This window comes from Rothia mucilaginosa (genome assembly GCF_964211445.1).
Taxonomy (GTDB): Bacteria; Actinomycetota; Actinomycetes; order Actinomycetales; family Micrococcaceae; genus Rothia; species Rothia mucilaginosa_E.
The window spans coordinates 1-51,467 of sequence record NZ_CAXOQT010000018.1 but is presented as its reverse complement, the minus strand read 5'-3'; the positions used below and the strand labels follow the sequence as shown (position 1 = coordinate 51,467).

Below are 51,467 nucleotides of genomic sequence, written 5' to 3'. Positions count from 1 at the left end.
TGCGCCTCCACGTGGGAGGGTGAGGCACCCGATGTATTTAGTGCATCCAGCCGGTAATCAGGCCGTTAGCGAAGAAGATGAGGAACACTGCGGAAACCACGTACATGAGCCAGTGAACTTCCTTGCCGCGGCCCTGCACCAGGCGGATGAAGACGTAGGACAGGAAGCCTGCGCCGATACCGTCCGCGATGGAGTATGCCAGGGGCATGAAGATGATGGTCATGAACGCGGGGATACCGAGGCCCCAGTCGTTCCAGTCGATGTTCACTGCCTGGCGGATCATCAGGAAGCCAACGAACACCATTGCGGGTGCAACAGCTTCGAAGGGCACGATGGTGACCAGCGGGGTCAGGAAGATTGCGACGAGGAACAGCACACCGGTGACGATGTTTGCGAAGCCGGTGCGTGCGCCCGCGCCGATACCGGTTGCGGACTCCACGAAGATCTGGCTTGCGGAGGAGGAGGTGCCACCGCCGGCTACGGAGCCGAGGGCGTCCACGAGCAGGACCTTGTCGACGTTCTCAATCTGGCCGTCCTTCATGGTGCCTGCTTCGGTTGCGAGACCCACGGAGGTGCCCATCGCGTCGAAGAACGCGGAGATGAGGATGGTGAAGATCAGCAGAACGGCAGCCATGCCGCCGAGGGTGCCGAAGGCGCCGAACAGGTCAGCGGAGCCGAACAGGGAGAAGTCGGGCAGCTTGCTGGTGCTGGAGTCCCAGACGGGGACGTTCAGGGACCAGCCGGTGGGGGACTCAAGCGAGCTGCCGGAGGGCACGACCTTCTCCAGGATGATGGAGAGGGCGGTGGAGGCGAGCACGCCGTAGAGGATTGCACCCTTCACATTGCGGATGAACAGCGCAATGGTGAGGAACAGGCCGAACAGGAAGACCAGGGTGGGCCAGCCGAGCAGGTGGCCGCTCACGCCGAAGGAGACGGGCACGGTGGAACCGGCTGCGTCGGGCATGCGGCGGATGATACCTGCGTTAACGAGGCCGATGAAGGCGATGAAGAAGCCGATACCGACGACGATTGCGACCTTGAGCGATTCGGGGACCGCGTTGAACACTGCGGTACGGAAGCCGGTCAGCACGAGGATGGTCATCAGCACACCAGCCCAGACGACAAGGCCCATGATGGCGGGCCAGGTGAGTCCGGGGGTGGAGGCGATGGTGGTTGCCAGCAGCGCGTTCACGCCGAGGCCTGCCGCCATGGCGAAGGGCTGCTTGGCGATGACGCCCATGAGGATGGTCATGACGCCTGCGACCAGTGCGGTCATTGCTGCGACCTGCGGTACGCCGAGCGCGTTGCCGGATGCGTCCTTGCCGAGGCCGATGATGAGGGGGTTCAGCACGACAATGTAGCTCATCGCGAAGAAGGTGGCGAGGCCGCCTCGGAATTCTGCTGCGATGGTGGAGCCACGTTCGCTGATTTTGAAGTAACGGTCCAGTGCGCCCTTGGCTTCTGCCTTGGGGTTCTGGGGAGCCGCGGTGTTCTCAGAAGACATTCGTGAAAATCCGTAGATACTCTTAGTAGGGGCGGGCGCCGGGGTTCCGGACCCGCATAAAAAAGTGCCACTTCCCGGTGTGTTGGGGAGGTGACACTGTTGTTACCGAAATATTCTACGTTTAAAGTTTCTCTGAGCGTTAATCCAGGAAATTCCCAGCTTTCGTTCAGTGGGTCTGTCTTGGGTGGCGTCATAGAGGGTAACTATCTCTCACCCTGCGCGAACATCAACAGCTTGTTAGGTTAGTGAACCCTAACTCCCTGATATATTCGAGATGAAACAACGTGTCGCCGGATGCAGGGTTCAGTGTGGTGAGCCTTTTTCGGCATAGATAAGAAGGAGTCCACCGTGACTGAAACTCCCCAAGAAAACACTGCTGAGAACTACCCCGCCGCAGAATCCCTGCCGGTGCGCCAGCGCGCCGTCGTAGCAACCGACCGCCCCGCCCGATACATCAAGCAGCTCGGCTCGCACATGGGCCGCAAGCTCGGCACCGCAGAACTGCCCGACGGTCTGCGCCTCACCTTCAACCGCGACGGTATTTTCCGCGGCTACGGTGACCTGCGCGAAACCGACGGTGCACTCGTCATGGAGGTGCGCGCCGAAAGCGACGAGTTGGCTGCTGGTCTGGCAGATGTGCTGGACCGCCACCTGGTCCGCTTCGGTGAACGCGAGGAACTGGTCGTCACCTTTGAGGCGGTATCCGCCGCCTAGTGGCCGACCCCCTAGTTATCGTTTTGGGTCGCATACGAAAGCTTTATGAGCCCCCGGTGCGGTGAGTTTTTCTCGCCGTACCGGGGGCTTTTGCGTCCGCTCTAGTGGCTTTGGAAGGGTGCTATTGAGAAGCTTTCAAGTATTACATGAAGTGATGTGACATTTTGTGCGAAATCTGTCACTAAAAATTTTGTGGACTGCATAGAAAACAAAAACACTAGTCAGACCGATATAAAAATAAAGGTGATTTTGGCTTTAAGTGGGTTTATGTGAGAAAACCCTATGAATAATGTTGGGATTACGGTAGGGTTGAGGCACCACACACCGACTCACAGCTCAGGAGCAGCATGTCTGAGAACGCAGTAACCACCACCGCCAAGAAGGCGGGGCAGAAGGTCAAGGTCACCTTCAAAACCATCACCGACCCGGCACGCCGCCGCATCGGCGTCGCAGTCCTCGTCGGTCTGATCGCAGGCATCTTCTCGGGCATCATCAAGTTCGGTTGGGAAGTTCCCTTCCCGCCCCGCACCCCCGAACGTAACTCCACCAACCCGCCGCAGGCGCTGCTGGAGCAGATTTTCGGCATGTCCCCCGAAACCTCCCACGCAACATACTCCTACCTGGGCAACGACCTGCCCTACATGAGCTTCATCATCCACTTCGCCTTCGCAATTTTCTTCGCGATTCTCTACTGCGTGGTCGCCGAGTACTGGCCCAAAATCAAGCTCTGGCAGGGTGCTGCATTCGGTATCGTCCTGGACATCCTCTTCCACGTGATCATCATGCCCGCAATGGGTATCGTGCCCGCCCCCTGGAACCAGCCCTTCGGTGAGCACTTCTCCGAATTCTTCGGCCACATCATCTGGCTCTGGTCCATCGAACTGGTTCGCCGCGACCTGCGTAACCGCATCACCGGTGAGCCGGATGCCGAGTATCCCGCCGAGGCCCGCTAAGCTAGCGGCTCACCCCCTTCAACTCCTCGCCCCTCTGCGGTTGAGGTGACAAAGATCCACGCGGATGCGTGTTCCACACCCTGCCCCGCCCTCCTGCACCTCGGAGGGCGGGGCAGTTCTATGCCCGCTGCGTGCGGAGGTTTCCGGAGCGGGATGCGCCACCCCTCCTGATTTAGGTGACCCCGCCCGGATTAGGTAGCCCCGCCCGGATTAGGTAGCCCCGCCCGGATTAGGTGACAGAAAATTGTCCTATTTAGTGGGCGAAGACATATAAGCCCCCGAACACCCGTCAATCCCCGGTAAAATAGGCAAGAAGTGAACACTAAGCTCACCGCCTGTTCGCGCCGCACCGGGCGCCGGACGGTGAACTTCGAAAGGAAGATTTTCGTGTCTGAAGCAGCACGCCCCCTGCGCGTCGCCGTTATTGGTGCAGGTCCCGCCGGTATTTACACCGCCGACATCCTCACCAAGTCTGAAGAGGTCCGCACCGGCGCCGTCGAGGTCGCCATCGACATCTTCGACCGCTACCCCGCCCCCTTCGGCCTGATCCGCTACGGTGTGGCACCGGATCACCCCCGCATCAAGGGCATCATCACCGCACTGCACAAGGTCCTGGACCGCGGCGACATCCGTTTCTTCGGCAACGTCGAATACGGCAAGGACCTGACCCTCGCCGACCTGCGCGAACACTACGACGCCATCATCTTCGCAACCGGCGCGATTTTCGATGCACCCCTGAACATTAAGGGCATCGACCTGGACGGCTCCTACGGCGCAGCAGACTTCGTCTCCTGGTACGACGGCCACCCCGACTACCCCCGCACCTGGCCGCTCGAAGCTGAGCAGGTTGCAGTGCTCGGTAACGGCAACGTCGCCCTGGACGTCTCCCGCATCCTCTCCAAGCACGCTGACGACCTGCTCGTCACCGAAATCCCCGACAACGTCTACCAGGGCCTGAAGGCTTCCCCCGTGACCGACGTGCACGTCTTCGGTCGCCGCGGCCCCGCACAGATGAAGTTCACCCCGCTCGAGCTGCGCGAACTCGCACACTCCCGCGACGTGGACATCGTCCTGTACGAAGAGGACTTCCAGTTTGACGAGGCTTCCGAAGAGGCCATGGAGAAGAACGCACAGACCAAGGTCATGATGAAGACCCTGCGCGGCTGGCTGGAAGACCAGAAGAACAACGAGCAGACCGCATCCCGCCGCCTGCACCTGCACTTCCTGCAGTCCCCGCACGAGATTCTCGGCGAAGACGGCAAGGTCGTGGGCCTGCGCATGGAGCGCAACAAGCTCGACGGCAACGGCGGCATCATCGGCACCGGCGAGTACGTGGACTACCCCGTACAGGCTGTCTACCGCGCAATCGGCTACTTCGGTTCCGAACTGCCCGAAATCGGTTACGACGACAAGCGCGGCGTCATCACCAACGTTGAGGGTCGCGTCGTAGACGAGAACGGCGAGGTCGTTCCCGGCCTCTACGCATCCGGTTGGATCAAGCGCGGCCCCGTCGGCCTGATTGGCTCCACCAAGTCTGACGCACTCGAGACCATCACCCACCTGCTCGAGGATCGCGAGAACCTCTACACCGCACCCGAGCCGGACGCAGAGACCTTCAGCGCCTACCTGGACTCCAAGGGCATCAAGTACACCACCTGGGAAGGCTGGCACCGCCTGGACGACCACGAGAAGGCACTGGGCGCAGCATCCAAGGACGCAGCCGGTGAGCCTCGCGCCCGCGTGAAGGTTGTGGATCGCGATGAGATGATCAACATCTCCCGCGGCGAGTAATCCTTACGTCTAGTACGTAGAACATAGAAATCGACCCCGTACCGTGAGCCGGTGCGGGGTCGATTTTTGTCTATATATAAGGAGCGGGGGAGCGGAAGAGAAGAGCTGTGCGTCTCCCGGCGCTATGGCGTGCTCCTCTGAAAGAGGAGTTAAAGAAACCCACCCCGCACCATGAGGTCATGCGGGGTGGGTTGGGTAGGTGCCGAAGACACTCGAGGACATACCCTCCGGCTACCCGGACGCGCAGCGAGCCCATGCAGTGACTCCACGTGCGGCGCATCCCTTAACGGGGTCTAGAAAGCTAAAGAAACACCAAGATTAGCTCTCTAAACAAGCGCATAGCCGTACGGTGTGTAGACTATGCACACTTTTTGAGGACGTCTTCAATGCCCAAAATGGCCTTGAGTACGGTTTCAGTTTCAGTACCCAGCTTCTTGCGGGCTTCACCAGAAATGACAGCCTTCACAATGTTCTTGAAGGTCTTCCACTGCTTGAAGGCGTTAACGAGTGCCTTAATAAGCTTGTAAATGGCGATGCCCAGCTGAATGACAAACTTTGCAATACTGACAACGCAAGCGATAACACCAACGGGGGAGAGCGCTGCGTGGGCACGTCCATCAGACTTGCGGACAGCGGCCTTGGCGCTTGCAATCTGACGGCCTGCGTCAGTGCCCTGGACGGTGGTCAGGTTGCCCAGTGCGCTCTCAATGCCGCTATTAACGCGGTTGGAGGATCCAGGCTTCGCATACTTCAAACGGGCAGGTACCTGCTCTAGGCGGCGCAGAATCAGCTTGAGCTGCTGGTCGGCAGTCATTGCCTTCTGCGGGTGTGCCATCTGCTGCGCCTGCGCTGCGGGTGCAACTGCACAGCCGAGAGCGATGGTTGCGGTGCCTACGCCCAGTGCACGGAATGCCGTGCGACGGTTCATCGTTGCGGACACTGGATCCCCCCTTGGATCTCTATGCGGTTTATCGGTGCTGTAATGTGCGGTGACTTTACGTCTGGGGCTCCGGAAGTGGCCCCGTGCAAGGTCCGGAAGTGACCTCACGCCCTCTATAGTACGGTGCTCAAAGAGGGGGCTTCAAGCCATTTCAGGGGGTATTTTCAGCTGGCTTTCATCTGTCCTTGTCAATCGCTAGAGGTTTATCAAATCTTTATATTTCTGTGTCGTCATAATTCCGTATTTACCTGCACGGAGAGAAAAATACGCATCTGACAAGCCGGTTTATTGTATTCCCTGGAGTGAATATTTTCATTTAGGTGCACTCTCTGGGGTATTTGCTTTACGGGGCACCTTTTTGATGGCTTCGTGGGGGCTAAGGCGGGCCTTGCTAAAGGTTGCATTGTGAGCTCTTTGCAAGGGGTGCTCTGAGTGGGGGCACTCTTTCAGGTTTCTGCACCGCGGGTAGTGCCTGCTTGCGCCCCCTTACCGTGCCTTTTATAGAGGTGCCCATAAATTGGTGAAAATTCTTCGGAGATATTTTGGGGTGTTTTAGGTTGCCGCGAGGTGGGTTGGAGGTGGACTAAAGGGTTGGATGCGGGCACTCGGAATTCTTCTGAGGGGCTGCTCGGGTATCTTCGGGTTCTCTTTGAACTCTCCTTAGGCTCCCTCTGGAGTATTTTTGGAACAAAATTTTGGAAGATTCTGCGGCAAATCTGTAGAAATCGGGACGGAGATGAGAGCTTCTTTGAAGCTCTTATGGGTTCCCAAAAGTTGCTAAAACCCCTCCAAAAGCCCCTGATTTGGGTTGTTGTGAAGAAATTTTAAAATTTTTTGAAGTTTTTCTGAATCGTCATTGACAAGCTTAAACACGTATGTGCCAGGCTATAAATGGTCGAAAATGGGGGTCAAAATCGGGCAAAATCGAACAAAACGGTTTGCGCACCTCCGCAAACCTGTCATAGACTAGTGGAGGTTCGAACGACGGGATGAAGAAAACTGAACCTGTTCGATCGACTAGGCCCCCATCGTCTAGCGGCCTAGGACGCCGCCCTTTCACGGCGGTAGCACGGGTTCAAATCCCGTTGGGGGTACTTGCAAATCTCACGATTTGCAAAGCCAAGTTTGATGATATAGAATTTACTTCTGTTGATTCCAACAAGGCCCCGTAGCGCAGTTGGTTAGCGCGCCGCCCTGTCACGGCGGAGGTCGCGGGTTCAAGTCCCGTCGGGGTCGCTCTGGCCGCGTAAGTTCAGATGATTATTCATCCGAAGACGCGGTCATTGCGTATCTAAAAGTAAATACGCAAGGCTCTGTAGCTCAGTTGGTAGAGCGTACGACTGAAAATCGTAAGGTCACCGGATCGACGCCGGTCGGAGCCACGAAATCCGCCTCCAGGCTTCTACAGTGGGGCGGGTTTTGTTTTTAAAAAACTTTGCGGTTGCAGATACCGCAAACCCGTCAAAAAGGCGGCATCTTGGGAATAAAACCCTGAGATGCCGCCTTTTTGTATATAGACTGTATACAGAGTCACCTGCCCTATAGCCACTGCAGAAAGCACCAACGCACCCATGACTGCCCAAAATTCAGCCGCCCAAAATTCAACCCACCAACGCCTAGAGGGCTCACCCCAGATTCCCTGGGCAAAAAATACTGCCACTGGTAGCGTGCAGGCGGGCGGAATTCGCTTCGAGAACATCACCAAGAGCTACCCGAGCCGTACCGGTGAACCCACCACGGTGCTGCAGAACCTGAACCTGCATATTCCCGCCGGTCAGATTACCGTGTTCGTCGGCCCCTCCGGCTGCGGTAAAACCACTAGTCTACGCATGATTAACCGCATGGTGGAGCCCAATAGCGGCACCATCACCATTGACGGCGTGAACGTGCACGAGAAGAACCCCTACGAGTTGCGCCGCGGCATTGGCTACGTGATGCAGCAGGGCGGGCTCATGCCGCACCGCACTGTCGCGCAGAATATTGCCACCGTACCGCGCCTGCTCGGTGCCTCCCGCAAGGAGGCGCAGGCACGCGCCCTCGAACTGCTCGACGTGGTCGGTCTGGATTCTTCGTACGCCAAGCGCTACCCCTCCCAGCTTTCGGGCGGTCAGGTCCAGCGCGTTGGTGTGGCGCGTGCTCTCGCCGCCGATGCGCCCGTCCTGCTGATGGACGAGCCGTTCTCCGCGGTGGATCCGGTGGTGCGTACCGACCTACAGAAAGAGCTGCTGCGCCTACAGAGGCAACTCGCCAAGACGATCGTGTTCGTCACCCACGACATTGATGAGGCGCTTCTGCTCGGCGATACAATCGCCGTCTTCGCGGAGGGCGGTCGCCTCGCACAGTTCGGTACTCCCGAAGAGATTCTCTACAGCCCCGCCGATGATTTTGTGCGCTCCTTCGTGAGCCGCTCCGTTGCCGGTCTGCTGGATGAGCAGACGGTGCGCCAGGCGCGTGTACGCCGACTTGCCGTCTCCCGAGAAGCGCAGAATAGTGCGGCAGAAGGCGAGAAAAGCGAATGAGTCTTCTGGAAAATATTGTGCTCGCGGAACCACCTCTCGCCGCGCATCCCCTAGTGGCATCACCCCTCGCCGCAAGCGATATGCACTGGGAGTGGGTCGCCACCAATAGTCAGCGCATCCTCGAGCTAACCCTCAGCCACCTCTACCAGGGCGTTGTACCCGTCGTGATTGGCACCCTCGTCGCGCTACCGGTCGCCTACTACGCGAGCCGTCGCCGTGACCGCGGTTCCGAACACCGCATCGGTGCGCGAACCCTCATGCACCTCTCCTCGCTGCTGTACACCATCCCCTCGATCGCACTGTTCGTGCTGATGCCGCTCATTCTGGGAACCTCCATTATTTCCCCGCTGAACGTGCTCGTCGCCCTGAGCGTATACTCCTTCTCGCTCATGGTGCGCTCCGGTGTGGATGCCTTCGACTCCGTACCCGATAGCGTGCACGAATCTGCACGCGCCCTCGGATACACGCCCCGACAGGCGCTGATGGAGCTCTACCTGCCCCTCGCTACGCCTGTCATTATGGCGGGAATCCGCGTGGCAACCGTGGCAAATATTGCGATGGTGTCCGTGGGTGCTCTCATCGGTGTGCCCTCGCTCGGCACGCTCTTCACCGACGGGCTCGCGCGTAATATCCCTTCGGAAATCCTGGCTGGCGTAATCCTTAGCCTGCTGCTGGCGCTGGTCCTCGATCTGCTCCTTATCCTTCTGACAAGGGCACTTACGCCCTGGCAGGCGGCTACGGTTGCGAACCGCCGCAGCCCCGAAAGGAAGGCATAACCCGTGAACGTCATAGAACGAACCTTCGCCTACCTCATGGACGGCGCCAACTGGCAGGGAAACGGCGGAATCCTCGTGCGCCTGCTCGAACACCTGAGCGTTACCGCCCTCGCCACCGTCTGCGCGGCACTCATCGTCGTGCCCCTCGGCCTCTGGGCTGGGCACCACCGACCCTCCGACGGCACTAACCGCCGCCGAAGCAACCTGCTCATGAGCGCTGTAGCCGCCACCCGCGCGTTACCTGCGCTCGGTCTGCTCACCATCTTGGCGCTCTGGCTGGGCGTCTCAACCCTGCCCGCCCTCATCGTGCTCATTATTATTGCGGCGGCGCCCCTGCTCGCCGGAGTTCTTGAAGGCCTCGCCGCCGTGCCGGAAGACCTCGTGGACGCAGCCCGCGCCCAAGGCCTCACCGAATGGCAGATTCTGACCCGCCTCGAAATCCCGCTCGCAGCAAACATGATGCTCGGCGGGCTCCGCTCCGCACTCGTGCAGGTCATCGCAACCGCGACCATCGTCGCCTACCTGAGCGGCGGAACCCTCGGCAGGTACCTCTTCGACGGGCTCGCCGTGCGCGACTACCCGCGCATGCTCGTGGCAACCCTGCTCGTGGCGCTTCTCGCCTTCACCGTGGATGCGCTCATGGGCCTCGTGCAGCGTGCGCTCACCCCCGCGGGGCTCACCATCAACCGGAAGAAGGCACGAACCCGATGAATCAGACGCATCAAACCTTCACGCGCCGTACCGTCTCTCGTCGCACTGCCCTAACCGCCGCCGGAGCGCTCGGCATGGCGGGTATTCTCAGCGCCTGCGGGCTCAGCGGCGACAAAGTCTTCAGTGGTGAACACGAAGGAATCATCGTCGGCTCAGCGGCCTTCGCCGAATCCCAAATCCTCGCCGAAATCTACGCCGGAGCCCTCGCACGCGCAGGGTTCAACGCCCGCACCCAGCTGAGTATCGGCGCCCGCGAAGCGTACCTGGGGGCGCTCGCCTCCGGCGCGGTGGACGTTATTCCGGACTACTCCGGCAACCTGCTGCTCTACCTGGATCCGAAGGCTACCGCCTCGACCGCCGAGCAGATTCTGCAGGCGCTACCCGCCGCCCTTGGCACCCTTAAGACGGGTGATTCCAGGACAGAAATTCGTGCCCTGAATGCCTCGGAGGCGGAGGATAAGGACTCCCTCGTGGTCACCGAGCAGACCGCCCAAAAGTACGGTCTGCGTAGCATCGAGGACCTCGCCTCCCGCTGTACCAACCTGAAGCTTGGTGCCGCCCCGGAGTTTGCCGAGCGCGCCTACGGCATCCCCGGTCTGAAGGAGAAGTATGGATGCGTGCCCGCCGAGTTCGTGCCCCTCTCGGACGGCGGCGGCGCGCTGACCGTCAAGGCGCTGCTGGATGACACCGTGCAGGTGGTTGACCTCTACTCGACCACCCCCGCGATTGAGCAGAATAAGCTGGTGGTGCTGGAGGATCCGAAGAACATGATTCTGGCTCAGCAGGTACTGCCCATTATTAATACGTCGCGAGTTCCCGACTCTGCCGCGGAGGTTCTGAACCGTGTTTCGGCGAAGCTGACCACCGCCGATTTGCGTACCCTGAACGACCGCGTTTCGGGTACTTCTAAGCAGGAGCCGGCGCAGGCTGCGGCTACCTGGTTGGATGAGCACGGCTTCTAGCATTCCGCCTAACATTCCACATAAATTCCTCTGCAGGAATGGGTATAAATAAAACCGACCTGGGAATATTCTAGAAATAGAATATTGCCAGGTCGGTTTATATCATCCCGCCCCACAGGCTAGGGGAGAGGCGCGGAACCGCTTTTAGCCCTCAATCAGCAGTGCTAGCGCCTCGTAGGGACACAGGCTCAGCGTCGCTGTCTCCGCCGAATCAGATACAGCGGAATCCACCATAGAATTCTTGTAATTACACACCAGCACGCGACCGGAACGAACGAACTCAGCCGGAACCTCAACCTCGGTCGGCTCACCGTAGAAGTTCGTCAGCACCAGCAGACGCTGCGCCGGGCGGCCGTTCTCAGCACCAGCCTCGGCAGGCAGCTCGCGCAGGTACGCGAACACGCGCTCGTGATCCAGTGCGTAGGGGGCGTAGGAGCCGTACGCAATCACCGGGTACTGTTTACGCAGCGCAATCAGGTTGCGGTAGTACGGCAGGATCACGCCGTCGCGTTCCTCATCCTCCACCGAAATACCGGCACCGGTCGCCGCATCACGCACCGGGGCGGGAGCCAGCCACGGCGACTCGGACCCGAAGCCGGCGGTCGCAGAATCCGCGGTCCACTGCATCGGCACACGCGAATTATCGCGAGCCTTCGACGTCACAATCTCCAGCGCCTGCTGCTCGCTCAGGCCGCGCTCACGCAGCATTGCGTAGGCGTTGTGCGCCTCCACATCCACGTACTGCTCGATCGAGGAGTAGACCGGGTCAATCATGCCGATTTCCTCGCCCTGGTACACGTACGGGGTGCCGCGTAGCAGGTGAATCACGGTCGCCAGCATGGTCGCCGACTCGACACGGTAACGCTCAACGTCACCAAAACGGTTCAGTGCGCGCGGCTGATCGTGGTTATTCCAGAACAGCGCGTTCCAGCCGCCGCCGGCCTGCATACCCAGCGCCCAGTCGTTCAGGATCTGCTTCAACTCGGCAAAACGGAACGGCACCTTCGACCACTTTTCGCCGTTCTCGTAGTCCACCTTCAGGTGGTGGAAGCTGAACACCATGTCCAGCTCGTGGTTTGCCGGGTTGGAGTAGCCCACGCAGTTTTCGATGCTGGTCGAGGACATTTCGCCCACGGTCACGGTGTCTTCATGCTGACCGAAGGAGGCGCGGTTCAGCTGCTGAATGCGGGTGTGCACAATCGGGGTGTCGGTGTATTGTGCCTTGTCCACTGTGCCTTCGGGGGCGTCGAGTAGCTCTTCACCCTTACCGATGACGTTAATGACGTCAAAACGGAAACCGCGCACACCCTTCTCGTACCAGAAGTTCACGACCTTAAACAGCTCCTCGCGCACAACAGGGTTGTACCAGTTCACGTCCGCCTGGGTGCGGTCGTACAGGTGCATGTAGAACAGGGGAGTGCCGTGCTCGTCCGTGTACTCGCCGAAGCGGGACCAGCAGGGGCCGCCGAACTTCGACTCCCAGTTGGTGGGTTCGCGCAGCTGACCGTCCTCGGTGTACTTGCCGGGGCGAATGTAGAAGTAATCCCAGTACTCGCGCTCACCGGCGAGCGCACGCTGGAACCACTCGTGCTCGGTCGAAACATGGTTGAGCACCATGTCGAACATGACGCCCACACCGTGCTCGGCGAGGGTGGCAATCATCTCTTCGACGTCCTCCATGGTGCCCAGGTCGGGGTTGATGGCATAGTAGTCGGAGATGTCGTAGCCGTTGTCGTTCTGCGGGGAGGCGAAGAACGGGTTGAACCACACCATGTCCACGCCGAGGGAAGCAATGTAGGGCACCTTCTCGATAACGCCGCGCAGGTCGCCGTAGGCGCCACCGGCGGAGGAGTAGAAGGACTTGGGGTACACCTGGTAGATGACGGAGGACGCGAAGTCCTTGCCGCCTGCCGGGGTGGCTGCTGATGCGACTGCCGGGGTGAGGGTGAGCGATGCGGTGGGTGCCTGTGTCATGGAAACCTTCTGAAACGTGAGCAGGGTTCAATGCCTGTGAAAGCGTGTATAAATCAGCGTGTTGGAAACGAACTGCGCCGGTGCTACGTATGCGCAGCGAGGCCCGTACGCGGCAGACACAGACGCCTGCCGCCTCCCGGTGCGTTCGCCGACTGAGTATCGCCGCCCGCAGCCTGGGCTCATTCCAGATTAGGGGGCATAATGGGGTGATGTCCCCCCATCGACCCCAAAGGGGGCAAATCTGCCGCAGATCCGGCACAACACCGTGGCCTCAACCCTCCCACCGATAGGCGGTTGCAGGCTCGTGCGCGTTTCGATGCATGAAACCAAAGTGACCCTGAGCTGAAGAGCGTTGGACGCCGCGCGTAAAATCAGTACTTGCATCACTACGGAAGGTAAAACAATGCCAGAACTGCGTTCACGTACTTCAACTCACGGCCGTAACATGGCTGGTGCCCGCGCCCTGTGGCGTGCCACCGGCATGGGCGATGACGACTTCGGCAAGCCCATTATTGCTATCGCGAACTCCTTCACCCAGTTCGTGCCCGGCCACGTGCACCTGAAGGACATGGGTGAGCTGGTCGCCGGCGCGATTCGTGAGGCTGGCGGCGTCGCCAAGGAATTTAACACCATCGCTGTTGATGACGGTATCGCGATGGGTCACGACGGTATGCTCTACTCGCTGCCTTCCCGCGATCTGATTGCTGACTCGGTCGAGTACATGGTCAATGCGCACCGTGCCGACGCGCTGGTCTGCATCTCTAACTGTGACAAGATCACCCCCGGTATGCTTCTGGCGGCTATGCGCCTGAATATCCCCACTATCTTTGTCTCTGGCGGCCCCATGGAGTCCGGCGAGGGCATTGAGGGTATTGTTGAGCACCGCCTCGACCTGATTGATGCCATGGTGATGGCTGTTGATGACAGCGTCAGCGACGCTGCGCTCGCTCAGGTGGAGAAGAACGCGTGCCCGACCTGCGGTTCGTGTGCGGGTATGTTCACCGCGAACTCCATGAACTGCCTGAATGAGGCGATTGGTCTGGCTCTGCCCGGTAACGGCACCACCTTGGCTACTCAGGTTGCTCGTAAGGAGTTGTTCCTGGATGCTGGCCGCCGTATCGTGGAGCTGGCTAAGCGCTACTACGAGCAGGATGACGAGTCGGTTCTGCCGCGCTCCATTGCGACCAAGGAGGCGTTCGAGAACGCTATGGCGCTGGATGTGGCGATGGGCGGTTCGACCAACACCGTGCTGCACACCCTCGCGATTGCTCACGAGGCGGGCGCTGACTTCACTCTGAAGGATATTGACCGCATTTCGCGTCAGGTTCCCTGCCTGGCGAAGATTGCCCCGAACTCCACTAAGTACCACATTGAGCACGTGCATCGTGCCGGCGGTATTCCTGCCCTGCTGGGTGAGCTGAACCGCGCGGGCCTGCTGCACAAGAACGTTCATTCTGTTCACGCTGACTCGCTGGACGAGTGGCTGGACGAGTGGGACATCCGCGGCGGCAAGGCAAGCGAGAAGGCGAAGGAACTGTTCCTGGCAGCTCCCGGTGGTGTGCGCACCACCCATGCGTTCTCTACCGCTAACAAGTATGAGTCCCACGAGACTGACTCCGAGAACGGTTGTATCCGCGCCGTGGAGCACGCGTACACCAAGGACGGCGGCCTGGCGGTCCTGTACGGCAACATCGCCCAGGACGGCGCAATCATCAAGTCCGCTGGTATTGATGAGGAGCTGTTCCACTTCAAGGGTCGCGCTTTCGTGGTCGAGTCTCAGGACGAGGCTGTGTACGAGATCCTGTCGAAGAACGTGAAGGAAGGCGACGTTGTCGTCATCCAGTACGAGGGCCCGAAGGGCGGCCCGGGCATGCAGGAGATGCTGTACCCGACCTCTTACCTGAAGGGTCTGGGCCTCGGTAAGAAGTGTGCGCTGATTACTGACGGTCGTTTCTCCGGTGGTACTTCGGGTATTTCGATTGGTCACGTCTCTCCGGAGGCGGCTGCTGGCGGCGCTATCGGTTTGGTGCAGACCGGTGACGAGATTGAGATTGACGTGAACAACCGCATCCTGCGTGTGAACGTTTCGGATGAGGAGCTGGCTGCTCGCCGCGAGGCGAAGGGTGCCGCACCGTGGCGTCCGTCGAAGCCGCGTGAGCGTCACGTGTCGAACGCCCTGAAGGTGTACGGCATGCTGGCTGCTTCGGCTGATAAGGGTGGCGTGCGCATCCTGCCCGAGGACGCATAAACCCCTCACATATTTTCTGAGAATTTAATATTCTTGCCCCTGTGGGTTGGCGCCCCGTTCCGCGGTTTTCTGCGGGGCGGGGCGCTTTTCTTTGTCCACGTCTTTGTCCACCGTCGTGGGATACCCGGTGCGGCGTATTGCCTTGTCAACGGTGTTGCAGTAGGGTGTAAGAGGGTATTTCAGGTACCCGATTCACCGACTCAGCACAACCACTCAAACACAACGCAATTCGCAACCCTCACGAGGACGCATTCATGGTTACCCTGCCCGCGCGCGCACAGCGTGCCTTTACTCGTCGTGCCCTGACGGCTCTTGCCTGCATCGGTGGGCTCGCTTTGAGTTCTTGCTCTGTTCAGCCGCAGGCTGATGATTCTGAGACCGCCCCGATGAAGGTGGCGACTTCTTCCGCGGCTGTTGACGCGAAGACCCTGTTCCACGCGGCGGACGGCTCCTGGAAGCCGAATACTGTGCAGATCTCTGCCGGTTTGGATGCGCCGGCAACTTTTGATGCTGTAGCAACCCCTACCGATGAGCCGAGCACCGATGCCGAGTACGAGGCAGCTTACGCCACGGCGAGCGGTTCCGCGAACACTATTGATGCGGGTACCCGCTGCGGCGTGACCAGCCTGCTGGGTGGTTCTGCCGGTATTTACGTGTATGACGGTTCGGACTGCGCGAAGGCTCAGGAGGCGGTACGCCTCTTCAACAGCCGCAAGAACCAGGATGGCGCGGCGAGCGTTGAGTGGTACCAGTGCGCTACGAAGGTGCAGGGCCGCGACTACATTACGGGTGCCTGCTTCACTCAGGGTGGTAGCGCTGAGAAGCCTCGCCTGGCGCTGATTCCGGCGCAGACCCGCATGCTGTCGGGTACGCTGACCTTCGCTGCAGCTTATGGCGGCGGCACTTTCGGTCAGGGCGATTCGGCGAAGACCGTTGAAGCGCTGCGTTTCACCACCCCGGATTCTAAGGTGGCGTGTTCGATTAAGCCTGAGGGCGTGGACTGCCAGGCGCTGGTGGGCGTGACCCTGGAGGGCTGGGATGCCGCCTCCGGTAAGGCGCAGCAGCGTGTTCATATGGCGCAGGGTCAGGCCCCCGAGGTGAGCCTGGTCGGTCAGACCGCCACCCCGGAGCCGGTGAATACCGAGGGCATTACTGCGCTGCCTGCCGGTCAGGTGGTGACTGCGTACGGTTACACCTGCAAGTCGGTGAATACCGGTAAGGTGCATTGCGTGAGCGCGACGAATGGTTTCACCCTTGACTCGGTGGAGGTTGGCGTAGAGCGCCGATAGACAGGGCGCGCCGATAAACCGAAAGCGCCGCTAGTGGCCGCGCTCGCCTCCAAGGCTGATATACGAATATACGAAGGTGCCCGGCACCCCTCTGATAGGGGTGCCGGGCACCTCGGTCTTTAACGTCGCTTAGCGGAAGTTGACGATGCGAACGTCCAGCTCGGAGGAGAGCAGCGGCTCCCATGCGGCGACAGCCTTCTGGAAGTGCTCGGTGCCCATGTGCTTTTCGAGCAGTGCCTGGGATTCCCAGCGCTCGATGAATGCGAAGTCGGTGTCGGAGACGGCGCCGAAATCGTAGCTGACGTTGCCTTCGTCCTGGCGGCTTGCGGTCACGAGCGGTTCGATGGTCTTGAGGAATTCTTCGACGTGCTCGGGCTTGACGGATACTCCGGCGTAAACACCAATCATGGGGCTCTCCTTATCGGATGGTGCGGCGGGCTGCCGCGTCGTATATGACTCTTTTACGGTACACCTTCACCTTCGCCTCGGTGGGGTATGTGCGAGGTTTTCTCGAGCTGTGTTCTGGGCGGTGTTTCTGCGCTGTGGCGGTGCGTGCGAGGAGTTGCGGTTATTCCATTCGCTGACTGTAAAAAAGGTGTTTTATATTTGCGTGTCTCTTTCTGTTCGACCTATAAAAGAATGAGGACGATACACCGCACGAATGGAAGGAGAAGCGGTATGGCACGCATGGGGGGTGACACTCATGGGATTTTCACCGGCGCACATCAAACGATGTACCCTGACCTGGGAGGCACCCGACTATAGCGCCTCGTACCCTGCCGGGTACACGGATCAGGGCGTTGCTGTGATTGCGGTGGCTCAGGAGCATCGTAAGGCGCAGGGTTTTTGTTATTCCGCCTTGTCAACGGTGGTTTTTATTTCAAAGCAGGACGGCACCCGCACCGTGGTGAATGAGGAGCAGATGCTCTCTACCCACGTCCATTCCCTCATGGAGTGCTGCGATGAGGTGCATCCGCGTCTGCTGGGTCGCGCCGTGCTCTCGGCGTGGGATGTGGTTCCGGAGCAGTATCGCCAGAATCTGGTGACGATTGCTGCGGATCGTAAGAATTTGAAGCAGCTTTTCCGTGACTGTGACCAGTTGAAGGCAATCATGGAGTACCGCGCCTTTGAGAAGGTGCTGGACCCGTACGATAACCATTCTTTGGGTGAAGTGCATGTGAAGCTTGCCGGCACGCCCGCGTATGAGCGGGTGCAGGCTGAGGTGTGCGCTGCACGTACCGCTGTGGATGAGATGGTGGAGGAGGCGCTGACCCCTCGACCGCTGGATCAGCTGCAGGACTATAGCGTTTTCACGGATTGTTCGTTCCGTTCGACTCACAATAAGAAGTATCAGCGTGGCGGCCGCATGGGTATTGCCGGCGTGAGTGAGGACGGCTTCTATTTTCATGCCCACTATGATGGCGTGAATATTATGACCGGTGAGCTGTCTGCGATGTTGGCGGCTTATACGGTGTTCCATAGTGGTTCGCGCCGCCTGATTATTCATACGGATTCGTTGGGTGCGTTGACGTTTGTGTTGCGTTTGGCGCATAGCCGTTGGGCTTTTGAGACCTGGGCTTCTGAGGGTATTCAGGATGAGCGTGTGGTGGCTCAGATGAGCGCTTTGACGGAGGATATCCGTGAGAAGCGCGTGCTGGTGAAGCATGTTCCGGGCCATACGGGCCACGGTTTGCAGGAGAGTAGCGATTCTGTGTCGAAGATGCATCGCCATTTTCCGGGGCAGATTGTGGATAAGCGCCACCAGAGCGAATTTAATCAGCGTTGCGAGTCGATTATTACTGCTTTGGCGGGTTGCGCGAAGGCTGTTCGTCTGCTTGCACCGGAGTGGTTGCAGATTAAACCTTCTTCAATCCACACGGGAAACCGTTTATGGCGCTAAACTAGTCCAGGGTAGAAATGAACGCGCGATACATTCGCCGCATACGAGGGTATGCGATGTCGGAGGTGTCGCGTGTTTCTTTTTGCCCTTTTCGCCTTTTTCGCCCTTTTGCGGCTGTGCGCTTATACCTGCGCTTCTACCCAAAGCATGTTTAGGGTGGTGGGGATAGAGGCGGGATAGAATTGTGTGAAGAATTTTCGATTCTCCCGATTTTTAGCGGGCACACACTTATTTTTTGGGACCCTTTTATGTCTTTTCTTCCTCCCCATGACTCTTCTCTCTTTAACCCGCTGGTGATGCTGTATGTGCTGACGGCGCTGTGCCTTCTCGGCTTTATTGGCCTCTACCTGCGGGAACGCCGTAGCGTGTTCGTGGGCTGGCTTCTGATTGCTACCGTGGGGCTGCTGGGTATGAGCCTGGGTGTCACGGCTATTGTGTCGGAGAACCAGATTTTGCTGGTGCTGGCGTTCCTCATTGTTATTATTCCGGCGGTTCTTTCGATTTTTACGCCTCTGGGCTTGACCGGTCTTTTTCTCTATAGCGGTATTCGCCTCATTGTTCGTGAGGGTTTTTCGCTTACTAATTCTTTGGCGTTGGCGGCCGGTGCGGCACTGATTGTGGGTCCGTTCTTTGTTCCCGGCCCGGCGGAGAATGTTCCGTTGGGCGGCGTGTGGGGCACTATTTATTTCTATCTTTCGCTACTGCTGACCTATTTCACGATTTACGCGGTGGGCTTTACCGTGGCGGCTGCGTTGAACCTGGTTAATTTCCGTAAGCAGGCTGACTATGTGGTGGTTCTCGGTTCGGGTCTCATAGGGGATCAGGTGACTCCTTTGTTGGCGGCGCGTATCGACCGCGGTATTGAAATTTACCGTAAGAACCCCGGCTCGAAGCTGATTATGTCTGGCGGTCAGGGCGCGGATGAAAAGATTCCCGAGGGCATGGCGATGACCCGTTACGCTATTGCCCGCGGTATTCCTGAGGCGGACATTATTGTGGAGGACCGCGCGGTGAACACCCGCGAGAACCTGCTCTTCTCTTACGCCCTGATGCCCGAGGTTGCCGAGGGAAAGACCCCGAAGGTTGCTGTGGCAACAACCAGCTACCACCTGTTCCGTGCGTTGCTGTTGGCGCGTTCGCTGGGTCTAAAGTGCTGGGGTGCAGGCGCACCGACGAAGGTGTACTTTGCGGTGAACGCGTTTATTCGCGAGTTCATCGGCTACCTGAGCATGACTCGCCGCCGCCACCTCATCACGCTGAGCCTGTGCACGGTTCTCTACATTGCGGTGGCTCTCTTTGTCTGGTGGATGTACTCCTTCGGCCTGGTGGGCCCGGGCGAACCGGTCTAGCCTCCAGCTTCTGTTGAGTGGATTCTATATAACGTAGGACCGCCCTCCCGAGTATTTCGGGAGGGCGGTCCTATATCTTTCGCTGTGGATACTAATGGGTCATTATCATCTTGATGGCGGCGAGGACCACCACTATAACGGTGAGGAAGATAGCCATCTTGAGGGTTCTGAACGTGAACGGCTCTTTACGGTATCGGGCAATGACGAAGTTGAGGGTAAAGATACGCCACACGACGGTTGCAAGGCACAATCCGATGGTGAGGTCGAAGATTCCGTCAGAGAGGTCTTGGTGGAGCAGTAGCGCGGCTAGAACCAGTACGGTCACCGGGAAAACCGTTGTACTGAGGATCGGGCTTGCATTTCCGAGAGCGTGGCGCAAGAACGAACGGGACAGCTTGTCCCCGTGGACTACTCGGTGCTCCTGAATTTCCGAAATGACGTGGGCCGCGTAGGTGGTCAGACCGGTGCCCGCAATGTAGAGAATCGCGGTGCCGTCGTAGAGGGCGTGCACATCATAAATGCTCAGCAGAGCCGCCAGCACCAAGAAATTACCGTAGGTGTACGCGGAGACACGATGCGCAATGTCGTGAGCGTCGAGGCGTTCAAACGCTCGAGCTGTTTTACGGTCGATGAGTGGCATAATGTTCCTTCGCGAGGGGCTAGAGGAGTGAGGACCAGAGTCGGCAGAGGTTCTCCGCCATCTTGATGCGGCGCGGACGCTCCGCCCACTGGGTGTACAGCAGCTCGGTGCAGACCTGCTCGTACTCGGCGGACACTTCATCCAGCATCGAGACCATTGTGCGGTCAATGACGAACGTTGACACTTCCATGTTCAGTGAGAAGGAACGCGGGTCCATATTGGACGAGCCAATGAACGTAATTTCGTCGTCGACCATCATGAACTTGGAGTGCAACACGGTCGGGCTGGGGTACTGCAGAATACGCACACCCGCCTGCAGCAGCTGCTCGTAGTAGGAACGCTGCGCCATGTTCGGCAGGAACTGGTCGCCCTTCTCGCACACAATCACGGTGGTTTCAATACCGGAGTAGGCGGCGTTCGTGAGTGCCTGCAGTAGGGTCTCTTCGGGCACGAAGTAGGGCGAGCAGATGGTAATACGCCGCTCGGCATTGTAGATCAAGTAGTTGATGAGGCGCAGGTTATTTTCGGTTTCAAAACCGGGGCCGGAGGGAACAACCTGGGCACGCATCCCATCCTCGTAGTAGGGGATGGCGGTGTTAATTTCTGCCAGGATCAGCTGGTTCGTTTCGGAGTACCAGTCGGAGACGAAAACGGCGTTGAGCTCTTCAACGATGGGGCCGGTGCAGGAGAAGGTCAGGTCCTTCCACTCCAAGCCCTTCTTAATGTTTTCGGGCATGTCGTAGGAGCGGTGAATAGCGTTCTGCGAACCGGAGAACGCGACGCGTCCGTCCACGACGAGGACCTTGCGGTGGTTACGCAGGTCGGGTCGCTGCCACTTGAGTTTCCACGGTTTGAGCGGCAGCATGAGGCGCCACTGCATACCCGAGTCGTTGAGCATTTTCACGAGTTTCTTATAGGACGGGTATTTGCGGGAGCCGATGTGGTCGATGAGTACGCGCACCTGTACACCGCGTTCGTGGGCTGCGAAGAGGGCGTCCCAGAGGACTGCGCTCGCCTCGTCGTAGGCGGTGATGTAGAACTCGAAGTGCACGTATTTGGTGGCGCGGTCGACTTCTTCCGCCATGGCGACCATTGCCTCGTGGTTGTCGGTGTGGAGGGTGAATTGGTTGCCGCCGACCAGGGGGAGTGAGCCCAGGGTGTAGTTGAGCTGGCTGGCTGCCTTTGCGGGGTCGGAGAGGTCGTCGGTGCGGGTGAGGAAGGGCTTGTTCTCGCTGACTTCGCGGATCAAGTCGTTCATGGCGTGTTGGCGTGCGCGGCGGTAGGCGGGCAGGCGCGAGGAGCCGAAGACGAGGAATGCGATGAACCCTACGAAGGGGATGAAGAAGATGGCCATGAGCCAGCCCAGTGCAACCACGGGTTTGCGGTTGTAGGGGAGCCAACAGAGGGCTGCGAGTCGGATGAGGATGTCGGCGATGCCGAGTGCGAGGCGTAGCCAGTCTGGCAGGAAATCGAGATAGGCGGGGGCAAACAAGTTCACCCGTCTATTATGCCAGTATTTCGTGTGGGGCTTGGGAGAGCGGGTTTGCCGCTTCGTATGTGATGTGTCGGTATTGTGTGCCAGCGGCGGGGCTGGAGTTTAGCTGGCTATGCTGTGAGCCTTAACGCTAAAAATGCACTTGAGCATTGTGTGCAGTGGTGAAATAATTGCAGTTATGCAGAAAAAGGAACAGAGTCTTCGCGAACGCCGCCGCGAACAAACCTGGACGGCAATCCACGAAGCAGCCCTCAAACGCGTCCGCGACCACGGGATGCGCGGAACCACCGTTGAAGAAATCGCCCAGGAGGCGGGCGTCTCCCCGCGTACCTTCTTCAACTACTTCCCCTCCAAAGAGGACGCCGTCCTGGGTCTGCGTGAACCGGTGGTCAGCGAGGAAATCCTCGAAACAGACCGCGCCCACGAGGATGACAACACGATTATTCGTGTGACCCACCTTCTGTGGCAGGTCATTTTCCAGAGCTTCCACTACGCCAAGGGCAAGGACCCTCGAGCTCCCTATCAAGAGTTCCCCGAGTCCGCGAAACGAATGAAAATGCACTACATGAAGTGCGAACAGGTGCTCACCGAGTACCTCAACACCATCGACTGGGTGGCTTTTGATGCTGCTGGTCGCCGCGGCCCCTTCCCGCGCCGAAACCCGGCTGACCCGCTGACCGATCACTTCCGGGAGCGTTCCCGCGCGAAGGTGCAGCTGGCATCGGCGGTACTTCGCCAACTGGAATTCGCCCGCAACTTGGAAAACGAAGAGGAAGTCGCCCGCTCTATCCGTCAGACGGTGAAGACCTTCCAGTTCTTGCTTTTTGAGCAGAATAGGCCCGCAATCTAGCGGCGATTCACAGCCGTGGGATATACCCGGCTATACACGGCTACAGAAACCCGCTGGAACCAGACCAAAGAACCTGGCGGACACATAACAGAAACATATAGAACGTAACTAAGGATTAAACGATGAGTACAGAGGAAAAGAAGCTACCTCAGCCGCCAGCCGGTGAGACTAAGCAGGAAAGTAAAAACCGCATCCGCGCCATGTTCCTGGGCCTGGTCATTGTGATGCTCATGTCCTCGCTGAACCAGACGATTCTGGCGCCGTCGCTGCCCACGATCGTCGGTGAGCTTCACGGCGTGGAGCACATGAGCTGGGTGATTACCATTTTCATCCTGCTGTCGACGATTACGATGCCGGTCTACGGCAAGCTTTCTGACCAGTTCGGACGCAAGCCCTTCCTGATTTTTGCGATTGTCGCTTTCATGGCGGGTTCGGTTGTTGGCGCGCTCGCGCAGAACATGAACTGGCTGATTTTTGCTCGCGCCCTGCAGGGTCTGGGCGGTGGTGGCCTGATGATTCTTTCTCAGGCGGTGATTGCTGACGTGATCCCTCCTCGCGACCGAGGCCGCTACATGGGTATTATCGGTGGCGTTTTCGCGTTCTCGTCGGTGGCTGGTCCGCTGATTGGCGGCTGGATTACTGAGGGCCCGGGTTGGCGTTGGGCGTTTTGGCTGAATCTGCCGTTGGCTATTTTGTCGATTCTTGCGGTGATTTTCTTGCTGCCGCACCGCCCGTTCCGTGAGCGTGAGAAGCACAGTATCGACTACCTTGGTTCGCTGATTCTGATGGCGGGTACGAGCGCGCTCGTGCTTGCCACGATTTGGGGCGGCAACCAGTACGAGTGGACCTCGCCGCAGATTATTGGTCTGCTGATTTTCTCGGTGGTTGCTGCGCTGGTGTTCATCCCGGTGGAGAACCGTGCGGCTGAGCCGATTATGCCCATGTACCTGTTCAAGAACCGTAACTTCCTGCTGACTCTGGGTGCTTCGCTGGCGCTGGGCGTGGCGATGTTCGGTGCGGTGGAGTACATCCCGACCTATCTGCAGATGGCGCTGGGCGTGAGTGCTACGGTGGCTGGCCTGCTGATGATCCCGATGATGGGTGTCATGCTGGTGGTGTCGATTGTGACGGGCCGCGTGGTGTCGAAGACCGGTCGCTATAAGAGTTACGTGACGACCGGTACCGCGGTTGTGGCGTTGGGCCTGTTCCTGCTGTCGACTGTGACTGTTGAGACTCCGACCTGGCTGTTCTGTATATACCTTGCGGTGATGGGTGCCGGTCTGGGTATGTCCATGCAGTTCTTGACTCTGATTGTTCAGAATGCGTTCCCGGTGAGTGTGGTTGGTACCGCGACGGCGTCGAATAACTTCTTCCGTCAGGTGGGTGCTACTGTGGGTGCCTCGCTGGTGGGTGGTCTGTTTACCTCGCGTCTGACCTCGCTGATTTCTGAGCGTATGCCGCAGCAGGCGCTGCAGTCTTCGGGTAGCCATGCGTCTTCGTCTCTGACTCCTGAGCTGGTGGCGTCTTTGCCGGAGCCGGTGCACGGCATCATTGTGAATGCGTATAACGATGCGCTGATTCCGCTGTTCCTGTACCTGGTGCCGCTGGGCCTGGTGTCTACGCTGCTTCTGTTCTTCATTCGTGAGGATGCGCTGGCGACGACCCTGGAGACTGAGCCGGCTGTTGATATTGCCCGTGCGGCGACCGGTGCGATTCCGGTGATTACTCCGGAGATGGCGGCTAAGGATGCTGAGGCTCTGAAGAGCATGCACGCCTCTGCTCGTGCTCGTATTGATGAGTCGTTGAGCTCGGAGGCTTCGCCGGATTCGGAGCCTAACGCTAAGAGCTAGGGTCTTAGCACTAGATGCGGAGGCGTTGCCTTCCTATATAAGTGGCGCCCCGGTGCGAGTCGTGTGCTCGTGCCGGGGCGCCGTTTTTGGCTGCGTTGCCTTAAATAGCGCGCTTAAGAGGTGTGCCTTAGTGCTTGGTTTAGGGGTTGGAAGTGTTGGTTTAGTCCCTTAAATAGTGGGTTTACGTGGTGTTTTGCCCCATTAAAGCGCTTATCGAAAAGGTTATTACGTCCCTATGTCGAGAGAATTGTTTCCGATGTAAAATTTTCGTAAAAATTGTTAATCCGCCCCTTTTCCCCGGTATTCCGGGGCATTTTTTTACCCAGCTCCCTTTTAGCTTGCATACAGGCTGTTCTAAGGGGTGAAAGTGCCCAATGTGGGTTTGGTGGAAGTGTTACAGGCTATATAAGATAAAGTACATATGCTCCTAGTGACAGTCATCACGAAGCAGTGCGCTAGGACAGCATGACACACATGCCTTAACACCGACATCTACACAAGGAGGGGAACCGTCCCATGTTTAGGTACATCCTCCAGCGATCGCTGACGTACCTCGTCATGGTCTTTATTACGACCACGATGGGTTACTTTGCAGCGGTTACTGCCCTGAAGCCTGCCCTCTTGGAGCAGGAAAAGGTTCCGAAGCCTAGCCCCGAGCAGGTGAACCGTAACTTCGCATCCCTGGGTCTCGATCCCGAAATGAACCCCTGGGACCGCTACGTTCAGTGGCTGACCAATGTGGTCACCAAGTTCGATTGGGGCCGTAGCCCCAACGGCGCGTACATTAACCAGGAATTTGGCCAGCGCGTGTGGGTTTCTACCCGCCTGCTGCTGGTGGCTACCATTCTCTCGATTGTGATTGGTATTGCCCTGGGTGTGTACTCGGCAGCTCGCCAGTACAAGTTCTCTGACCGTGTTATCACCGGTTACTCCTACCTGGTCTACATCATCCCCGCTCCCGTTGCTTACTTCGTGGTGCAGCAGGGCGCGACCACTATCAACAACATCGCCGTTGCTAATGGTGGAGAGAAGATTTTCTATGTGACCGGTATTTCGACTCCGGGTCTGACCGGATTCTGGGAAATCACCATGGATATGGCGGCGCACTACGTCGTGCCGACCTTCTGTATGACCATCTTCGGTTGGGCTGGTTACCAGATTGCACAGCGTCAGTACCTGCTCGATAACGTGAACGCTGACTTCGTGCGTACCGCTCGTGCTAAGGGCTTGACCCGTAACCAGGCGATTACTCGCCACGCACTGCGCGTCTCCTTCATCCCCGTGGCACAGTCCATCGCGTACCAGATTCCGATGATTTTTGCGGGTGCATTCTTCGCCGAGACCGTCTTTGCATGGCCCGGTATCGGTAAGTGGTCGATTGACTCCATTTCCGCGCAGGACGTGAACGCTGCGACCGTGACCCTCGCGTACGGTTCTGCACTGTTCGCTGTCGGTGCGATCATCGCTGATATCGCTACCACCATCGTCGACCCCCGAGTGAGGATCTCATGAGTCAGGTAACTGCAACTTCCTCCGTACCGGTGGTACAGGAGAACGGTGACTTCAAGGTCATCAACAAGAGCGTTATTATTCTGCGCCGCTTCCTGCGTAACAAGGCTGCAGTCTTCGGTCTGTGCGTGTTCATCGGCATGGGTCTGTTCGGTCTGTTCGGTAAGTACCTGACCAAGTACAAGCCCAACGACATTGACTACATGGCGCTGGGTGAAGGCCCCTCGGCCGAGCACTGGTTCGGTACCACCATCGCGGGTAATGACGTGTTCGCCATGATGTCTGAGGCCGTCTGGACCTCTCTCCAGATTGGTGTGGTCGTCGGTTTGGCCACTGTGTTCATCTCCGCAGTTTACGGTTGTGTGATGGCGTACTTCGGTGGCTGGATTGACAAGATTATGCTGTTCATCCTCGAGACCCTGATCATGGTTCCCTCGCTGCTGATTCTGGCAATTCTGATTAACGGTCAGGTTGGTAAGCAGATTCAGAAGAGCGTCCCCACCTGGGTTCTGCTCTCTGCAGTGCTGATTGCCTTCGGCTGGATGGGTAGCGCCCGTGTTATTCGTGCAATGGCGCAGTCCCTCATCAACCGCGACTTCGTGAAGGCTGCACGCTACATGGGTGTGCACCCCTTCAAGATTGTGATGCGCCACCTGGTTCCGAACATTGGCTCCCTGCTGGTTCTGAACTTCACCAGCGGCATCATGGGCGCTGTGCTCTCTGAGGTCGCTTACTCCTTCATCGGCATCGGTATTAAGTACCCCAACTACTCGCTGGGCTCGCTGATTTCGGATGCTTCGCAGCAGATTAACACCCTGCCGCACATGTTCTGGTTCCCGGTTCTGTTCTTCTTCCTGCTGGTTGGTCCGCTGGCCCTCATGAACGACGGTCTGCGTGACGCATTCGACCCGACTTCGATGTCGGTCGGTAAGATCAAGAAGTCCAAGAAGAACGAGAAGGCAGAGGCACCCGCTGCCGCTGCAAAGGAGGCGAAGAACTAATGAGTACCTCTCCCGTTCTGAGCGTTAAGGACCTCAACGTCCGCTTCAACACTGAGAATGGCGTCGTGCACGCTGTTCGCGGTGTGAACTTTGACCTGTACCCCGGTAAGACCCTGGGTATTGTGGGTGAGTCCGGTTCCGGTAAGTCCGTTGCTTCCATGGCGATCATGGGCCTGCACCCGACCACCGCTGACATCACCGGTTCGGTTAAGTACAACGGCACCGAGCTGCTGGGTCTGAGCGATAAGGAAATGTGCGCATACCGCGGCAAGGAAATCTCTATGATTTTCCAGGATCCGCTGTCCTCGCTGACCCCCGTGTACACCATTGGTGACCAGATTGCTGAGGTGCTCAAGGTCCACAACAAGGGCATGAGCAAGCAGGCTATCAAGGACCGTTCCATCGAACTGATGCGTATGGTGGGTATTCCTTCGCCGGCTGACCGCCTGCGTTCCTTCCCGCACGAGTTCTCCGGTGGTATGCGTCAGCGCATCATGATCGCTATGGCGATTGCGAATGACCCCCGCGTGCTCATCGCCGATGAGCCCACCACCGCACTGGATGTGACCATTCAGGCGCAGGTGTTGGAGGTTATGCAGAAGGCTCAGGAAGAGACCGGCGCAGCGACCATCATGATTACCCACGACCTCGGTGTTGTGGCTGGTATGGCTGACGACATTCTGGTGATGTACGCCGGTAAGCCGGTGGAGATTGCTAAGGCAGAAGACCTGTACAAGCATCCCTCCCACCCGTACACCATCGGTCTGCTGGGTGCGGTCCCGCGTGTGGACCGTTCCGAGAAGGTCTCCCTGGTACCCATCGAGGGTACCCCTCCGAACCTGATTAACCCGGTGACCGCGTGCTCCTTCCGCCCGCGTTGCCCCATCGCTAAGAGCGGTGGCCAGTGCTGCCAGGACTCCAACGGCGAGCCCGAGCTGCAGCTGCTGGAAGGCGTTGGCGAGGGTCACTACTCCTCCTGCACCATCTCTCAGGAGCTGGTCGGCAAGACCGCTGACGAGCTGTACCCGGTTCCGGAACCCCCGGTATCGAAGTACGACGGTATTCCGCGTGAGGAGCGTGCCCCCGTTCTGGAGGTCCGCAACGTCAAGAAGCACTTCCCGCTCATGAAGGGTGCGCTGATTAAGCGCCGCGTGGGCACTGTGAAGGCTGTGAACGGCCTGTCCTTCGACATTCGCGAAGGCGAGTGCTTCTCTATCGTGGGCGAGTCCGGTTGTGGTAAGACCACCACCCTGCTGGAAATCATGGAGTTCAACAAGAACACCGACGGTGAGATTCTGATTAACGGAACCTCCACCAAGGACGGCAAGTCCGCAGGTGAGATTCTTGAGCTGCGTAAGAACCAGCAGATGGTGTTCCAGGACCCCACCGGTGCTCTGGATCCGCGCTTCACCGTTTACGAGGTGCTTGCGGAGCCCCTGGAAAACCAGGGCATGAACAAGGCAGACATCAAGAAGCGCGTCATCGAACTGATGCACATTGTGGGTCTGCAGCCTGACCACGTGAACCGCTTCCCGAACCAGTTCTCTGGCGGTCAGCGTCAGCGTATCGGTATTGCTCGTGCGCTGGCTGTGAACCCCAAGCTCGTGGTTCTGGATGAGCCGGTGTCCGCACTGGACGTGTCCGTCCAGGCTGGTGTGATTAACCTGCTGGAGGAGCTGCGTGCGAACCTGGGTCTGAGCTACCTGATGGTTGCTCACGACCTCGCGGTGATTCGCCACGCATCCGACCGCGTTGCAGTGATGTACCTGGGTCGTATCGTTGAGATTGGTGACGTCGACCAGGTGTTCGACAACCCGATTCACCCGTACACCCGTGCACTGCTCTCGGCGATTCCGGTTCCGGATCCCGAGGTTGAGGCAAAGCGCCACCGCATTATGCTTGAGGGCGACCTGCCCACTCCGGTGAACGCGCCTAAGGGCTGTGGCTTCTCGAGCCGCTGCCCGGTCTTCAAGCTCCTGCCTGAGGACAAGAAGCGTCGTTGCCTGGAGGAGATGCCGGAACTGACCCACGTTGAGGGTGAGGATCACGGTTATGCTTGCTACTTCCCGGAGGCTGAGGCCGCTACGGTGTAGCTCTAGAGTCGGCTGAATAAGTCGCATGTGTGCCGAGGGGCGAATATTCGTTGAATATTCGCCCCTCGGGTTTTTTATGCCCGGTATCGGCGGGCTTGTACGTTGTTCGGGATTGTCACCAAGTGAGACACTGGGAGCCGCAGAATGTGGCGCTAGGCACTGAAATACTCCAGGAAACAGGTAAAACCGCCCTGACTAGGTATAACCTTTCTCACCATTCAAGATATGAATATTTATGGGCGGGCTTTCCTGCGGGCTGTAAGCCATAATTAAGCCATGGGCGCGCCGCTAGGGGCGTACCCGAAGGAACACATTCATAGACCGGCACTAATTCATCGCTTACCGCACCCTTTGGGCGGCGCATAAGCAGGGAATCCTTGACGCTTTCCTGCAGGATTATTGAGGGTCAAACGTATAAGAGGACACTCTCATGGAGAAGAATTTCATCCTGAACCGTCGTACCGTTCTCGGTGGCGCTGCAGCACTGGGTACCGCGGGCGTACTGGCTGCGTGCGGCTCGTCCAAGGACTCCAAGGCAACCACCCAGGGTGCAACCGTGGGCACCGATGCCAAGGAGCTTTATGACCTTGGTGAGGCAGCTGTATCTGAGCTGAAGGATGGCGGCACTCTGCGCCTGGCTATTCCCGGTATTGGTCCGGACTTCAACCTTTTCAGCGCGGACGGCAACTCCCTGTACACCCAGACCGCAATGAGCCCCGTAGCTTACGCAGGCCTGTGGCAGGGTGACCCCATGGGTAAGCGCACTCTGGCTCCCGATTTTGCGAAGAGCTTCGACGTCTCCGAGGAGAACGGCCTGCCCGTGGTCTCCATCGAGCTGAACCCCCAGGCTAAATTCAACGACGGTACCCCCATTGACTACAAGGCTCTGCAGGCTACTTGGGAGGTCCTCAAGAGCACCGATGGTGGCTACAAGATTGCTACCAGCGGCATCTACAGCAGCATTGCTTCCGTTGAGCGCGACGGTGATGACTTCAAGGTGAAGGTAACTTTCTCCGCACCTTACTACCCGCTGGATACCCTCTTCGCTGGCATTATGCACCCGGCTCTGCTGGACAAGGAACTCTTCAACACTGGTTTCGTCGACAAGCCGCACCCCGAGTACTGGGTTGGTCCCTTCACCATTGCTGAGGGCGGCTGGAACTCCGCCGAGAAGACTCTGACCCTGACCCGCAATGAGAAGTGGTGGGGTGAGAAGCCCGTTCTGGAGCGCATTGTCTTCCGTCAGATGGATACCGCTGCTGAGCGCGCGGCGTTCAAGAACGATGAGCTTGACGCGATTGGCGCTACCACCGCTTCTGCGTACAAGGAACTCAAGGACGTTGCTAACACCGAGATGCGTCGCGGTGCTCGCCTCTTTGCTGGCGGTCTGACCATGAACCCCGCCCGCATGCAGGATGTTGCTCTGCGTCGCGCTGTGGTTGTTGGTCTGAACCGTGAGGCTCTCGCTAAGGTTCGTTTCCAGGGTCTGGATTACGAAGAGAAGCTCCCCAACTCGGTTATTCACATGCCCTTCACCGAGTACTACCAGGACAACTACCCGACCCCGAACAACGATGCTGCTGCAGCATCCAAGATTCTGGAAGAGGCAGGCTACACCAAGAACGGTGAGTTCTACGAGAAGGACGGCAAGCAGGCTGCCTTCAAGTTCTCCATCTTCGGTGAGGACCCCACTGCCAAGGCTGTCGGTCAGACCCTGGTTCAGCAGCTGAAGTCCGTAGGCATTAACGCTGAGCTCGACTCCCGTGCTGTGAGCGAGTTCAACAAGACTATGGCCTCCAAGGATTACGACGCAACCTCCTCCGGTTTCGCTCCGAGCTCCCCGGATGCTACCGAGGCTACCGAGCAGTTCTACATGCGCCGTAAGCCTGAGGAAGCTGGTTCCGACGAGATCAATGAGATGATTGCAAAGATGAAGCTCATTGCTGACGACAAGGAACGCAACCAGGCTTGCAACGAGATTGAGAAGAAGCACCTTGCTGAATTTGCAGTGCTGATTCCGCTCATCAACGGCCCCGAGTACAAGTTCGTGAAGAAGGGCCTGCGCAACTACGGTGTGTCCCTCTTCCAGGGCACCGGCATTCACTGGGAGAAGGTTGGTTGGGCTAAGTAAGTCCTCATCCCTTCACCTACTAGGTGAATAGCCTAAAGCTATTGAAAGTGTCCACCCGGATCATCCGGGTGGACACTTTTTGCGTATCTGGAGAAATCGCTTTGGGTGCTTTTGTATACAGATGTAGGGGGTGGCAGTATAGCTATCCGATAAAATCCAAAAAATTCGCACAAAAACAGCGTATGTATAGTATGAATATTCAAAAAACGCGATAAATATTAAGAAATATTGTGAAAATGCTTGGTTTTTACTCCCGGGGCGCGCTACAGTGGAGCCATACAAAGTTATGCAGTACCATGCATAAATAATCATCACTTCGGGAATACGGGGTATACCCGCCCGCTCACAACAGAAGGAAACCACTCCCATGACCACCAAGACCGCATACACTGCGAGCAGCCACGAAGCGACCAAGAACAGCTTCAGCCGCCGCGCGCTCATCGGCGGCTCTGCGGCTCTGGGAGCTGTAGGCCTGCTCAGTGCCTGCGGCAACGGCAGCGCAAGCTCCGAAAAGACCAAGGCAGCTGGCGCCGGTGCCAACATTGAAGACCTGTACAACATCAATGCTCAGGACGTAAGTAGCCTCAAGAAGGGCGGCACCCTCCGCCTGCCCGCCGGTGCCATCGGCCCGAACTTCAACTTCTACACCCAGAGCGGTAACACCAGCGATAACGTCAACGTTATGAGCACCATCAGCCAGGCTGGTCTGTGGAACCTCGACTTTGACGGCACCTACAAGCTGAACACTGACTTCGCTGTCTCCTTCGAACACACCAAGAAGGACGACAAGATTCAGGTTGCCGTCAAGCTCAACCCCAAGGCTGTCTTCAACGATGGCACCCCCATCACCTACAAGGCGCTTCAGTCCACCTGGAACATCTTCAAGAGCCTGGATAATGGCTACAACATCGTCTCCAGCGGTATCTACGAATTCGTTGAATCCGTCGAAAAGGGCGAAGACGACTACAGTGCAACCGTCACCTTCTCCAAGCCCTTCTACCCGTTGCAGAGCCTCTTCTCTGAGATTCTGCACCCCGCCCTGGAAGATGTTGAGCTCTTCAATAACGGCTTTGTGGATGCGCCCCATCCTGAGTACTGGGCTGGCCCCTTCACTCTGGCTGACAAGGGCTGGGACTCCACCGCAAAGACCTTCAGCGTTGTACCCAATGAGAAGTGGTGGGGCACCAAGCCCCTGCTGGACAAGATTGTCTTTACCCAGATGGAGTCCAGTGCTGCACGTGCCGCGTTCAAGAACGACGAAATCGATGCGATTGGTGCAAGCACCTCCTCCACCTACACCGAGGTGAAGAACGTGGCAGGTACCGAACTGCGTAAGGGTACCCGCCTCTACGCCGGTGGTCTGGATATTAACCCCCGCCGCGTGAAGGATGCCGCCCTGCGTAAGGCAATCTTCGCCGGCACCAACCGTGAAGCACTCGCGAAGATTCAGTACCAGGGTCTGCCCTACGAGGAAACCATCCCCGGTTCGATGATTCACATGCCCTTCTCGCCCTACTACCAGGATTCTTACCCGACCCCGAATAACAGTGTTTCGGAGGCGCAGAAGATTCTGGAAGCCGCCGGCTACACCAAGAACGGCGACTACTACGAGAAGGATGGCACGAAGGCTGGCTGTGCAGTGGTGGTCTTCGGTGATGACCCGACCACCAAGGGTAAGGCTCAGACCTTTACCCAGCAGATGAAGGATGTCGGTATCGAAATCCGCATTGACCAGCACTCCGATAGCGAATTCGCTACCATTCTGGGCAACTGGGACTACGATATTTCCTTCAGTGGCTACTCGGTCTCTGCTGATGCAACCGAGGGTACCAAGCAGTTCTACTACTCTGAGAACAACGAAGGTATCGGCAGCCAGGAAATTGACGCCCTCATTGATGCTATGACTCTTATTGAGGATGACAAGGACCGTAACCTCGCCTGCAATGAGATTGAGAAGAAGCACATGGCGGAGTTCGCCTTCCTGGGTACCATTACGAACGGCCCTGACTTTGTGATGGTCAAGAAGACTCTGGCTAACTACGGTCCGAGCCTCTACAAGACTACGGACTGGACTGCTGTGGGCTGGATGAACTCCTAAACGGTTCTGCCCTATGAGTGGGTCGAATGCGTATGTACGTATTCGGCCCGCTTTGCCGTGCTCGCTGGCTATTTTGGGGGGCGGGGGAGGGGCGGGTGTGCAGAGATGTAGGAGGCTCTGGCAGCGTGCTCTGGCGGTGTGGATATATGCTCGGGCGTAATAATTTAGAAATATTTATCGTGTTGCGCACCTGCGGTGAGATATGTGGTGTACACTACTAAAAATATTAAATGTGGCTTAGAACATAGCTTTAGGTCACATTATTTTGCATGGCTTGACCTGCCCGCCCATCACCGCAGATAGCAGGCGCTCCTGCAGACGGACACCCCGCCTCCCGAGCATGCGGAGCCACCCACACTGCCAACACTGCATCAACGCAGTCCACACCCACAAGGAGCCCGTCATGAGCCCCCAGTCCCTCCCCTCCCTCTCCGGATTCAACCCCATCATGAGCCGCCGCGTACTGTTCGGCGGCGCAACCGCCGTCGCTGCTGCCGGCGTACTGAGCGCTTGTGGATCCTCATCCTCCAAGACCGAGCACAAGGCAAGCGAAACCCCGTTCTATGAAATCAACGAGCAGGACCCCTCGAAGCTCAAGCAGGGCGGTACCCTAAACCTGAGCACCTACTCCCTCGGCCCGGACTTCAACCGTTTCTCCCAGAACGGCTCCAGCACCTCCGTCTCCGAAACTATGGGCATTATCGCCGGTGCCGGCATCTGGCGCAGCACCTTCAAGGGTGAAGATGAGCTCGACCCCAACTACTGCCTCGGCTTTGAAGCGAAGGAAGTAGACGGTAAGATCACCGCCGAGGTTCGCCTGAACCCCAAGGCAGTCTTCAATGACGGCACCCCCATCGACATCGACGCTCTCAAGGCAACCTGGCAGATTCAGCGTGACCCCGAGGGGGCGTACAAGATTGGCGCTGCAGGTATCTACGAGTTCATCGAAAGCGTTGAAGCTATCGACGGCGACCGCTACCACGCACGCGTTGTCTTCAAGACCGCACACAACCCCGTCAAGGGTCTGCTCTTCGGCGGAATCCTGCACCCGGCAATGCTTGACATAAACCTCTTCAATGAAGGTTTCGTGGACAACCCCCACCCCGAGCTCGGTTGCGGCCCCTTCACCCTGGCACCCAACGGCTGGAACTCCTCCGAGAAGACCTTCACCGCTGTGCCCAACGACAAGTGGTGGGGTGACAAGCCCAAGCTGGACCGCATCGTCGTGCGTGAAATGGCAGACGCTGCAGCTCGCGCCGCCTATAAGAACGGCGAACTGGACGTCGTGGAAGCACGTACCCTCAGCGCCTACAACGAGATGAAGGACGTTGCGAACTCTGAGATTCGCCGCGGTCGCCGCCTCTTCGCCGGCGGTATGAACCTGAACGCACAGCACATCACTGATACTGCCGTGCGTAAGGCAATCTTCCTGGGTATCGACCGTGGTGCTCTGGCAAAGATTCGTTTCCAGGGTCTGCCCTACGAAGAAGAAGTTCCCGGCTCGATGCTTCTGCTGAGTTCCTCTCAGTACCACCGTGACAACTACCCGGCACGTAACCCGGAGGAAGCACGCAAGGTCCTGGAGAAGGCAGGCTACACCAAGTCCGGCGACTTCTACGCGAAGGACGGCAAGACCATCACCCTGAAGCTGACCACCTTCGGTGATGACGCCACCACCAAGGGCCAGGCGCAGACCTTCATTCAGAGCATGAAGGAAATCGGCATTAACTTCGAGCTCGATTCGCGTGCGCAGTCCGAATTCTCGAAGGTTGTCGGTAACCGCGAGTACGACGTGAGCATTTCGGGCTTCGGTGTGAGCTCCGAACCGACCAGTGCTGCCGAGTACTTCTACCACTCCAAGAACTGGGACGGCGTCGGCACCCCCGAAATTGACGCTATGGTCGACGAGATGGTCACCATCCTCGACGACGCTAAGCGCGCCGAGAAGTGCAACGAAATTGAGAAGAAGCACATGAGCGAGGTTTGCCTCTTCATCCCCTTCCTCAATGGCCCGGACTTCAAGGCATGCCGCCCGAAGCTCGCTAACTACGGTGCGTTCCTCTTCAAGAGCACCGATTGGTCTGCGGTCGGCTGGATGGCATAAGCCGCAGTTTTAAGCTCCCCGCCCCTATACGTTTTCGCAGTGTCGTATAGGAGTGGGGAGCTTTTTCTTTTGGAAAGCGCAGAGCGGTTTAGCTGCCCGTCGATGCGCTTTTAATGTGTAACGATTCTCAAAGCGCCGGATGTGACGCGCTCGCATGCTGATCGAACACAATATTTTATTTTTTAGTTTTTATGCATGTGTTCCGTGTAATGACGCGGGCTGAAGATACCGTATGCACCATTTTTATACGCCGTACGGTTTGTGTGGAGGTTGGAATGTGGTCTGCGCCGCTTCTTTTGGGGGTATACTGTGTTTCAATCACAAACAATGTGGGGGCTCTCACAAGGGTGATCGGCAGAGGCTTCGTCGCCACTGCACACAAGACGCACAATATCGTGCGCCATACGAAGTACACCCGAGCCCTCCGGCACGAGGAGAACACATGACTCATCTGCGTATTAACCGCCGTACCCTGCTGACCGGCACTGTTGCCCTGGGTACCGTCGGCCTGCTGGCTGCGTGCGGTGGCGGTTCGGACAAGAAGATTAGTGGTAAGGCTGCTTCGAGCACCGAGGAAATCGTCAAGAACCTCGAAATCAACAAGCAGGATCGCTCCTCCCTCAAGCAGGGCGGCGAGTTCCGCGGTAGCGTCTCCGCAATCGGTCCGAACTTCAACATCCTGACCCAGAGCGGCTACACCACCGAAAACCTCACCGCATTCGGTGGCGCCTGCAACATTCCCTCCGCTATCGGCTTCACCTCCCTGAGCCCCGCTGGCGACTACAGCCTCAACGACGACTACGTCTCCGATTACAAGGCAGAGACCGTCGACGGCGTTCAGACCATTACCTTCAAGCTCAACTCTAAGGCTGTCTTCAACGACGGCACCCCCGTTGATATTGAGGCAATCCGCGCGGCATGGACCGTCTACCGCAACCCCGATGACGGCTACAACGTCATCGCCGCTCCCTTCTGGCAGCAGGTAGCATCCATCGACCCCGTGGATGGCGACAAGACCCGCGTCAAGATCGTCATGTCCAAGCCTCTGTACCCTGCCGAGACCCTCGGCCTGCTCGGTCTGCACCCCGCACTGACCGACAAGGAGCTCTTCAACAACGGCTTCGTGAACAAGCCCATGGATCAGTACTGGTCCGGCCCCTTCAAGCTGGGCGAGTGGAACTCCTCCGGCAAGACCCTCACCCTCGTGCCCAACGACAAGTGGTGGGGCGAGAAGCCGCTGCTGGATCGCATTATCTGGCGCGAAATGGGCGACGAGGCAGAGCGTGCAGCGTTCAAGAATGGCGAGCTGGACAGCATCGGCTTCGCTGGTCTGGCAACCTACAACGCTGTCAAGGATCAGCCCGGTGTTCAGATTCGCTCCGGCCAGAGCGTTGGCGTGATCAACCTGCAGTTCAACCCGACCCGCGTGACCGACACCGCCCTGCGCCGTGCAGTCTTCGCCGCGGTTGACCGCTCCCAGTTGGCTAAGGTCAAGTTTGGCCAGATCAACTGGGATGAGCCGCTGACCGGCTCCCTGATTGCTATGCCCTTCCAGAAGGGCTACCAGGACGCTATGCCCACCAACCCTGGCGCCGAGGCTGCGGCAAAGATCCTGGAGGCAGCAGGCTACTCCAAGAACGGCGACTACTACGCTAAGGACGGCAAGACCGCGGGCTTCTCCATCACCTACTTCGGTTCGGATGCAACCTCCCTGGCTCAGTTCCAGAACCTCGAGCAGCAGCTCAAGGCAGCTGGCATTAAGCTCGAGCAGGACAACCAGCCGCAGTCGCAGTTCAACTCGGTGATGGGTTCCAAGCAGTACGACTGCGCCTTCTCCGGTTGGGGTATTGGTGCTGACCCTGCAGACAGCGTTCAGTACTTCTACACCAGCGAAATCAACGAGGGTGTGGGCGATCCTGAGCTGGATAAGTACATTGCGTCCATCTACGAGAAGGAATCTCACGATGAGCAGCTGAAGATGGCTGCTGAGGCTGAGAAGCAGCACATGGAGAAGGTCGCTATTTACTTCCCCTACGCTAACGGCCCCAGCTACGCTGCTGTGAAGGAGAAGCTGGCTAACTACGGTCCGTCCCTCTTCGCAACCAGCTACACCGACCCCAAGCGCTGGGTCAATGTGGGTTGGCAGAACTAAAGCCACAGGCTAGTTTCTGGGGTTCTGGTCGGTAGTTTCTGAATTTTCGGAGGCATCGGCATAGGCTCCGGAAGGGTAAAGTCCCGCGGTATTCCGCCTTAGAGGTGGGGTACCGCGGGACTTTTCTGTTTCCCGGGGAGGGCTGCTTGAGATTGGGGAATGAAAAGTTTCTGCTGAAATATTTCCTTGAAAAAGGTTCTCTGGGTCACATTGCGTGGGAATTGTGTGTATACTAATCCCAATGCAAAATGTGCGTGCTGTCACAAAGATGTGCGGGTTGTGTTCCCCCGCGTACAAAAATTCAGCATCCCACCTAACCGAGGAAAACTAATGACCACTTTCTCTCTCAACCGTCGTACCCTGCTCACCGGCACCGTTGCCCTGGGTACCGTCGGCCTGCTCGCAGCCTGCGGCGGCAACTCCTCCAAGAACGAGAGCAACGCTCTCTCTGCAGGCGACGACCTCTCCAAGGCAGTCTCCTACAACGAGAAGGACCGCTCCGCCCTCAAGGACGGCGGCGAGCTGCGACTGAGTGCAGACGGCATCGGCCCGAACTTCAACATCCTCAACACCAACGGCTACACCGCAGGCAACCTGAACATTCAGGCGGCAATGAACTCCGCATTCACCGGTGGCTACTACGCTGACTTCCGCGGCGAAGCACACATGAACGAGGACTACGTCACCGAGTACAAGGCACAGACCGTTGACGGCGTGCAGACCGTGACCTTCAAGATCAACCCCAAGGCTGTCTTCAACGACGGCACCCCGATCGACATCGCGGCTGTCCGTAGCTACCTGACCATCTACCGCGGCGCAGCCGAGGGCAAGGACTACCAGATCACCCCCTCGCCCCTCTGGGAGCAGGTCGCAAGCATCGAAGAGGTCGATGGCGACTCCCGCCACGTGAAGGTCACCATGTCCAAGCCCTGGTACCCCATCGAAGGCAGCTTCACCTCCTTCCTGCACCCCGCATTCGTAGACGTCGCATTCTTCAACGACGGCATGAACGGCAAGCCCCTCGACCAGTACTGGGCAGGCCCCTTCAAGGTTGGCGAATGGAACTCCTCCGGCAAGGTCCTCACCGTCGTCCGCAACGAGAAGTGGTGGGGCACCAAGCCTCTGCTCGAGCGCATCACCTGGCGTGAAATGAGCTCCCAGGCAGAGCAGGCAGCATTCAAGAACGGCGAACTCGACTACGCCGACGCAAGCACCCTCAGCTCCTACAACGAGCTCTCCAGCGTCAGCAACATCGATATCCGCAAGGGTAGCGCACTGGCTGTGGGCAACTACGAAATCAACCCCGAAAAGGTTCCCCTGCCCGTCCGCCGCGCATTCGTTGCAGCTCTCAACCGTGAGCAGCTGCTCAAGCTGCGCTACGAGAAGCTCGGCTGGAAGGAACCCCTGCCCGGTTCCATGTGCATGCTGCCCATGCAGGAAGGCTACCAGGATAACTACCCGACCAAGCTCGGCAAGGATGTCGCCACTAAGATCCTCGAGGACGCAGGCTACACCAAGAACGGCGACTACTACGCTAAGGACGGCGCGAAGGCATCCTACTCGGTGACCACTTTCGGCACCGACCCGGTCGTCAGCTCCACCGCACAGTTCCTCGTTCAGCAGATGAAGGAAATCGGCGTTGAACTGACCATCGAGAACCACGGTGCCTCCGAAATGGCAAGCATCATCTCCGCAAAGAACTTCTCGATCAAGAGCGGTGGCTACGGCATCACCACCTCCCCGGTGGATGCGGCGAACTACTTCTACATCTCCGAGACCAACAACGGTCACGGTAAGGACCTGGACTCGCTGGCTGCAACCATGATGTCCACCGAGGATCCGAAGGAACAGCTCAAGATTATGAACGAGCTGGAGAAGCGCCACCTGGACGAAGTCGCAATCTACGTCCCGACCAACAACGGCCCGAACTTCAAGGCATGCCGTAAGGGTCTGGCGAACTACGGTCCCATGCTCTTCGGCCTGCCCTACTACAACCCGAACGTATGGATCAACGTCGGTTGGGAAAAGTAAAAATCTAAGCGCTGAGCACAGCTCACACGCCCCATAAGGGCAAAAGCGCTACCGCGGCGTGTTACAAAAGGATTAAAACCTTCTGTAGCACGCCGCTTTTCCATGCCCTAGAGAGCAGCAAGGATATACTTAAAAACAAATGTGGGCATTCTGCCCACCCCGGCAGAGACTGTCCTCCCGCCGGGTTGGAGTGCTGGCTACGCACCGTTCGCGTACCGACTTCACAACACTGCGAATACTCTAGGAGAAATTCCATGAAGAGCATGTCTGTCTCTCGCCGTACCCTCCTGACCGGCACCGTTGCCCTCGGCACCGTCGGTCTGCTGGCTGCCTGCGGTAGCTCGAAGGAAAAGGTTGGCGGTAGCGCCGCTAACAACGCTGAAGATATTCTGAAGAACCTTCAGGTCAACAAGCAGGACCGTTCCTCCCTCAAGCAGGGCGGTACCCTGACCCTCGCAGCTACTGCGCTGGGCCCCAACTTCAACCTGCAGACCCAGAGCGGCTACACTTCCAGCAACCTGGATGCGCTGGCACCCTGCAACATCCCCGCTGTCATGGGCTTCTACACCATGAGCCCCGACGGTGAAGGCACCCTCAACCCCGAGTTCTGCACCGAGCACAAGACCGAAACCGTCAACGGCGTGCAGACCGCGACCTTCAAGATCAACCCCAAGGCTGCCTTCAACGACGGCACCCCCATGGACGTGAAGGCTGTGCAGGCTTGCTGGAAGGTCTACCGCGCAACCACCGACAACCCCTACCACATCACCGACAACACCATGTGGCAGCAGGTTGAAAGCATCGAGGCTGTTGACGGCGACAACTTCCACGTCAAGGTCACCATGAAGGCTCCGTACTACCCCTCCGAGGGTCTGTGCGCCTTCGCAATCCACCCCGCACTGGAAGACGTCAACCTCTTCAACGACGGCTTCGTTGACAAGCCCCTCGACCAGTACTGGGCAGGCCCCTTCAAGATTGGCGAGTGGAACTCCTCCCAGAAGGTGCTCACCTTGGTCAAGAACGACAAGTGGTGGGGCGAGAAGCCGGTGCTGGACCGCATCGTCTGGCGTCAGATGGACTCCGAAGCAATCCGCGCAGGTTTCAAGAACGGCGAGCTGGACGCGTTCACCTTCGTCGGCGCAACCAGCTACAACGCTGTGAAGGGCCAGGCAGGCACCGAGATTCGCCAGGGCCAGAACACCAACGTCAACATCATTCAGCTGAACCCCAAGCGCATTGAGGACCTGGCACTGCGCCGCGCAATCCTCGCCGCTGTGGACCGCGAGCAGATCGCTAAGGCATACTTCTCGCAGCTCGGCTGGACCGAGCCGCTGCCCGGCTCCATCATCGCAATGCCGTTCCAGAAGGGCTACCAGAACAACTACGAGGGTGAGTCCGGCGCTCAGGCGGCCTCCAAGATCCTTGAGGCAGCAGGCTACTCCAAGTCCGGCGACTACTACGCTAAGGACGGCAAGGTTGCTGGCTTCGCCCTGACCTCCTTCGGTTCTGAGGCTGTCTACCAGGCTGTCTACCAGATTCTGGAGCAGCAGCTGAAGTCCGCAGGTATCCGCCTGAGCGCTGACAACCAGCCGCAGTCGAACTCCAACTCCGTGCTTGGTCAGAAGAGCTACGAGGCAATCTTCACCGGTTGGGGCGTTCTGCCCGATCTGGCTTCCTCGGCACCCTACTTCTTCACCACCGAGGTGTTCGGAGTCGGTGACCCCGAGGTCGATAAGCTCATCGAGAAGCTGCAGAACACCGAGAAGGAAGACGAGCGCATCAAGATCGCTAACGAGTCGGAGAAGCTCTACTACGAGAAGGTCGCAGTGTACCTGCCCTACGCAAACGGCCCGATGTACGCCGCTGTCAAGGCTAAGGTTGCGAACTACGGTCCGTCCCTGTTCAAGCAGAGCTACACCAGCGCTGACTACTGGGTCAACGTTGGCTGGCAGGAGTAATCCAGACGCAAGTAATACCGTTTTCGGTAATGCTTTAGTCGTCCTGTAGGACTCGAAATCCCGGGTACTCTCACGAGAGAGTGCCCGGGATTTTTCTGTTCCCCTTGTTCTGCGTCCTTTAGCTGGATACATTAGCGGGATATGTAATTACAAAAACTGGGGGAGGGGAGTGCCCCCTAACCGGTTGCTACCACTCGCCCAGGTACAGGGCACGCTCCTGCAGGTACCTCAACATCTTCGGGTTCTGCCGCAGGTAGAAGATTCGGTAAATGCCGCCTCCAACGACGATAAACGCCAGCGGGAAACCCAAAATGACGAGCACGCGGCTCATATTGGCGGACAGGTCAAAAGGATCACCGCTGGTTGCAACCAGCACAATCCACAGAGAATAGCCCACGCAGGCGAGCAGAGTGCCCCACATGCCGCGCACGAGCCAACTCACCAGCGTCACCGCAATGACCCACGCCAGCGCCAACGTGAACTGGTGTCGCTCTGCCTGAGCCCAAGGGAGCGCCCCCACGTAAATAATTGCCGGGATGCCCAGGTACCCGGGGATATTCAGCGAGGCAAGAATGTTCACGCAAAAATAGCCCAAGAAAATAGCGCTCAACGATGAGGACAGGAACAGGTGCAGGGGAATCATGCCGTCGCCGCTATAGGCTGCGGTTGGGCCCGCGTATACGGTTTCAAACATGAGGGTCAGTGGAGTCATCATGTACTCAATCCAGACGACCAGCGCAAAGGCTCCGAAAATACCGAGAGTTTGCATGAGCGCAATTAACCGTGAACGCGCATCGTGAGGAATCATGAAGCTCTGACCCTTCGCCTTGACGCCGCAAAGATGAACGACAGCCACCATTGCCGCGATGCACAGCACCCAGCGCACAAGGACTCCCTGCAGTTCAGGAAGACCTCCATAAGTCCCCGTAGCGGGGTCGCCCCAGGCCCCGGGGAGCAACGTAATAGCGTGAGTACCCTCGGGGAGGTTTGCGGAGGAAGCAAGCCGGTGCGGCTCATAGATAACCCACCACAGAAGGCACGCGGGAACCAGCGCGGAGAGCCTACGCAACAGAACCGGGAACGGCGCGGACTCATAGACGAGCGCCTCAAGATTGAGCCGGCGCATCAGCCGCCGAACAGGAGAAAGAGCGCGCAACTCTTTTTGCTGCTCTTCCCACACCTCGGTATCCCATGTCCTAATAGCAGAAGACATCATCGTACTCCCTGTCACTTGAGAACTTCCTTGTTGAGCTTATTCCCACACTAGCAGAAATCCCCCCCCCGGCTAGTGTGTAACGCCGAGCTAAGCCCTACCCGAATATCAGGGCATAAGGAAAGGGGCCCCACCGTAATGGTGGGGCCCCTTAGAGCCTAGAAAGGGAACTACTTAGTGGTTACCTTCAGGACAGTGCTCAGGTTCTGGTGAGCAACGCCCGGCAGACCCTTGACCTCAGCGAACTTGCGGGTGTTGGTCACAATCACCGGGGTAATCAGCGGGTAACCCGCCTCCTTGATGACCTCGGGATCGAACTCAATCAGAGCGTCGCCAGCAGCAACAACATCGCCCTTAGCAACCTTCACGCTGAAGCCCTTACCGTCCAGGTTCACGGTATCCAGACCAACGTGAATCAGCAGCTCAATGCCGTTCTCCAGCTTCAGACCAACAGCGTGGCCCGAGGGGTAAGTCGCAGCAACCTTGCCGGCTGCGGGAGCAACAACAGTGGTACCGGTCGGCTCAATAGCCACACCCTCGCCCAGCTTGCCAGCAGCGAAGATCGGGTCCGGAACATCAGACAGAGCAACAGCAGTACCCTCAATCGGAGCGTGCAGCTCAATGACCTCACCAGCTGCAGCGGACTCAGCAGCGGCAGCGGTGGTCGCTGCAGCGGCAGCAGCCTCAGCCTTGGGAGCGGCCTCAACAGCCTCTTCCTTTGCGCGCTGAGCAGCATGCTTCGCAGCATCAGCCTTCGACTCGTAACCGAAAATCAGAACACCGGTCATAGCGCCGAAGAACGCAATCGCCAGACCAATCGCGTACAAGTGAGAAGGCTGCATAGCCGGAATCGACAGCAGCGAAGTGAACGCGAACGCGTAGGACTTAACACCCAGGAAGGAAATGGTAGCGCCACCAATAACAGCGGGAACCAGAATAATCGGAATCACGCGCTTGTAACGGAGCACAACACCGTACAGGGACGGCTCAGAAATACCACCGAGCAGACCGGACATCGACGCACCAACAGCGGTCTGACGCAGCTCACGGTCGTGCTTAGCCTTGATAGCCACACCGGTCACCAGACCGAACACAGCGAAGTTGTACGCACCCATCGGGGACTGAATGAAGTCAGTACCCATGGTCTGCAAGTTGTTAATCATGACGGCGTTCAGCGGCCAGTGCAGACCCAGCGGAACCATGAACAGGTACAGACCAGCAATCAGAGCACCAACCAGAGCCGGAGCCTGGTCGTTAACCATCTTCAGGAAGTCAGAGATGCCCATAGCCACACCAATACCGATGGGGCCAACCAGGAACGCAGTCACCGGAACCAGAATCATGACCGAAATCATCGGCACGAACACCATCTGCAGCATCGAAGGAATAACCTTCTTCAGGAAGCGCTCAAGCGGAGCCAGCAGGGCAACAGCCAGCAGCGGGGGGAAGACCTGGCCGGTGTAGCTGAACGCGTACAGCGGCAGATCCAGACCGAAGAACGGAACGTTCAGAACCTTGGTTGCGGGGTCAGCCAGAGCAGTCAGATCGGTGAAAGTACCGGTCATCAGCGCAGCGGGGATAGCCGCACCAACCCACATGTTCGCGCCCAGACGCTTAGCAGCGGTAGCACCCAGCATAATGGGCATGAAGTTCAGAACCGACAGCGAAGCAGCCTTCAGGATGTACCAGAAAGCAAACTGCTGCATCCACTGGTTGTTCAGAGCCTTAGCAGCCTCCGGGTCAGCCACACGAGCACCGTTAATGATGTCGATGTTCACGCTCTGACCGGTCAAGTCAGTGTACTGGCCGAAGAAGCCCAGCTGCTGCATGAACACAATCAGGGTCAGAATCATCGAGGTACCCAGAAGTGCCCACAGCAGCGGACGGAAAGAGTCAGACAGAACGTCGAAGACGTTGGTAAGCCAGCCGGACTTCTTGCCCTCAGCCTCAACCTTGGTGTCACCCTCAGTGTGGCCGGACATAGAAGGCAGAGCGTTGATCTCGTTGTACACAGCCTCAACGCGCTCGCCCAGCACCACCTGAGTCTGGCCGGACTGTTCAATCACAGAGAGAACGCCGGGCAGGCCCTCAATCTTCTTGTTCTGCACTGCATCGTTAGATACAGGAGTGACACGAAGGCGGGTTGCACAGTGAGTAATGTGCGCGATGTTCTCGGGGCCACCCAGGCCGTCAAGAATCTTCTCGCCAAGTTCGCGGTTATTCACGATACTTCCTTAGATATGCGGTCAATGTCTACTCAACGTTGCTACAGGAGGCTGCGCTCGCTGAAGAAAACCCAAACTGGGGAATCCCAGAACGGGGAAGCCCAGAAGGCGGGTAACACGCCCCAGAAAACACAAAAGACCCGAGTCTCTCGACCACCGGAAGCACTACACTCGTGCCCACTATTGGAGCTTCGGTACAGCAAATAGAGGGGAATATTCAGCAGAAGGTACTGCTGTCCCACTACGGTGTTGAGTAACTCAGGTCTTGCCTGCCAAACCAGTAACAACCCTGAAGAAGGTTTCCCTTCTCAAATAGTTCCCTGTAACTCTAAGGGTTTTCCCAGGTTAAGAGCAAGGTGAGAGAGAGGAGCTATCAGAAGCTGTTAAATATTTCACCCAAGTGATAGCTGAGACACACCTTCGGCAGTGCTAGTAGGAGTGCCCAGGCTGGTTCTGGAACGCTCCAGCGCGCCCCGACACACACCGGGCGGGGCGCTTCGAAGATGGTGCTCATGAAGACGATGCTCATGAAGATGCGGAAGGGCCCCGCATCCACAGGATACGGGGCCCACACGCTACCGAAGCAGCTACCTTACGACTAACTACTTAGCCGGGAAGAAATTCAGCGGAGCAACCTCCAGCTCAGGGTAATGACGCTTCTGCCAACGGCGGTTACGATGCGCATTCACCTCAATCAGCGCAGCGCCCAGTGCACCGGCGCCCAGAGCCGTCCACAGCAGATGCGGAAGCACAGTAACGAACTGGTGGTACTCAACCAGAATCGGTACGAACAGCGCCGCGAAGAACACCGCAAGCAACGCACCAAACAACAGAACACGAGCACGGTTGAACGGACGAGCCACCGCAGCCAAGTTCCACAGACCCATCATCACCAGGGTGATGAACGAAGCCGTCTGAATCTGGCGGATATCCTCAACACCCATGCCACGAGCCGTGAACGTCACCGCCAGCAGCATCGCAACCACAATAATCGAGTTCGGAACCGTGTAATTCAGCACGCGGCGCAAGAAGCCCGGCACGTAACGGCGCGAATTCGGCAGCAGAGTCAACGCGAAGGACGACGCACCCACAATCAAGAAGTCCGCAGTCGAGTACTGACGCGGCAAGAACGGGAAGGTCAAACCGAAGAGGCTGAACAGAACACCCAGCAGAATTGCGAAACCGGTCTTCGTCAAGAACAGGTTCGCCACCATCTCAATGTTCGTAATAACCTGACGGCCCTGCTCCAGCGCAGCCGGCAGCGACGAGAACTTACCGTCCAGCAGAACCAGACGAGAAACAGCCTTCGTCGCAGGAGCCGCGTTACCCATCGCAATACCCAGGCTTGCATGCTTGAGCGCCAGAGCGTCATTAATACCGTCACCGGTCATCGCCACCACATGGCCGCGCTCCTTCAGAGCAATCACCATGTTCTTCTTCTGCTCGGGCGACACACGACCGAAAATATTGTGAGTAGCCGCAGCCTCAGCAAGCTCCGGACCGTCCTCAGGCAGAGTCGACGCATCAACCGCGCCCGCAGAAGTATCCATGCCCGCAGTCTTCGCAGCCGCAGCCACAGTGAACGGGTTATCACCCGAGAAGACCTTCAAAGTCACACCCTGACGGTGGAAATACTCCACAATCTCAGGCGCATCCGCTCGCACATTCTCACGGAAAATCACGAACAGAACCGGGGTAGCATCCGACGGGATCTTCTGGATCGGCTCATCCTTCTCATTACGAACCACCGCAGAAGCATGCGCCAAAACCATCGTGCGCAGACCCAGCGCCGCCAGCTCAGCGGCACGCTCACGCTCAGCGGTGCCCTTGGCGAGAAGCGCCTCCGGAGCACCCAGAAGCCACGCACCCGAATCCTTAAACTCAATCGCGCTAAAACGCAGAGCCGAGGAGAACGGCACAATACCGCTCACCGACGCTGAGGAAGCATCCGAGAAGCCACCGGTCAGAGCCGCAGCGGTCGGGTTCGCGTTCTCATCGTGACCAAACCACGCCAGCGCCTCATTCCAGCCGGCAGGTAGAGAAGCACGCCAAGAAGTGTGCTCGGCAGAGTCGGCATCCGGGCCCTCAGCCTCAGCAGCGGTGTCCAGCGGGCGCACCGAATCAAAAATCACGCCGCCCTCAGTCAGGGTGCCGGTCTTATCGAAGCAGACCACGTCCACACGAGCCAGAACCTCAACCGCAGGCTGTTCCTGCACCAGGATGTTGTGCTTACGACCCAGCGTCACAGCCGCCGCAGCAAACGCCAGGGTAGTCATCAGCGCCAGGCCCTGTGGAATCATCGAAGCAACCGAGGACACCACAGCAATAGAAACCTGCTCCCACAGGTTGTTCTGCTGCACGGTCTCCAGGCCGCCAGCCGCCTGAATCTGACCCCACAACACCACAGGAATAATGACCGCAAGACCCACCGTAATCCAGCGGACTACACGGTTCAGCGCATCACGCAGCTCAGACTGAATACGCGAGAACTGGCGCGCCTCATCAGAAATCTTGCTTGCACGAGAATTCGCACCCACGTGCGAGAGCAGGACGCGGCCGGTACCACCCAGCACACTCGACGCCGACAGCACCATATCGCCGGGGCGCTTAGCAATCGGGTCGTTCTCACCGGTCAGCAGGGACTCATCCAGCTCCAAAGAATCGGAGGTGAGCACAATAGCGTCCGCGGGAACCTGATCGCCGCGCTTGAGGATGACGACGTCACCCTCAACCAGCTGCTCCATCGGAACCTCAACGCTCTTACCGTCACGCACCGCAGTAGCGGGGGAGCGGTCCAGCAGGGAGATGCGGTCCAGCTCAAGCTTCGCCTTGTACTCCTGCACAAAACCAATCACCACGTTAGCGATAACAGCCCCCAGGAAGAGCAGATCAGCCCAACGCTGGTACATGATCACCACGGCACCACAGGCACCCAACACAAAGTTGAAGACCGTGAACAGGTGCGCACGCATAATGCTCCACAGCGTGCGAGAAGACTTATTGTTCTGGGTATTGACCCTACCTTCAGCAGTCAGGCGAGCAACATCATCGCTACTCAAACCGTGCTGGGCAATATCGAAAGATCCGCTATGCGGTGTTTCAGAATATTCGGGAATGTAGCCGGCAACGGCAGGCGCTACCGTTTTCTGCTGAGGATCCATGCGGGGGTCTCTTTCTCGAATGGATGGAATGCTGAACTGAATAGAGTTCAGTATTGCGGACACTACCTTTCAGTGTATCCGTGCAGGAGGGGATAAAGATAATCTCCGCCCTGTAATGAGCTGATATTTACAGCCATTCCAGAACGGAGATTTAATATATGCAAATACTGGCATATTTTGAGGTGGAAAGTGTTTGCGGGATGGTTCGCTAACGCCCCGTAAAATCAGCGCGCTAGCAGACTCAGCGTTCTGGCAGAATCAGCGTTCCGGCAGAATCAACAAACGATTCGTCACCGGATGCCTCAACACCTCAATCGGATGCTGATACACCTCAGACAACAACTCCGCCGAACACACCTGCTCAGGGGCGCCCGAAGCAACCACCTCACCACCACGCAACAACACCATACGGTCAGAATACGCAGCCGCCACATCCAGATCATGAAGCACCGTCAACACTGCAGCACCCTCAGCAGCCAACTCACGGCTCACCCGCAACGTCTGTTCCTGATGCGTAATATCCAATGCCGCAGTCGGCTCATCCAAAAGAATCAGCGGAGTCTGCTGAGCAAACACACGCGCCAAATGAGCACGACCACTCTCACCACCGGACAGAGTCGTAATATCGCGATCCGACAAATGAGTTACCGACGTACGCTCCATCATCGAAGCAACCACGGAGTCATCCTCTTCAGCGCGCTCCGTACCCTTCCACGGGGTGCGGCCCATCTGAACCACCTCATGCACCGTGTACGAAAACGCCACATTCAACTTCTGTAACAGCATCGCACGCTGACGTGCCATCTGACGGGCAGGAATCGAACCCAGCGGGGTGCCATCCAACAGAATCTCACCGCTACTGGGCGCAATATCACCAGCAATCACACCCAACAGAGTCGACTTACCGGCACCATTGGGGCCAATCAGCGACACAACCTCGCCCGCAGCAACAGACAGAGACACATCATTCAAAATCTGACGCCCACCAGCGTTAAAACACACACCGGACAAGCTCAACAACTCACTCACGAAGCACCTCCGCCCTGACCCAGGGAACGACGCAACAACACGAAGAACGTCGGGCCGCCCACCAAAGCCGTAAAAATACCAATCGGCAAATCGGCAAAAGGCACCAGCGTACGCGCACCCAAATCAGACAGCGCAATCAACAGTGCGCCACCCAATGCCGAAGCCGGTAACAACACACGATTCGACGGACCCAAAATCATGCGCAACAGGTGAGGAATAATCAGACCAATAAACGCAATAATGCCCGCATACGCCACCGCAGCACCCGTCAACAAAGCCGTCGCCGCAATAGACACCGCACGCAGACGCTCCACGTTCACGCCCGAATGCTGCGCCGCACGCTCACCCAACGCCAGAACATCCAGCGAAGAAGCCATCACAAAACATGCCACCAAGCCAATCAGAATAACCGGCCATACGCTCGCCACAGCCTTCCATGTAGAACCGTTCAGCGAACCCATCTGCCAGAACACAATCTGATCGCGGCTCGTCGTATCAGCAATAAACATGAGGAACGCAATAATCGCATTCGCCACCGCGGTCACCGCAATACCCGTCAAAATCATCGACAGGACCTTCGCACGACCCGAAGAACGCGACAGGAAATACACCAGCGCAGTAGCCGCCAACGCACCCACAAACGCGAATGCAGGAGTCGTGAAAATACCGAAGAACTGCAGGTTCAACACAATCGATAAACACGCGCCAACCGCCGCACCCGAGGAAACACCAATCACGCCCGGCTCAGCCAACGGGTTACCAAACACCGACTGCATCACCGCACCGGAAGTACCCAAAGCGGCACCCACCAGCACGCCCAACAGCACACGCGGGAAACGGATATTCCACAGAGTGCTATCCGCCAGCTGCATCGCCGGGTTCTCCGGCGCAAGACCCAGGCGGCGGCCCACAGAAGCAACCACCTGATCAGTCGGGATATTGTACTGACCCAAACCCGCAGACAGCACCATCACAACGCACAGTGCCACCGCCAAAAACGTAAACGTCAGACCGGCACGACGCCGACGTGAAGCACGATAATCCCGCGCACCCGCCGCACTCTTCACGGCAGCCACTACTGGCCCCCCGCAGGAGTCGAGTACGCAGCCTTAGCCAGCGAGAGCAACACCGCCGGAGTATTCGGGCCATAGGACAGAATCTGGCCGTCACCCATATCGATAATGCGCTTATTCTTACCGGCAGTCGTCTCACCCACACCCGGGCGAGCCAAGAAACCATCCAAACCGCCGGTGGACTTAATGCCGCCGCTCATGGTCAGAATGACGTCGGGGTTCAGCTTCACCAGCGCCTCACTGGTCGCCGGAATAATATTCGTCGCGTTCTGCTCAGACGCCACATCCTTGCCGCCAATAGCCTGAATCAAATCGTCAGCGCCCGAACCCTTGCCGAGCACAAAGAACACGCCAGCGGTACCGCGCACGTACAGGAACGCGAACGACACCTGCTGTGCACCCTTCGGGGCGACGTCCTTGAGCACCTGCAGAGCATAATCCAGGTCCTTCTGCACGCGGGCAGCAACCTGCTCGCCCGCCTCCGGAACACCAAGTGCCTGCGCAACAGCCTTGAGCTGCGGAATGATCTTATCCATACGACGCTCATGATCGAAGACCACCACGGTCACGCCCGCAGCGCGCAGCTGATCCACAATCTCAATCGGGCCGTTGCTCTTATCCCACAGCACCAGGTCCGGGGAGGTCGCCAGAATCGCCTCAGCGTTCAGGTCGTGACCGTTCTGGGTCACCAGCGGCAGATGAGCCAGCGACTGCTCAGTCGAGGAGGTGACACGACCGACCAGGCGACCGCCCAGACCCAGCGCAATCATCTGCTGAGCCAGAGTGCCGTACAGGTCCAGTGCCAGTACACGGTCAGCAGACTTAACGGTCACCTCAGTGCCGTTGAAATCCTTGAACGTCACCGGGAAAGCCGGAGTGGGGGTATCGACCATCGGCTGAATTTCGGGGGTATCTGCGGCGCTATTGGGGCCGCGCAGAGCCTTCTGATCAGGGGCAATAGAAGAACGCAACTGATCGGCAAGGTTCTCCAAAACGGTGCGGGTGCTCTGCTCATCCACCACAGCCTGCGAAGTGCTTGAAGAAGCGGCCGGGTTCTGAGTACCCACACCGCAAGAGCTCAGCAGAAAAGCGGAAGTGATGGAGAACGCCGCATACTTCACTGCATCGCGGCGGTTCAGGGCAGAAGAAGAAAGGGAAGAAAACATCGTCGTCTCACAGAAAAAAGGGAGTTAAGAAAAACTGGGGTAGGCGCCGGGGTAAAAC

The 51,467-nt window shown here is 58.0% G+C and carries 34 protein-coding genes and 3 tRNA genes; 25 read left to right on the top strand and 12 right to left on the bottom strand.

Annotated features, from left to right (window positions below; translation table 11 throughout):
* Nucleotides 1-37: 37 nt before the first annotated feature.
* Nucleotides 38-1,504, bottom strand: a complete 1,467-nt coding sequence (locus AB8E48_RS05860) for an NCS2 family permease (protein WP_368886076.1) — start codon at nucleotides 1,502-1,504, stop codon at nucleotides 38-40.
* A 348-nt stretch (nucleotides 1,505-1,852) separates the two neighbouring features.
* On the opposite strand from AB8E48_RS05860, the gene AB8E48_RS05855 reads away from it, so the two are divergent.
* The 3 genes from AB8E48_RS05855 to AB8E48_RS05845 all read left to right on the top strand — a co-directional run bounded on the left by AB8E48_RS05855 (nucleotide 1,853) and on the right by AB8E48_RS05845 (nucleotide 4,962).
* Nucleotides 1,853-2,218 (top strand): DUF2218 domain-containing protein, encoded by a 366-nt coding sequence (locus AB8E48_RS05855; protein ID WP_368886075.1) that lies wholly within the window; start codon nucleotides 1,853-1,855, stop codon nucleotides 2,216-2,218.
* 347 nt (nucleotides 2,219-2,565) lie between these two features.
* Nucleotides 2,566-3,171: a YagU family protein gene (locus tag AB8E48_RS05850; RefSeq protein WP_368886074.1), complete on the top strand. Its 606-nt coding sequence runs from the start codon at nucleotides 2,566-2,568 to the stop codon at nucleotides 3,169-3,171.
* Nucleotides 3,172-3,558: 387 nt separating this feature from the next.
* Complete coding sequence (locus AB8E48_RS05845) at nucleotides 3,559-4,962, top strand: FAD-dependent oxidoreductase (protein ID WP_368886073.1); 1,404 nt, start codon at nucleotides 3,559-3,561, stop codon at nucleotides 4,960-4,962.
* A 358-nt stretch (nucleotides 4,963-5,320) separates the two neighbouring features.
* On the opposite strand, the gene AB8E48_RS05840 is transcribed toward AB8E48_RS05845, so the two are convergent.
* Nucleotides 5,321-5,902: a hypothetical protein gene (locus AB8E48_RS05840; RefSeq protein ID WP_070691791.1), complete on the bottom strand. Its 582-nt coding sequence runs from the start codon at nucleotides 5,900-5,902 to the stop codon at nucleotides 5,321-5,323.
* Nucleotides 5,903-6,923: 1,021 nt separating this feature from the next.
* On the opposite strand from AB8E48_RS05840, the gene AB8E48_RS05835 reads away from it, so the two are divergent.
* The 7 genes from AB8E48_RS05835 (at nucleotide 6,924) to AB8E48_RS05805 (ending at nucleotide 10,870) form a co-directional block, all read left to right on the top strand.
* Nucleotides 6,924-6,996 (top strand) — tRNA-Glu (locus AB8E48_RS05835).
* Between the two features lie 68 nt (nucleotides 6,997-7,064).
* A tRNA-Asp gene (locus tag AB8E48_RS05830) sits at nucleotides 7,065-7,138 on the top strand.
* Between the two features lie 73 nt (nucleotides 7,139-7,211).
* Nucleotides 7,212-7,284: transfer RNA gene (locus AB8E48_RS05825), tRNA-Phe, on the top strand.
* A gap of 285 nt (nucleotides 7,285-7,569) precedes the next feature.
* Nucleotides 7,570-8,421 carry an ABC transporter ATP-binding protein gene (locus AB8E48_RS05820; protein ID WP_368886072.1) on the top strand — a complete coding sequence of 284 codons (852 nt, stop codon included), beginning with the start codon at nucleotides 7,570-7,572 and terminating at the stop codon, nucleotides 8,419-8,421.
* On the top strand, nucleotides 8,418-9,197 hold the full coding sequence (locus tag AB8E48_RS05815) for an ABC transporter permease (RefSeq protein WP_297604810.1): 780 nt from the start codon (nucleotides 8,418-8,420) through the stop codon (nucleotides 9,195-9,197). The genes AB8E48_RS05820 and AB8E48_RS05815 overlap by 4 nt, the downstream gene beginning before the upstream one ends.
* Nucleotides 9,198-9,200: 3 nt before the next feature.
* Nucleotides 9,201-9,908, top strand: coding sequence for an ABC transporter permease (locus tag AB8E48_RS05810; protein WP_297604807.1), 708 nt, complete (start codon nucleotides 9,201-9,203; stop codon nucleotides 9,906-9,908).
* Entirely contained in the window at nucleotides 9,905-10,870 is a 966-nt protein-coding gene (locus AB8E48_RS05805) for an ABC transporter substrate-binding protein (RefSeq protein ID WP_368886071.1), read from the top strand. The genes AB8E48_RS05810 and AB8E48_RS05805 overlap by 4 nt, the downstream gene beginning before the upstream one ends.
* Before the next feature lie 144 nt (nucleotides 10,871-11,014).
* Here AB8E48_RS05805 and AB8E48_RS05800 read toward each other — a convergent pair whose 3' ends face one another.
* Complete coding sequence (locus tag AB8E48_RS05800; protein ID WP_368886070.1) at nucleotides 11,015-12,844, bottom strand: alpha,alpha-phosphotrehalase; 1,830 nt, start codon at nucleotides 12,842-12,844, stop codon at nucleotides 11,015-11,017.
* A gap of 403 nt (nucleotides 12,845-13,247) precedes the next feature.
* Between AB8E48_RS05800 and ilvD the strand changes: the two genes are divergently transcribed.
* Nucleotides 13,248-15,092 (top strand): dihydroxy-acid dehydratase, encoded by a 1,845-nt coding sequence (gene ilvD / locus AB8E48_RS05795; protein WP_368886069.1) that lies wholly within the window; start codon nucleotides 13,248-13,250, stop codon nucleotides 15,090-15,092.
* A 254-nt stretch (nucleotides 15,093-15,346) separates the two neighbouring features.
* A complete protein-coding gene (locus AB8E48_RS05790; RefSeq protein WP_368886068.1) occupies nucleotides 15,347-16,381 on the top strand; it encodes a 2-oxoglutarate dehydrogenase in 1,035 nt (344 codons plus the stop codon).
* A gap of 129 nt (nucleotides 16,382-16,510) precedes the next feature.
* On the opposite strand, the gene AB8E48_RS05785 is transcribed toward AB8E48_RS05790, so the two are convergent.
* Nucleotides 16,511-16,789, bottom strand: coding sequence for a putative quinol monooxygenase (locus AB8E48_RS05785; protein ID WP_005509231.1), 279 nt, complete (start codon nucleotides 16,787-16,789; stop codon nucleotides 16,511-16,513).
* A gap of 295 nt (nucleotides 16,790-17,084) precedes the next feature.
* On the opposite strand from AB8E48_RS05785, the gene AB8E48_RS05780 reads away from it, so the two are divergent.
* Complete coding sequence (locus AB8E48_RS05780; RefSeq protein ID WP_314849761.1) at nucleotides 17,085-18,281, top strand: RNase H family protein; 1,197 nt, start codon at nucleotides 17,085-17,087, stop codon at nucleotides 18,279-18,281.
* A 248-nt stretch (nucleotides 18,282-18,529) separates the two neighbouring features.
* Entirely contained in the window at nucleotides 18,530-19,630 is a 1,101-nt protein-coding gene (locus AB8E48_RS05775; protein WP_368886067.1) for a YdcF family protein, read from the top strand.
* A gap of 91 nt (nucleotides 19,631-19,721) precedes the next feature.
* Here the strand turns inward: AB8E48_RS05775 and AB8E48_RS05770 are convergent, their stop codons facing one another.
* Nucleotides 19,722-20,270 (bottom strand): hypothetical protein, encoded by a 549-nt coding sequence (locus tag AB8E48_RS05770; RefSeq protein WP_294626798.1) that lies wholly within the window; start codon nucleotides 20,268-20,270, stop codon nucleotides 19,722-19,724.
* 19 nt (nucleotides 20,271-20,289) lie between these two features.
* Nucleotides 20,290-21,768 (bottom strand): cardiolipin synthase, encoded by a 1,479-nt coding sequence (cls, locus tag AB8E48_RS05765; RefSeq protein WP_368886066.1) that lies wholly within the window; start codon nucleotides 21,766-21,768, stop codon nucleotides 20,290-20,292.
* Nucleotides 21,769-21,943: 175 nt separating this feature from the next.
* On the opposite strand from cls, the gene AB8E48_RS05760 reads away from it, so the two are divergent.
* The 11 genes from AB8E48_RS05760 to AB8E48_RS05710 all read left to right on the top strand — a co-directional run bounded on the left by AB8E48_RS05760 (nucleotide 21,944) and on the right by AB8E48_RS05710 (nucleotide 41,542).
* On the top strand, nucleotides 21,944-22,615 hold the full coding sequence (locus AB8E48_RS05760) for a TetR/AcrR family transcriptional regulator (RefSeq protein ID WP_368886065.1): 672 nt from the start codon (nucleotides 21,944-21,946) through the stop codon (nucleotides 22,613-22,615).
* A 122-nt stretch (nucleotides 22,616-22,737) separates the two neighbouring features.
* On the top strand, nucleotides 22,738-24,465 hold the full coding sequence (locus AB8E48_RS05755) for an MDR family MFS transporter (protein WP_368886064.1): 1,728 nt from the start codon (nucleotides 22,738-22,740) through the stop codon (nucleotides 24,463-24,465).
* Nucleotides 24,466-24,981: 516 nt separating this feature from the next.
* Nucleotides 24,982-25,977 (top strand): ABC transporter permease, encoded by a 996-nt coding sequence (locus AB8E48_RS05750; RefSeq protein WP_005507218.1) that lies wholly within the window; start codon nucleotides 24,982-24,984, stop codon nucleotides 25,975-25,977.
* Nucleotides 25,974-26,975 (top strand): ABC transporter permease, encoded by a 1,002-nt coding sequence (locus AB8E48_RS05745; RefSeq protein WP_005507216.1) that lies wholly within the window; start codon nucleotides 25,974-25,976, stop codon nucleotides 26,973-26,975. The genes AB8E48_RS05750 and AB8E48_RS05745 overlap by 4 nt, the downstream gene beginning before the upstream one ends.
* Complete coding sequence (locus AB8E48_RS05740; protein ID WP_368886063.1) at nucleotides 26,975-29,068, top strand: dipeptide ABC transporter ATP-binding protein; 2,094 nt, start codon at nucleotides 26,975-26,977, stop codon at nucleotides 29,066-29,068. The genes AB8E48_RS05745 and AB8E48_RS05740 overlap by 1 nt, the downstream gene beginning before the upstream one ends.
* Before the next feature lie 430 nt (nucleotides 29,069-29,498).
* Complete coding sequence (locus AB8E48_RS05735) at nucleotides 29,499-31,199, top strand: ABC transporter family substrate-binding protein (protein ID WP_368886062.1); 1,701 nt, start codon at nucleotides 29,499-29,501, stop codon at nucleotides 31,197-31,199.
* Between the two features lie 367 nt (nucleotides 31,200-31,566).
* Nucleotides 31,567-33,297 (top strand): ABC transporter family substrate-binding protein, encoded by a 1,731-nt coding sequence (locus AB8E48_RS05730; RefSeq protein WP_368886061.1) that lies wholly within the window; start codon nucleotides 31,567-31,569, stop codon nucleotides 33,295-33,297.
* 403 nt (nucleotides 33,298-33,700) lie between these two features.
* Nucleotides 33,701-35,401, top strand: a complete 1,701-nt coding sequence (locus AB8E48_RS05725; protein ID WP_368886060.1) for an ABC transporter family substrate-binding protein — start codon at nucleotides 33,701-33,703, stop codon at nucleotides 35,399-35,401.
* 442 nt (nucleotides 35,402-35,843) lie between these two features.
* Nucleotides 35,844-37,553 carry an ABC transporter family substrate-binding protein gene (locus AB8E48_RS05720; RefSeq protein WP_368886059.1) on the top strand — a complete coding sequence of 570 codons (1,710 nt, stop codon included), beginning with the start codon at nucleotides 35,844-35,846 and terminating at the stop codon, nucleotides 37,551-37,553.
* Nucleotides 37,554-37,883: 330 nt separating this feature from the next.
* Nucleotides 37,884-39,584, top strand: a complete 1,701-nt coding sequence (locus AB8E48_RS05715) for an ABC transporter family substrate-binding protein (protein WP_368886058.1) — start codon at nucleotides 37,884-37,886, stop codon at nucleotides 39,582-39,584.
* 254 nt (nucleotides 39,585-39,838) lie between these two features.
* On the top strand, nucleotides 39,839-41,542 hold the full coding sequence (locus AB8E48_RS05710; protein WP_368886057.1) for an ABC transporter family substrate-binding protein: 1,704 nt from the start codon (nucleotides 39,839-39,841) through the stop codon (nucleotides 41,540-41,542).
* 187 nt (nucleotides 41,543-41,729) lie between these two features.
* On the opposite strand, the gene AB8E48_RS05705 is transcribed toward AB8E48_RS05710, so the two are convergent.
* The 6 genes from AB8E48_RS05705 to AB8E48_RS05680 all read right to left on the bottom strand — a co-directional run bounded on the left by AB8E48_RS05705 (nucleotide 41,730) and on the right by AB8E48_RS05680 (nucleotide 51,409).
* A complete protein-coding gene (locus tag AB8E48_RS05705) occupies nucleotides 41,730-42,758 on the bottom strand; it encodes a dihydrodipicolinate synthase (protein WP_368886056.1) in 1,029 nt (342 codons plus the stop codon).
* A 167-nt stretch (nucleotides 42,759-42,925) separates the two neighbouring features.
* Nucleotides 42,926-44,980, bottom strand: a complete 2,055-nt coding sequence (locus tag AB8E48_RS05700; protein ID WP_368886055.1) for a glucose PTS transporter subunit IIA — start codon at nucleotides 44,978-44,980, stop codon at nucleotides 42,926-42,928.
* Between the two features lie 602 nt (nucleotides 44,981-45,582).
* Nucleotides 45,583-48,141, bottom strand: a complete 2,559-nt coding sequence (locus AB8E48_RS05695; protein WP_368886054.1) for an HAD-IC family P-type ATPase — start codon at nucleotides 48,139-48,141, stop codon at nucleotides 45,583-45,585.
* A 258-nt stretch (nucleotides 48,142-48,399) separates the two neighbouring features.
* On the bottom strand, nucleotides 48,400-49,170 hold the full coding sequence (locus AB8E48_RS05690; protein WP_070666953.1) for a heme ABC transporter ATP-binding protein: 771 nt from the start codon (nucleotides 49,168-49,170) through the stop codon (nucleotides 48,400-48,402).
* Nucleotides 49,167-50,246, bottom strand: coding sequence for a FecCD family ABC transporter permease (locus AB8E48_RS05685; protein WP_005507200.1), 1,080 nt, complete (start codon nucleotides 50,244-50,246; stop codon nucleotides 49,167-49,169). The genes AB8E48_RS05690 and AB8E48_RS05685 overlap by 4 nt, the downstream gene beginning before the upstream one ends.
* Nucleotides 50,246-51,409, bottom strand: coding sequence for a heme/hemin ABC transporter substrate-binding protein (locus AB8E48_RS05680; RefSeq protein WP_296548282.1), 1,164 nt, complete (start codon nucleotides 51,407-51,409; stop codon nucleotides 50,246-50,248). The genes AB8E48_RS05685 and AB8E48_RS05680 overlap by 1 nt, the downstream gene beginning before the upstream one ends.
* Between the last annotated feature and the right edge of the window lie 58 nt (nucleotides 51,410-51,467).

Excerpts from the sequence above, each read along its gene's own strand:
- AB8E48_RS05735 (WP_368886062.1), top strand. The coding sequence starts at position 29,499 with ATGGAGAAGAATTTCATCCTGAACCGTCGTACCGTTCTCGGTGGCGCT.
- AB8E48_RS05730 (WP_368886061.1), top strand. The coding sequence starts at position 31,567 with ATGACCACCAAGACCGCATACACTGCGAGCAGCCACGAAGCGACCAAG.
- AB8E48_RS05790 (WP_368886068.1), top strand. The coding sequence starts at position 15,347 with ATGGTTACCCTGCCCGCGCGCGCACAGCGTGCCTTTACTCGTCGTGCC.
- AB8E48_RS05785 (WP_005509231.1), bottom strand. The coding sequence starts at position 16,789 with ATGATTGGTGTTTACGCCGGAGTATCCGTCAAGCCCGAGCACGTCGAA.
- AB8E48_RS05745 (WP_005507216.1), top strand. The coding sequence starts at position 25,974 with ATGAGTCAGGTAACTGCAACTTCCTCCGTACCGGTGGTACAGGAGAAC.
- AB8E48_RS05755 (WP_368886064.1), top strand. The coding sequence starts at position 22,738 with ATGAGTACAGAGGAAAAGAAGCTACCTCAGCCGCCAGCCGGTGAGACT.
- AB8E48_RS05720 (WP_368886059.1), top strand. The coding sequence starts at position 35,844 with ATGACTCATCTGCGTATTAACCGCCGTACCCTGCTGACCGGCACTGTT.
- AB8E48_RS05815 (WP_297604810.1), top strand. The coding sequence starts at position 8,418 with ATGAGTCTTCTGGAAAATATTGTGCTCGCGGAACCACCTCTCGCCGCG.
- AB8E48_RS05800 (WP_368886070.1), bottom strand. The coding sequence starts at position 12,844 with ATGACACAGGCACCCACCGCATCGCTCACCCTCACCCCGGCAGTCGCA.
- AB8E48_RS05760 (WP_368886065.1), top strand. The coding sequence starts at position 21,944 with ATGCAGAAAAAGGAACAGAGTCTTCGCGAACGCCGCCGCGAACAAACC.
- AB8E48_RS05750 (WP_005507218.1), top strand. The coding sequence starts at position 24,982 with ATGTTTAGGTACATCCTCCAGCGATCGCTGACGTACCTCGTCATGGTC.
- ilvD (WP_368886069.1), top strand. The coding sequence starts at position 13,248 with ATGCCAGAACTGCGTTCACGTACTTCAACTCACGGCCGTAACATGGCT.
- AB8E48_RS05775 (WP_368886067.1), top strand. The coding sequence starts at position 18,530 with ATGTCTTTTCTTCCTCCCCATGACTCTTCTCTCTTTAACCCGCTGGTG.
- AB8E48_RS05695 (WP_368886054.1), bottom strand. The coding sequence starts at position 48,141 with ATGGATCCTCAGCAGAAAACGGTAGCGCCTGCCGTTGCCGGCTACATT.
- AB8E48_RS05860 (WP_368886076.1), bottom strand. The coding sequence starts at position 1,504 with ATGTCTTCTGAGAACACCGCGGCTCCCCAGAACCCCAAGGCAGAAGCC.
- AB8E48_RS05770 (WP_294626798.1), bottom strand. The coding sequence starts at position 20,270 with ATGCCACTCATCGACCGTAAAACAGCTCGAGCGTTTGAACGCCTCGAC.
- AB8E48_RS05715 (WP_368886058.1), top strand. The coding sequence starts at position 37,884 with ATGACCACTTTCTCTCTCAACCGTCGTACCCTGCTCACCGGCACCGTT.
- AB8E48_RS05780 (WP_314849761.1), top strand. The coding sequence starts at position 17,085 with ATGGGATTTTCACCGGCGCACATCAAACGATGTACCCTGACCTGGGAG.
- AB8E48_RS05725 (WP_368886060.1), top strand. The coding sequence starts at position 33,701 with ATGAGCCCCCAGTCCCTCCCCTCCCTCTCCGGATTCAACCCCATCATG.
- AB8E48_RS05740 (WP_368886063.1), top strand. The coding sequence starts at position 26,975 with ATGAGTACCTCTCCCGTTCTGAGCGTTAAGGACCTCAACGTCCGCTTC.
- AB8E48_RS05805 (WP_368886071.1), top strand. The coding sequence starts at position 9,905 with ATGAATCAGACGCATCAAACCTTCACGCGCCGTACCGTCTCTCGTCGC.
- AB8E48_RS05680 (WP_296548282.1), bottom strand. The coding sequence starts at position 51,409 with ATGTTTTCTTCCCTTTCTTCTTCTGCCCTGAACCGCCGCGATGCAGTG.
- AB8E48_RS05710 (WP_368886057.1), top strand. The coding sequence starts at position 39,839 with ATGAAGAGCATGTCTGTCTCTCGCCGTACCCTCCTGACCGGCACCGTT.
- AB8E48_RS05850 (WP_368886074.1), top strand. The coding sequence starts at position 2,566 with ATGTCTGAGAACGCAGTAACCACCACCGCCAAGAAGGCGGGGCAGAAG.
- AB8E48_RS05705 (WP_368886056.1), bottom strand. The coding sequence starts at position 42,758 with ATGATGTCTTCTGCTATTAGGACATGGGATACCGAGGTGTGGGAAGAG.